44 protein-coding genes and 1 pseudogene are annotated in these 45,785 nt (G+C 71.2%); 22 read left to right on the top strand and 23 right to left on the bottom strand.

Going from position 1 to position 45,785, the window contains the following annotated elements; all coding sequences use genetic code 11:
• Positions 1-117 (top strand): annotated as a pseudogene (locus H6G99_RS16070) (photosystem II D2 protein (photosystem q(a) protein)); the annotation flags it as partial.
• Positions 118-585: 468 nt separating this feature from the next.
• Here H6G99_RS16070 and H6G99_RS16660 read toward each other — a convergent pair.
• The 5 genes from H6G99_RS16660 to H6G99_RS16045 are packed head-to-tail and all read right to left on the bottom strand — an operon-like array spanning position 586 to position 9,064.
• Entirely contained in the window at positions 586-2,610 is a 2,025-nt protein-coding gene (locus H6G99_RS16660) for an acyltransferase family protein (RefSeq protein ID WP_190612586.1), read from the bottom strand.
• Complete coding sequence (locus H6G99_RS16060; RefSeq protein WP_353617271.1) at positions 2,607-3,596, bottom strand: lysylphosphatidylglycerol synthase transmembrane domain-containing protein; 990 nt, start codon at positions 3,594-3,596, stop codon at positions 2,607-2,609. The genes H6G99_RS16660 and H6G99_RS16060 overlap by 4 nt, the downstream gene beginning before the upstream one ends.
• A 4-nt stretch (positions 3,597-3,600) precedes the next feature.
• On the bottom strand, positions 3,601-5,004 hold the full coding sequence (locus H6G99_RS16055) for a glycosyltransferase (RefSeq protein ID WP_190612584.1): 1,404 nt from the start codon (positions 5,002-5,004) through the stop codon (positions 3,601-3,603).
• Positions 5,001-7,502 (bottom strand): glycosyltransferase family 39 protein, encoded by a 2,502-nt coding sequence (locus H6G99_RS16050; RefSeq protein ID WP_190612583.1) that lies wholly within the window; start codon positions 7,500-7,502, stop codon positions 5,001-5,003. The genes H6G99_RS16055 and H6G99_RS16050 overlap by 4 nt, the downstream gene beginning before the upstream one ends.
• On the bottom strand, positions 7,499-9,064 hold the full coding sequence (locus tag H6G99_RS16045; protein ID WP_190612581.1) for an ArnT family glycosyltransferase: 1,566 nt from the start codon (positions 9,062-9,064) through the stop codon (positions 7,499-7,501). The genes H6G99_RS16050 and H6G99_RS16045 overlap by 4 nt, the downstream gene beginning before the upstream one ends.
• Before the next feature lie 127 nt (positions 9,065-9,191).
• On the opposite strand from H6G99_RS16045, the gene H6G99_RS16040 reads away from it, so the two are divergent.
• The 3 genes from H6G99_RS16040 to H6G99_RS16030 all read left to right on the top strand — a co-directional run bounded on the left by H6G99_RS16040 (position 9,192) and on the right by H6G99_RS16030 (position 13,869).
• Positions 9,192-10,940 carry an iron uptake porin gene (locus H6G99_RS16040; protein ID WP_190612580.1) on the top strand — a complete coding sequence of 583 codons (1,749 nt, stop codon included), beginning with the start codon at positions 9,192-9,194 and terminating at the stop codon, positions 10,938-10,940.
• 295 nt (positions 10,941-11,235) lie between these two features.
• A complete protein-coding gene (locus H6G99_RS16035; protein ID WP_190612578.1) occupies positions 11,236-13,005 on the top strand; it encodes an iron uptake porin in 1,770 nt (589 codons plus the stop codon).
• A gap of 168 nt (positions 13,006-13,173) precedes the next feature.
• Positions 13,174-13,869 (top strand): J domain-containing protein, encoded by a 696-nt coding sequence (locus tag H6G99_RS16030; protein WP_190612576.1) that lies wholly within the window; start codon positions 13,174-13,176, stop codon positions 13,867-13,869.
• Between the two features lie 29 nt (positions 13,870-13,898).
• On the opposite strand, the gene H6G99_RS16025 is transcribed toward H6G99_RS16030, so the two are convergent.
• Complete coding sequence (locus tag H6G99_RS16025) at positions 13,899-14,144, bottom strand: NAD(P)H-quinone oxidoreductase subunit O (RefSeq protein WP_094587318.1); 246 nt, start codon at positions 14,142-14,144, stop codon at positions 13,899-13,901.
• 77 nt (positions 14,145-14,221) lie between these two features.
• On the opposite strand from H6G99_RS16025, the gene H6G99_RS16020 reads away from it, so the two are divergent.
• Entirely contained in the window at positions 14,222-15,157 is a 936-nt protein-coding gene (locus H6G99_RS16020; RefSeq protein WP_190612575.1) for a TIGR01777 family oxidoreductase, read from the top strand.
• Here H6G99_RS16020 and H6G99_RS16015 read toward each other — a convergent pair.
• The gene (locus tag H6G99_RS16015; protein ID WP_190612573.1) at positions 15,114-15,374 is read right to left on the bottom strand and encodes a DUF8620 family protein; all 261 of its coding nucleotides are present in this window, start codon (positions 15,372-15,374) and stop codon (positions 15,114-15,116) included. The two genes, H6G99_RS16020 and H6G99_RS16015, sit on opposite strands and share 44 nt — an antisense overlap.
• Positions 15,375-15,448: 74 nt before the next feature.
• Here H6G99_RS16015 and H6G99_RS16010 point away from each other — a divergent pair, with 74 nt between their 5' ends.
• Positions 15,449-16,663, top strand: coding sequence for a lipid-A-disaccharide synthase-related protein (locus tag H6G99_RS16010; RefSeq protein WP_190612571.1), 1,215 nt, complete (start codon positions 15,449-15,451; stop codon positions 16,661-16,663).
• On the opposite strand, the gene H6G99_RS16005 is transcribed toward H6G99_RS16010, so the two are convergent.
• Both H6G99_RS16005 and H6G99_RS16000 read right to left on the bottom strand, forming a co-directional pair.
• Positions 16,656-17,072, bottom strand: coding sequence for a tetratricopeptide repeat protein (locus tag H6G99_RS16005; protein ID WP_094587315.1), 417 nt, complete (start codon positions 17,070-17,072; stop codon positions 16,656-16,658). The two genes, H6G99_RS16010 and H6G99_RS16005, sit on opposite strands and share 8 nt — an antisense overlap.
• Before the next feature lie 76 nt (positions 17,073-17,148).
• The gene (locus H6G99_RS16000; protein WP_502707698.1) at positions 17,149-17,580 is read right to left on the bottom strand and encodes a HesB/IscA family protein; all 432 of its coding nucleotides are present in this window, start codon (positions 17,578-17,580) and stop codon (positions 17,149-17,151) included.
• Between the two features lie 129 nt (positions 17,581-17,709).
• On the opposite strand from H6G99_RS16000, the gene zds reads away from it, so the two are divergent.
• From zds to H6G99_RS15985, 3 genes are read left to right on the top strand one after another with little or no spacing between them, the layout of a single operon-like run.
• Positions 17,710-19,185 carry a 9,9'-di-cis-zeta-carotene desaturase gene (zds, locus tag H6G99_RS15995; protein ID WP_094587314.1) on the top strand — a complete coding sequence of 492 codons (1,476 nt, stop codon included), beginning with the start codon at positions 17,710-17,712 and terminating at the stop codon, positions 19,183-19,185.
• A 10-nt stretch (positions 19,186-19,195) separates the two neighbouring features.
• Positions 19,196-19,630, top strand: coding sequence for an SRPBCC family protein (locus H6G99_RS15990; protein WP_094587313.1), 435 nt, complete (start codon positions 19,196-19,198; stop codon positions 19,628-19,630).
• The gene (locus tag H6G99_RS15985) at positions 19,596-20,144 is read left to right on the top strand and encodes a hypothetical protein (RefSeq protein WP_143594183.1); all 549 of its coding nucleotides are present in this window, start codon (positions 19,596-19,598) and stop codon (positions 20,142-20,144) included. The genes H6G99_RS15990 and H6G99_RS15985 overlap by 35 nt, the downstream gene beginning before the upstream one ends.
• Here the strand turns inward: H6G99_RS15985 and H6G99_RS15980 are convergent.
• From H6G99_RS15980 to H6G99_RS15960, 5 genes are read right to left on the bottom strand one after another with little or no spacing between them, the layout of a single operon-like run.
• On the bottom strand, positions 20,128-20,931 hold the full coding sequence (locus H6G99_RS15980; protein WP_190612569.1) for a uroporphyrinogen-III synthase: 804 nt from the start codon (positions 20,929-20,931) through the stop codon (positions 20,128-20,130). The genes H6G99_RS15985 and H6G99_RS15980 overlap by 17 nt on opposite strands.
• Complete coding sequence (locus H6G99_RS15975; protein ID WP_094587310.1) at positions 20,931-22,124, bottom strand: glycosyltransferase; 1,194 nt, start codon at positions 22,122-22,124, stop codon at positions 20,931-20,933. Before H6G99_RS15975 ends, H6G99_RS15980 begins: the two co-directional genes overlap by 1 nt.
• A gap of 52 nt (positions 22,125-22,176) precedes the next feature.
• A complete protein-coding gene (locus H6G99_RS15970) occupies positions 22,177-23,868 on the bottom strand; it encodes a glycoside hydrolase family 3 N-terminal domain-containing protein (RefSeq protein WP_190612567.1) in 1,692 nt (563 codons plus the stop codon).
• An 8-nt stretch (positions 23,869-23,876) separates the two neighbouring features.
• The gene (gene rbfA, locus H6G99_RS15965) at positions 23,877-24,302 is read right to left on the bottom strand and encodes a 30S ribosome-binding factor RbfA (RefSeq protein ID WP_094587371.1); all 426 of its coding nucleotides are present in this window, start codon (positions 24,300-24,302) and stop codon (positions 23,877-23,879) included.
• Positions 24,303-24,304: 2 nt separating this feature from the next.
• A complete protein-coding gene (locus H6G99_RS15960; protein WP_094587370.1) occupies positions 24,305-24,511 on the bottom strand; it encodes a DUF751 family protein in 207 nt (68 codons plus the stop codon).
• A 75-nt stretch (positions 24,512-24,586) separates the two neighbouring features.
• Between H6G99_RS15960 and H6G99_RS15955 the strand changes: the two genes are divergently transcribed.
• Positions 24,587-25,306 carry a glutathione S-transferase family protein gene (locus tag H6G99_RS15955; RefSeq protein WP_094587369.1) on the top strand — a complete coding sequence of 240 codons (720 nt, stop codon included), beginning with the start codon at positions 24,587-24,589 and terminating at the stop codon, positions 25,304-25,306.
• 59 nt (positions 25,307-25,365) lie between these two features.
• The gene (locus H6G99_RS15950; RefSeq protein ID WP_094587374.1) at positions 25,366-25,626 is read left to right on the top strand and encodes a CRR7 family NDH-1 assembly protein; all 261 of its coding nucleotides are present in this window, start codon (positions 25,366-25,368) and stop codon (positions 25,624-25,626) included.
• A 15-nt stretch (positions 25,627-25,641) separates the two neighbouring features.
• Here the strand turns inward: H6G99_RS15950 and H6G99_RS15945 are convergent, their stop codons facing one another.
• A complete protein-coding gene (locus H6G99_RS15945) occupies positions 25,642-26,286 on the bottom strand; it encodes a shikimate kinase (protein ID WP_094587368.1) in 645 nt (214 codons plus the stop codon).
• A gap of 63 nt (positions 26,287-26,349) precedes the next feature.
• On the opposite strand from H6G99_RS15945, the gene H6G99_RS15940 reads away from it, so the two are divergent.
• Positions 26,350-27,312 (top strand): 6-carboxytetrahydropterin synthase, encoded by a 963-nt coding sequence (locus H6G99_RS15940; RefSeq protein WP_094587367.1) that lies wholly within the window; start codon positions 26,350-26,352, stop codon positions 27,310-27,312.
• Complete coding sequence (locus H6G99_RS15935) at positions 27,309-28,016, top strand: dihydrofolate reductase family protein (protein ID WP_094587366.1); 708 nt, start codon at positions 27,309-27,311, stop codon at positions 28,014-28,016. The genes H6G99_RS15940 and H6G99_RS15935 overlap by 4 nt, the downstream gene beginning before the upstream one ends.
• On the opposite strand, the gene H6G99_RS15930 is transcribed toward H6G99_RS15935, so the two are convergent.
• A complete protein-coding gene (locus H6G99_RS15930; RefSeq protein ID WP_094587365.1) occupies positions 27,998-28,435 on the bottom strand; it encodes a hypothetical protein in 438 nt (145 codons plus the stop codon). The two genes, H6G99_RS15935 and H6G99_RS15930, sit on opposite strands and share 19 nt — an antisense overlap.
• Before the next feature lie 80 nt (positions 28,436-28,515).
• Here H6G99_RS15930 and H6G99_RS15925 point away from each other — a divergent pair, with 80 nt between their 5' ends.
• Together H6G99_RS15925 and H6G99_RS15920 are read left to right on the top strand one after the other, a co-directional pair.
• Positions 28,516-29,745 (top strand): GNAT family N-acetyltransferase, encoded by a 1,230-nt coding sequence (locus H6G99_RS15925; RefSeq protein ID WP_094587364.1) that lies wholly within the window; start codon positions 28,516-28,518, stop codon positions 29,743-29,745.
• Entirely contained in the window at positions 29,708-30,091 is a 384-nt protein-coding gene (locus H6G99_RS15920; RefSeq protein WP_190612566.1) for a DUF4346 domain-containing protein, read from the top strand. Before H6G99_RS15925 ends, H6G99_RS15920 begins: the two co-directional genes overlap by 38 nt.
• Before the next feature lie 23 nt (positions 30,092-30,114).
• Here H6G99_RS15920 and H6G99_RS15915 read toward each other — a convergent pair whose 3' ends face one another.
• Positions 30,115-30,636, bottom strand: a complete 522-nt coding sequence (locus tag H6G99_RS15915; RefSeq protein WP_190612565.1) for a hypothetical protein — start codon at positions 30,634-30,636, stop codon at positions 30,115-30,117.
• A 59-nt stretch (positions 30,637-30,695) separates the two neighbouring features.
• Positions 30,696-32,306, bottom strand: coding sequence for a B12-binding domain-containing radical SAM protein (locus tag H6G99_RS15910; protein ID WP_094587361.1), 1,611 nt, complete (start codon positions 32,304-32,306; stop codon positions 30,696-30,698).
• Between the two features lie 181 nt (positions 32,307-32,487).
• On the opposite strand from H6G99_RS15910, the gene H6G99_RS16680 reads away from it, so the two are divergent.
• The gene (locus H6G99_RS16680) at positions 32,488-32,604 is read left to right on the top strand and encodes a cytochrome b6-f complex subunit 6 (protein WP_502690441.1); all 117 of its coding nucleotides are present in this window, start codon (positions 32,488-32,490) and stop codon (positions 32,602-32,604) included.
• Here H6G99_RS16680 and H6G99_RS15900 read toward each other — a convergent pair.
• Both H6G99_RS15900 and rimO read right to left on the bottom strand, forming a co-directional pair.
• Complete coding sequence (locus H6G99_RS15900) at positions 32,591-33,820, bottom strand: MFS transporter (RefSeq protein WP_190612564.1); 1,230 nt, start codon at positions 33,818-33,820, stop codon at positions 32,591-32,593. The two genes, H6G99_RS16680 and H6G99_RS15900, sit on opposite strands and share 14 nt — an antisense overlap.
• Complete coding sequence (gene rimO, locus H6G99_RS15895) at positions 33,817-35,211, bottom strand: 30S ribosomal protein S12 methylthiotransferase RimO (RefSeq protein WP_190612562.1); 1,395 nt, start codon at positions 35,209-35,211, stop codon at positions 33,817-33,819. Before rimO ends, H6G99_RS15900 begins: the two co-directional genes overlap by 4 nt.
• Before the next feature lie 123 nt (positions 35,212-35,334).
• Here rimO and H6G99_RS15890 point away from each other — a divergent pair, with 123 nt between their 5' ends.
• Positions 35,335-36,261, top strand: coding sequence for a vitamin K epoxide reductase family protein (locus H6G99_RS15890; RefSeq protein WP_190612560.1), 927 nt, complete (start codon positions 35,335-35,337; stop codon positions 36,259-36,261).
• 27 nt (positions 36,262-36,288) lie between these two features.
• On the opposite strand, the gene nadB is transcribed toward H6G99_RS15890, so the two are convergent.
• From nadB to H6G99_RS15875, 3 genes are all read right to left on the bottom strand, one after another.
• Positions 36,289-37,932, bottom strand: coding sequence for an L-aspartate oxidase (gene nadB / locus H6G99_RS15885; protein ID WP_190612558.1), 1,644 nt, complete (start codon positions 37,930-37,932; stop codon positions 36,289-36,291).
• A 157-nt stretch (positions 37,933-38,089) separates the two neighbouring features.
• Positions 38,090-38,467, bottom strand: a complete 378-nt coding sequence (psbU, locus tag H6G99_RS15880) for a photosystem II complex extrinsic protein PsbU (protein ID WP_094587356.1) — start codon at positions 38,465-38,467, stop codon at positions 38,090-38,092.
• Positions 38,468-38,598: 131 nt separating this feature from the next.
• Positions 38,599-39,321: a DUF3120 domain-containing protein gene (locus H6G99_RS15875; protein WP_353617270.1), complete on the bottom strand. Its 723-nt coding sequence runs from the start codon at positions 39,319-39,321 to the stop codon at positions 38,599-38,601.
• A 95-nt stretch (positions 39,322-39,416) separates the two neighbouring features.
• Between H6G99_RS15875 and H6G99_RS15870 the strand changes: the two genes are divergently transcribed.
• The 5 genes from H6G99_RS15870 (at position 39,417) to H6G99_RS15850 (ending at position 45,693) form a co-directional block, all read left to right on the top strand.
• Positions 39,417-40,289 carry an undecaprenyl-diphosphate phosphatase gene (locus tag H6G99_RS15870; RefSeq protein ID WP_190612557.1) on the top strand — a complete coding sequence of 291 codons (873 nt, stop codon included), beginning with the start codon at positions 39,417-39,419 and terminating at the stop codon, positions 40,287-40,289.
• A 54-nt stretch (positions 40,290-40,343) separates the two neighbouring features.
• Complete coding sequence (locus H6G99_RS15865) at positions 40,344-41,738, top strand: TIGR03279 family radical SAM protein (RefSeq protein ID WP_094587353.1); 1,395 nt, start codon at positions 40,344-40,346, stop codon at positions 41,736-41,738.
• A gap of 89 nt (positions 41,739-41,827) precedes the next feature.
• Complete coding sequence (locus H6G99_RS15860; RefSeq protein ID WP_199297264.1) at positions 41,828-43,474, top strand: TolC family protein; 1,647 nt, start codon at positions 41,828-41,830, stop codon at positions 43,472-43,474.
• Positions 43,475-43,480: 6 nt separating this feature from the next.
• A complete protein-coding gene (locus H6G99_RS15855; protein ID WP_190612555.1) occupies positions 43,481-44,875 on the top strand; it encodes a BCD family MFS transporter in 1,395 nt (464 codons plus the stop codon).
• The gene (locus tag H6G99_RS15850; RefSeq protein WP_190612553.1) at positions 44,872-45,693 is read left to right on the top strand and encodes an inositol monophosphatase family protein; all 822 of its coding nucleotides are present in this window, start codon (positions 44,872-44,874) and stop codon (positions 45,691-45,693) included. Before H6G99_RS15855 ends, H6G99_RS15850 begins: the two co-directional genes overlap by 4 nt.
• Positions 45,694-45,785: the final 92 nt, after the last annotated feature.

The following is a 45,785-nucleotide window of genomic DNA, read 5'->3' as shown; positions in this document are numbered from 1 at the left end:
TACACCAAGAACATCCTGCTCAACGAAGGTCTGCGTGCCTGGATGGCGCCTGCCGACCAACCGCACGAAAACTTCATCTTCCCTGAAGAGGTTCTGCCCCGCGGCAACGCGCTCTGATCCCTTCCCAAGGTTCTCCAGCCCCCTTCCATGGGGGCTTTTTCATGGCCCCTTCGATGGCCCCGTCGATGGCCCGAAAAGCTGGTTACGATGGCTTGGTTCCGTCAGCAGTGACGTGGTGATCGACGGAAACGCCTGATCGGAGTGCGCCCCATCGTCGGGCCCGGTGAGCCTCCCCTGCTGCTACGGCATCGGTGGGAATCCTGCTTGGTTCGGCTGGTGTGGTGCTTTTCTCCCTCGGTCGTCTTCCGTCCTTGCCGCAGGCGTCGCCGGCTGGCATCCAACCCACAGGAGGAGGTGTCCATGACCCCAAGTTGTCCCATCCAGGGTCTGCAGATCGCGGAGAACGCCGGCTGATCACGGCCGCTGAATCCTGATCCATCGGTTCCGCGCCAGAGCGGACCCGGCGAGAGCCCCCCAGACCGTGGTTCCAGGTTCCCCTGGTACCCCCGGTCTCGGGGGCATCGTTCATTCCGGCCTGGGCCTCAGCACGTCCCGGATCACGGGCGCGGCGAGCCGCACCGCCTGCTTCGAGGGATGGGAATGCTCGTCCCGGTAGAGGATCTCGCCACCCCGGGCCCGATAGGTGCAGGCCCCCTCGGGGCAGAACAGGTCGAACAGGTCGACCACCTGCAGCTTCCCCTGGCTCTGCAGTTCGCCCAGCAGGTTGTCGAGGGGCTGGCGTCGCCGCAGGGATTCCGCCCGATCCGGCATCTGGCAGGGGCCGCCGAAGGGGGAGAACCACTGGGGCACGGCACTGGCGGGGTGGCAGTTCGCCTCCCGGGCGAAGGGCAGGCCGTTGAGCACCGCCAGGCGCACGCCGCGCTCGGCCAGGCTGGCGGAGAAGTCGCTGAGGCCCACCCGCAGGGTCTGCAGGATGAGCCGGCTGCCCGGCCCCTGGCTGGGCGGCGAGAACATCACCATGTCGTTGACGAGGAACACCCAGTCGCCGGGGCGCAGCTGGGCCACCAGCCCAGGCACCACCCGGTTCCAGTAGGCGCGGTTGGTGGCGGCGAAGGGGCCGCCGCCGCCGAGGGCGGCGAAGTTGCCCACCGGGGAGGCGGCCCAGGCCGAGGTGATCGTCACCGCGTAGTCGTCGGTGGCCACCAGCTCGTCGAAGGCGCCGGCGAAGGAGGCCGAGAAGGAATTGCCCACCACCAGCACCCGGTGGCGGGCCGTGGCGAAGTCCCCGAGGGTGCAGGCCTCGATGGCGATGGTCTTCGCCGCTTCACCGTCGTTGGCCAGCACGCAGGGCGACCCCTGCCAGGTTCCGGCGGCACCCGCCACCCGATAGGGATCGACGAGCGATTCCACCCCCATGCCGGCGGGGATCGGGTTGCGTCCGGCGTACAGGCTGAACGGAGGCAGGTTGTCGACACCGATCAGCAGCCCGGCCCCGGCCGCCAGGCCGCCCACCCCGATGGCGATGGTCTGGTCCCGCCGCGGGGCCCAGCTGGCCTGCCTCAGGGGTTTTTCCACCCAGCGGTAGGAAGCCAGCGAAAGGAGCACCATCAGGCCGATCTGGAACGGCAGCGACCACCAGTGCAGGCCGATCGTCCAGCGGCTCAGGGACAGCACCCCCCAGTGCCAGAGGTAGAGGGAATAGGAGATCAGCCCCACCCCCACCAGGGCCGGCAGGCTGAACAGCCGGTGGGCGGCGGTCCCCTGCCGCAGGCTGGCGATCAGCAGCGTGGTCAGGACCACGGCGGCCACCGTGGCCGGCACCGCCCAGGTCAGCGGCAGCAGCATCACCGCCACCAGGCCCAGGGCCGCCGCCATGGGCGGCAGGCGGCCCAGGCCCCTGGCGGCGGCCGGCCAGACGCCGCCGAGGCAGAACAGCAGGCAGCCCGCCCCCATCTCCCAGAGCCGCGGCGGCATCAGGAAGTAGGCGGCGGCCTGCTGGGTGGGATAGAGCTGCACGAAGGCGATCAGGGACGCCAGCGAGGCCACGCCCATCACCCCGAACAGGGCCCTGTGGCCCCCGGCTCCGGGGCGGGCGAAGCCCGTCATCCAGGCCACCAGGGGCAGCAGCAGGTAAACCTGCTCCTCCACCCCCAGCGACCAGGTGTGGGTGAAGGGGTTGAGCTTGGTGGCGGTGCCGAAGTAGTCGGTGGCCTGCCCATGCAGGTAGACGTTGGAGAAGCCGAACAGGGCGCTGATCCCCGTGCGCAGGGCCGTATGGGGCCGGGGGATCACCAGGCAGGCCAGGATCCCCACCACCACCACGAAGACCAGCAGGGCCGGCACGAGCCGTTTCAGGCGGCGGCTGTAGAAGCCGAGCAGGAGATCGCCCAGGGAGCGGGCCGGACGGCGCGTCAGGGACCCGGTGATCACGAAGCCGGAGATCACGAAGAAGATGTCCACACCCAGGTAGCCGCTGGGCAGCAGCCGGTCGTCGATGTGGTTGAGGATCACGGCCACCACGGCCAGGGCCCGCAGGCCGTCGATCTCGGCCCGGTAGCCGGCCCCGGAGGAGAGGGGGGTGTCGCTCACGCCGCCATCGCCTCGCCATCGTCCCGATGGCGGCCCAGCACCACCAGGCCCACCGCGGTGGGCAGCAGCACGGTGCACACCCGCAGCACCAGGGTGACCGCCAGCGCCGCCGGTCGCTCGACCCCGAACGCCACCGCCAGGCCGATGGCCGTGGCCTCCGCGGTGCCGACCCCCGCCGGCAGGAAGGAGAGGACCCCGCCCAGGGCCATGGCGGTGCGGATCACGGCGGCCTGGGTCAGGGCCAGGGGATCCCCCTGAAGCTGCAGCAGGCCCATCAGGGCCGACGCTTCGATCAGCCACACCAGGGCCGCCAGGGCGGTGCCCACCAGCAGGGGCCAGGGCCGCAGCAGCCGTCGCAGCCGGCCCACCGCCCCGAGGGCCTCCCGCAGCAGCCGGGTCAGTCCGTGCCAGCGCCGGTGCGCCGGCAGCCGGTCGAGGAAGGCCTCCAGGCGCCGCAGGGCGGCCGGATGGGTCAGCAGCCAGGCGCCGATGGCCAGGGTTCCGCCGCCCGCCACCAGGGCCGGCAGGATCCGTCCCCCGAGCCCCCAGGCGAGCACCAGCAGGGCTCCGGCCAGGTCAGTCACCCGCTCCGCCAGGGTCACCCCCACGCCGACCTGCATCGGGATGCCGTGGCGGCGCTGCAGCCACAGTCCCCGCAGGGCCTCGCCGCTGCGGCCGGGGGCGGCGACCAGCGCCAGGCCGGCGACGTAGATCCGGCTGCTGGGCCGCCAGGCCAGGGGGTGCCCCAGCTGCCGCAGATAGAACTGCCAGCGCTGGAACAGCAGCACATAGCCCACGGCCACCATCGCGGGCACCAGCAGCCAGCACCACCAGGGCAGCGCCCCCAGGGAGCGCATCACGTTGGCGAAACCGAACCAGATGCTGAGCCCCAGGTAGAGCGCCAGGGTCGCCACCAACCCCAGGAACCAGCGCTTCCTCATCGGCGGCCTTGCCGCTGGCGGGGCGGCGGCGGGACGGACAGCCACGCGGTCATGGGGTGAAGCGCAGCTTCTGCGCCGCATACAGGCACATCCTCGCCAGGATCAGCCCCTCCTTCACATGGGCGATGTTCGAGCTGCCGTAACTGCGCTCCTGGTACCGCACCGGCACCTCCACGATCTTGAGGTTGAGCTTGGCCGCGCCGAAGAGCAGATCGAAGTCGCCGAAGGGGTCGAAGTCGCCGAAGTAGGCACGCCCGGCCTTGAGCCGCTCGTAGTCGGCCTTCCAGATCACCTTGGTGCCGCAGAGGGTGTCCTTGAGCCGCTGGCGCAGCAGCCAGGAGAAGGCCGCGGCGAAGAAGCGGTTGGCGGCCGTGTTCAGCGGCGGCATGGCGGCGCTGGTGCGGGGATACACCAGCCGGCAGCCGTTGACGAACTCCCCCCGGCCCTCCGCCAGGGCCTTGTAGAACCGGGGCAGATCCTCGGGCCGCACGGTGAGATCGGCATCGAGGATCATCAGCACCTCCCCCTCGGCCTGATCGAAGCCCAGCCAGACGGCGTCGGCCTTGCCGCGGCCGCTCTGGCGCAGGGCCCGAAGTTGCAGCGGGCCGCTGTAGGAGCCGCAGACCCGCTCGATCTCCGCCCAGGTGGCATCGGAGGAGTGGCCCTCGACGAACAGCACCTCGGTGGCCGACCCCAGCAGGGGCATGCGGTCGATGGCGGCGGCGATGTTGCCGGCCTCGTTGCGGGCCGGGATCACCACGCTGACGCTGGGGCGGCGCTGGGCCGGGGTGGCGGGCCGGGCCACCAGCCAGTGGGTCAGCCCGAACTGTTCGAGCAGCGGCAGCTGGCTCAGCCAGCGGTTGGCCAGGGGGGTCAGCAGGGGGATCCGGCGGGGCAGCAGGCAGCGGTGCCCCTGCTTGAGCACCTCCCAGCCGGCCAGATCGAGCAGGTTCTGCACGTCCCTGGGGGTGAGCCAGCTCTCGGGCGGCTGGGGCTGACGCAGGCCCACGCCTTCAGCCGCCTTGAGCAGGGGCTGCCACAGCCAGTTGTGGAAGCTCACCACCAGCCGGGTGCGGTCATGGCAGAACGCCGCCAGCCGCTCCATCACCCCCTGCACGTCCTCGAGGGTGTTGAGGGTGTTGGCCAGCAGGATCACGTCGAAGGGAGCGCTCTCCCCGATCACCTCCGGGTCGAGGGTCGCCGCCTCGGCGCAGACGATCCGCAGGTTGGGGTGGGCGGCCTGGGCGGCGGCGGCGATGGCGGGGTCGCGCTCGATGCCCACGCCGTGGCCCGGGTGGGTGGCCGCCAGCAGATCCCCCAGGCCGCAGCCGATCTCGAGCACCCGCAGACCCGGGGCGACCAGCAGCTGGTGCAGGCGGTCCAGGTCCTCGTAGTAGGCGCGGTTGCGGCGGTGGAACCGCTGCAGTCCTTCCGGCTGGAGCGTGCCGTTCATCGCAGCAGGGCCAGGGTGCCCGCCACATCGAGCCGCAGGCCGCTGGCCACGGCCCGCAGCGTCCGCAGGGTGCGGTTGCCGGGGTCGAGCCGGGCGGCGGCATCGAGCGCCACCTGGGCCTGGCCGGGGTGGAAGCGGTAGAGGTGCACGAAGCCGAGGGCCATCAGGGCATGGGGATTGGTGGGTTCGAGGGACACGATGCGCTGCAGCGTGTCGACGGCCCCATCGGCGTGCCGCTGCAGCGCCTGGGCCAAGGCCAGACCATAGAGGTCCTCCAGATCGGCTTCCCCGGGGTCGGCGCCAGTCTCCTGCAGCCTGGCCCGCAGCAGCCGCTCCCCGTGGGAGAGGTAGATCTGCTGGGGGTCCCGCTGGTTGATCTGCCCCACCTGCCGGAACAGCCGGTCGAGATCGCCGCTGCGCAGCAGCCTCCCGAGTTCGACCAGCTGGTCAATGCGGTTGGGGGGCGCCCCGGCGTCCATGGCCTGGGCCCCCTTGCCCTGGGCCTCCGGGCCCTGGGCGCCGTCGCCGGCCACCGTCAGCGTCAGGGGGGCGCTGCGAAGGGGCAGCGGCCGCCCCTGGCGGTCGAGGGCCCTGGCCCGGAGCCGGTAGGACCCATCGGGCAACCCGGCCGGCACCACCAGGGCCAGCCGTTCCCGCACCTCCAGGCAACCGCCGGGCGCAGCGCGCACCATGCCCTGGCCGATGCCGCGGTCATGGCGCCAGGTGGGCACGCCGGGGGCGGCGGCGTCAGGCCGCCAGTCGAGCAGCAGCAGGCCGTCCCGCAGCTCGGCCGCCGGCCCCCGCAGCCGGCTCACCAGCACCGCCCCGCTGCCCGGCCGCAGGGGGGGCGGCGGTTCGACGGCCAGGTTCAGGGCAAGGCCCCGCCCCGGCCCGCAGGCCACCGGGAGCACCTCCAGGCCCAGGGTGCGCCGCCCGAAGAGCTCGGCGCTGCTGCCATCCGGCAGGGGCCAGCGGCCGGCGGCCTGGAACGCGGGTGATCGCCGCACCAGGCCGTCCAGGGCGGCCTGGCGTTCATCGCTCATCACCCCCTGGTCGCCCCCCTTGAGCAGGAACCAGTCGAAGCCGGCCAGGTCGCCGTCCAGCTGGTCGAGGGGTGCCACGGTCTGGCGGGCGGCGACGCGGAACTGCTGGCGGCGCCCTTCGGCGTCGAGGTTGAAGGCGTTCAGGCCCTGGCTGTCGGGCAGCACCGCCAGGGTGGAGAGCTGGTGGGGACTGCGCTGGCGGATCGTGGCCACGATCGCCTCCAGGGGCCAGGGGGGGCCGGCGACGGGCGGTCGCGGTGGAAAGGCGGTCGGATTGGCCGCCAGGGCGAACTGGCTGGCCAGCGCCCCCCAGATCCCGATCGCCACCACCGCCAGCCTCCAGACGGGCGTCCAGCGGCCGGCGGCCGAGGCCAGCACGATCCCCAGGGCAAGGCAAAGCTGGGGAACCAGGGGGAGCACGAAGCGGAAGTCCTTGGTGCTCATCAGGGTGGCCAGCAGCAGGGCACCCAGCGGAAAGCTCAGCCACCAGGCGAGCCGCCGCCAGGGCAGGGCGCCGGCAGGGGCACCGCGGCTTCGCCACCAATGCAGCGCTCCCCCCGCCACCACCACCGCCACCAGGGCGGCCCCGGCCATGGTGGGCAGCAGGCGGGGGTAGAACAGCCAGCCCGCGAGGGTGTTCGCCTCCAGACCGTCCTGATACAGGACGCCCCACTGGCGGGCCTTGTTGACCGTGGAGAGGATCGTCAGCCAGTTCTGGCTCCACCAGGGCCAGGCCACGGCCGTCGCCATCGCCGCCGCCAGCAGCGCCTCGGCCAGCCGGCCGAAGCGGGCCCTGGGGCCCGGCCGGCCCCGCCGGAGCAGGGGCGCAAGGGCCCGCCAGGCCAGGGCCAGCAGGGGCAGCCAGAGCATCACCAGGCCGGTGGGGCGTGTCAGCACCACCGCCCCGAGCCCCAGGCCGCCGGCCAGGCTCCAGAGCCAGGGGCACCGGGGGCGGCCCAGCACCCGCACCGTCAGCAGGCACCAGGTGGCCGTGAGCACGGCCGTCAGGCTGAAATCGATCAGGTAGTCGCTGCGCTGGTTCAGCAGGGCCGGCGAGACGGCGCAGAGGAAGGCGGCCCAGAGGCCGGCCGCCCGCCCGCGGGCCAGGCGCCCCAGGCCGTAGAGGCTGCCCAGGAGCAGGGCCTGGAAGAGGCTGTTGGAGAGGATCGCGCTGCCATAGCCGGGCCCCAGCAGGCTGAACACCGGTGCCGTCACCAGATAGGTGAGGGGCCCCCGGTAGGTGGGCGTCTCGGCCCAGAGCCGCTGCCACCAGAGTGGATCGAGGGGGGCCGCCTCCCCGAGCACCTGCCAGACCCCCAGGGCCCGGCTCAGGTGTTCCCCCTGGTCCCAGGCCGGTGGCTGGGCGTGGCGCTGCAGCCAGAGCACATCCAGGAGCACCCCGGCCAGCCACAGCCCCAGCAGGATCCACCCATCCCGGCCCCGTGTCCGTCTCATCGGGCCGCTCCCGGTGCCTGGGCCAGCACCCAGGGCTCCAGTTCCGGGGCCTGCAGCCGCACGGACCACCCGGCCGGCAGTTCCCGGCGCCGGATCCACACCCGCTCCCCGGCGGGGACCCGTTCCGCCGGGCCGATGCGGGGCGTGAGCTGGGGGCTGGCCAGGGCCACCAGGATCAGCCGGGCATGCTCCTCGCCGCTGAGGGGGGCGCCGGCCACGGCCGCGACGGGCCCGGCCACCAGGGCCTCCTTGGCCTCAGGGCGCTCCAGGGCCTGCCGTTGCCGGGGGCTGCGATCGCTGAACAGGCCGGCCTGCACCAGCAGGGCCAGGGCCAGCCATGGACCCACCAGGAGGGCCGCCAGCCGGCGGGAGCCGGTGCGGCACCAGGGCACCAGGGCCCAGGCCAGCCCCAGGCAGCCTGCCGCCAGCGCGAACAGCTGCGGAGCCGGAGCCAGGTCCGCCACCCCATTGGCCACCAGCCGGCCGGCCGGCGCCCCGGGCCAGAGCACCGCCACCGCCGCCAGGACCAGCACCAGTCCCAGTCCCCCGAAGCCGAAGGTCGCCCCCCGGGCCCAGCGGCCGACGTCGGCGCTCCAGGACCGCAGGCCGGCCGTGGCCGCCAGGGCGACAAAGGGGGTGAGCTGCAGGCCGTAGTAGGGGGTCTTGGTGCGGAAGGCGCTGAGCAGCAGCAACATCAGCAGCGGATAGAGGAGCAGGAGCAGACGCCGGGGCCGCTCCAGCGGTCCGGCCAGCCAGCCCCACCAGCCCGCCAGGGCGAACAGGCTCCAGGGGAAGGTGTTGGCCGGCAGGTTCCACAGGTAATAGAGCGGGCCGGCGCTGTAGACGTCACTCTCGGAGAGGTAGAGCAGCTTCTGCCACAGGCCCGCCACCACCGGCAGGCCCAGCACCCGGAGGCTCAGGCCCAGCCAGAGCGCCACCGGCAGCCAGCCCAGGGCGAGGCCGAGCCAGAAGCCCGGCCGCCGCAGCACGGTGCGGCGCTCCAGCAGCAGGAAGGGCAGCAGGGCCACCACCGGCAGCGCCACCATGAAGCCCTTGATCAGGAAGGCCGGGCCGATCCAGGCGCCGGCCAGGAACGGCCAGGGCCGTTGCGAAGCCTCGCCGGCCCGCAGCAGGGCCAGGATCCCCAGCAGTTCCAGGGCCAGCAGCGGCATGTCCTGGCTGGCCAGGTGGGCGTAGTCGAGCCAGAGGGGAGTGAGGGCCAGCACGGCGGCGGCGAGCCAGGCGGCTCCGCCCCCGCCCAGCAGGCGCCCGGCCAGGTCGGCCGTGAGCAGCAGGCAGGCCACGGCGGCGACCAGGGACGGCAGATGGGCCGACCAGGGGCCCACCCCCGGCAGCCGGCCGGCCGCGGCGATCAGCCAGGGCAGGCCGATGCTGCGATCAAAGATCACCTGGTCCCACCAGGGGGGACCCAGCCACTGGCCGCTCGTGGCCATCCAGCGGGCCTGCAGGGCGTAATAGCCCTCGTCGTGGGCCAGGAAGCTGCGCGGCGCCGCCGTCAGCAACAGGGGCAGGAAGGGCAGCGACGCCCACAGGGCCTTCATGGGCGGCACTCTGGCAGCACCCTCGGGTACCGGACGTTGTGTTTTCTGGCACATGGACCCTGGATGGCCATGTCCACTTGGGGGATCCTTCGTTTGGCGCATTGCGCCGCTTCCGTGTGAGGAACCCATGAAACTCTTCCAGCAACTGCTGGTTGCTCCTGCAGCTCTCGGCCTGCTCGCCCCCGTGGCGGTTCAGGCGGCTGAGCTCAACATCGACAGCGTCAACAAGTACGCCGCCGAAGAGCAAGTCACCAGCATCAACCAGTTCTCCGACGTCAAGCCCACCGACTGGGCCTTCCAGGCTCTCTCGAACCTGATCGAGCGCTACGGCTGCGTCGCCGGCTACCCGAACGGCACCTACAAGGGCGGCCAGGCCATGACCCGCTATGAAGCGGCGGCCCTGCTGAACGCCTGCCTCGACCGGATCACCGAGGTGACCGACGAGCTGAAGCGCCTGATGGCCGAGTTCGAGAAGGAACTCGCCGTGCTGCGCGGCCGTGTGGATGGCCTGGAGGCCAAGGTGGGTGAGCTCGAGGCCACCCAGTTCTCCACCACCACCAAGCTGACCGGTAAGGCGACCTTCATCATGGGCGCCAACAGCTACGGCGGTAACGCCCAGGTGAGCCCCGCCGCTTCCCTGGCCACCGGCGTCCCCGCCTTCGTGACCGGTCCCTTCGGTCCCCTCGGCCCGGTCGTCCCCAACACCTGGCAGAACCAGGCCCGTCAGACCCAGGGCGCCACGGCGTTCAACTACGACATCCAGCTCAACTTCGACACCAGCTTCACCGGCAAGGACCTGCTCCGCACCCGTCTGCGGGCCGGTAACTTCGCCCAGTCGCCCTTCGGCGGCCCCACCGTCGGCCTGAACGCCACGGAAGCCGGCTTCGAAGAATTCTGCGGCCTGGGCGTCGACTGCGGTGACGTGGTCGCCATCAACCGCCTCTTCTACCAGTTCCCCCTCGGCAGCAACTTCACCGCCACCATCGGTGGTCGCGTCCGTCAGGACGACATGCTGGCCGTGTGGCCGTCCGCCTACCCGGCTGACACCGTCCTCGACATCTTCACCTACGCCGGTGCTCCCGGCACCTACAGCCTGAACCTGGGCGCTGGTGGTGGTCTGTGGTGGAAGAGCGGCGGCTTCAGCATCAGCGCCAACTACGTCTCCGCCAACGGTGACGTGGGCAACCCGATCGCCGGCACGGCGAACTGCGGTGGCATCGGCAACGCCTGCTCCTCCCAGACGGGTACCGGCCAGATCGCCTACACCGGCTCCAACTGGGGCATCGCGGCGGCCTACACCTACTCCTCCGGTGGTGCCGGTCTCTACACCGGCAACGGCACGCCTCTGGCCACCATCTTCCAGACCAACGCCGCCGCCACCAACTCGGTGGGCATCAGCGCCTACTGGCAGCCCAGCAACTCCGGCTGGGTTCCCTCCATCAGCGCCGGCTGGGGCATCAACCGCAGCAACTACAACGGCACCACCAACCTCAACGGCGCCGCGAATCTCGTCTCCACCACCGGCATCACCAACGCCACCAGCCAGTCCTGGTACGTGGGTCTGCAGTGGGATGACGTGTTCATCAAGGGCAACTCCGCCGGTATGGCCGTCGGTCAGCCCACCTTCCTGACGTCCGTCAGCGCCGGTCCCGCCGTCTTCGGTGGCCCCGCCGCCGCGACCGCCATCGTCGATGGCAACTACGCCTGGGAGTGGTGGTACAAGTTCCAGGTCACCGACAACATCAGCGTGACCCCCGCGCTCTACTACCTGAGCGCTCCCCTGGGTCAGGTCTCCAAGAACGTCGGTGCGATCGGTCCTGTGGGCTCCGATTTCAACAACTTCGGCGGCTTCATCAAGACCACCTTCAAGTTCTGATCCTTTCGGATCCATCACCCTCACAATCTGTCCTCCCATTCGCCCGGCTGCTCTGCAGCCGGGCTTTTTTTGTGCATCAACACGCCAATCTCCGGCGCATCGTTGGACCAACGGGAGTCGGCGGGTCTTCCAGGATCGAAAGACAGCGCCCGCCCAGCCACCAGCGGCTCCGGCGGCGCCCGAATGTCATCCGCAATACCTGCCGGTGTGATCAGGTCCTGCTGCGGCGCCCCTGGATTCCTATACCTTTGCGCCGTCCCCCCCCGGGGGATTCCTCTTTTTGGTGTGAGGACCAATGAAACCCTTCCAGCAATTCCTGCTGGCGCCGGTGGCCCTTGGGCTGCTGTCGCCTCTTGCCGCTTCCGCCGGCGAGATCTCCCAGTCCCAGCGGGCTGAGATCTCCACGTACATGGAGCAGCAGGACATCGATCGCTTCAAGGCCTGGGAAGCCCAGAACCAGGTCACCAGCATCAACCAGTTCTCCGACGTCAAGCCCACCGACTGGGCGTTCCAGGCCCTCTCCAACCTGGTTGAGCGCTACGGCTGCGTCGCCGGCTACCCGAACGGCACCTTCAAGGGCGGCCAGGCCATGACCCGCTACGAAGCGGCGGCCCTGCTGAACGCCTGCCTCGACCGGATCACCGAAGTGACCGACGAGCTGAAGCGCCTGATGGACGAGTTCGAGAAGGAACTCGCCGTGCTGCGCGGCCGGGTGGATGGCCTGGAGGCCAAGGTGGGTGAGCTCGAAGCCACCCAGTTCTCCACCACCACCAAGCTCCAGGGTGATGCCGTCTTCGTGATCGGCGCCAACAGCTTCGGTGGCAACCAGGGCCTGCCCAACCCCGCCGTCGGCGTCCCCGCCGGCGCGGCCAACGCCTTCCCCGCCAACAACCGGCGCAACTGGGGCGCCACGGTCTTCAACTACGACCTGCGCCTCAACCTGCTCACCAGCTTCACCGGCAAGGACCTGCTGTACACCCGTCTGCGCAGCGGCAACTTCAACAACAGCCCCTTCGGTGGCCAGCCGTACAACCTGATGGCGCTGGATCGCGCCTTCTCCCCCGTCGGTGGTGCTGACGTCGTCAACATCGACCGTCTCTACTACCGCTTCCCGATCGGCCGCGATTTCACCGCCCTGATCGGCGCCCGGGCCCGGAAGACCGAGTTCCTGGCGATCACCCCCTGGTTCTACCGCTCCGAGATCCTCGACGTCTTCACGCTGCACGGCGCCCCCGGCACCTACAACAAGGCCACCGGTTCCACCTTCGGCCTGATGTGGAAGCAGAACGTCAAGAAGGGCAAGCCCTTCTTCGCGATCTCCACCGCCTACGTGGCCCCCAACGGTGACAACGGCAACCCGAACCAGGGTGGCCTGCTGAACGAGCGCAGCCGCGGTACCTGGACCACCCAGGCCGGTGTGGCCGGTAAGAACTGGCGCTTCGCCTTCGCCTGGAGCTATGTCCAGTGCGGCCAGAACTTCCGCCGCGGCACCACCTTCGCCCAGGCGGCGGTCGACTGCCCCAACATCAACAACAACTTCCTGGGTTCGGAGAACTTCGGCACCAGTGCCGCTTACTCCAACAACTTCGCCACCACCTTCGCGTGGCAGCCCAAGAAGAGCGGCTGGATCCCCTCCATCAACCTGGGCTGGGGTTACAACGCCATGACCCAGCCCCAGCTGAACCCCCAGACCGCCCTGATTGGCAGGGGCGCCACCGCGATCCGGGTGCCGACGTTCGACACGGTTCCGACCTTTAACCAGTCGGCCAACCGCGGCGCCAGCCAGTCCTGGAGCGTGGGCCTGCAGTGGAACGATGTGTTCATGAAGGGCAACCAGGCCGGTATGGCCGTGGGTCAGCCGGTGTTCGCCACCTCCCTGCGCAACGGCCAGACGCCCCAGGACGGCAACTTCGCCTGGGAGTGGTGGTACAAGTTCCAGGTCACCGACAACATCAGCGTGACCCCGGCTCTCTTCTACCTGAGCCGCCCCAACGGCCAGTTCACCACCATCGGCCAGTCCAGCAGCGTGCTCGGCGGCCTGATCCAGACCCAGTTCAGGTTCTGATCCTCCGGGGTCCCTTGCGGGCCCCTCGGATCGGCGCTCCTTCCTCCTCACCCTTCCTCACAACCCTCCGGCCCCCCTTCCCAGGGGGGCTTTTTCATGGGCGGCTGCGGCGGGATCCGTCCGGGTGGGCCCATCGGCGATGCTGGAGCCAGATGGCGCCGCCAGCGCATGGCCAGGACCTCCGCCGACCACTACGCCATCCTCGGGGTCTCGCCTGGGGCCACCACCGCCGAGATCAAGGCCGCCTACCGCGCCCTCGTCAAACGCCATCACCCGGATGCCGGCGGCGATCCGCGCACGATCCTGGCCCTGAATGCGGCCTGGGAGGTGCTGGGCGACGGGGACCGCCGCCGCCATTACGACCACGGGGCCGGCGTCGGCATACCGGCACGCACCGCCGCGGGCGGTGCCGGGGCGGCCAAGGGACCAGGGGCAGGCCGCCATCGCGGCGTCGGCGCCGCCAGTGACGAGGAGCTCCTCGGCTGGCTCCAGCAGGTGTACGTGCCGATCGACCGGCTGATCGGTCAGGTGATCAATCCGTTCCCGGCCCAGCTGCGCTCCCTGGCCGCCGATCCCTACGACGACGAGCTGATGGGGGCGTTCTGCGCCTTCCTCGACCAGAGCCGGTTGCGCATGGAGAAGGTGGAGGCGCTGTATCGCTCACGGGCCTGCCCGTCGGCGGCCAAGGGGTTCGGCCTCAGCCTCTACCACTGCCTCAGCCAGGTGCAGGATGCCCTGGTGGAGCTGGAGCGCTACACCATGGGCTATGTGGACAGCTACCTCCATGACGGCAAGGAGATGCTGCGGGAGGCCCGGCTGCGCCGCAGCCGCCTGAAGGAGGAACGGCGCCGGGTGGAGATCTAGGCGGCGCTGACGGTCTAGGCGCGGACGATCTAGGCGGCGGGCATCGCCTCGAGCTGGTCGAGCCGCAGCCACACGTCGGGAACGGGCAGGCGCCAGCGGAGCTGGGCGTGCTCCCCCTGGATCGCCAGGATCTCCCCGGGCCCCTCGAACAGGTAGCCGGGGGGCACCGGATCGCTGGCCCCGGCCTCGAGGCTGTTGGTGTAGGCGATTCTGTTCACCCTGACCAGGGCACCCTTTTTCAGGCTCGGGGGAGCGGCAGGCGCGGACTCAGCCATCGTGAAGAGGAGGGTTCGGCACAGGTTAGGGCTGCCGGAACCTAACCTCGGCACTGGATTCCGATGGAACGGTGGGCATGCGGCTGCTTCTGCTCGGATGCACGGGTTTCGTCGGCCGGGAGCTGGTGCCGTTCCTGCTCAACCTCGGCCACCAGCTCACCCTGGTGAGCCGCCGCGCCCGGCCCGACAGCGAGGCGGCCGACCCCCGGCTCACCACCCTCTGCTGCGATCCCGCCGACCCGGCCAGCTGGGGCCAGCCGGCGCTGCTGGAGGCCCTGGCGGCGGCCGATGGGGTCGTCAACCTGGCCGGGGAGCCGATCGCTGACCAGCGCTGGACGCCGGTCCACCGCCAGCGGCTGCTCGACAGCCGCATCGGCACCACCACCCACCTGGTGCGGGCGATGGCGGCCCTGGCCACACCGCCCCGGGTGCTGGTGAACGGCTCGGCCGTGGGCTACTACGGCACCAGCCTGGAGGCCGGCTTCACGGAGGCCAGCCCCCCCGGCAACGATTTCCTGGCCCGTCTCTGCGCCCGCTGGGAGGCCGCCACCCAGGTCGCTCCCGAGGCCTGCCGGATCGTGGTGCTGCGGGTGGGCATCGTGCTCGGGCCCGACGGCGGCGCCCTCGGCAAGATGCTGCCCGTGTTCCGGGCCGGCTTCGGCGGGCCGGTGGGCAGCGGCCAGCAGTGGATGAGCTGGATCCATCGCCACGACCTCTGCCGGCTGATCGTCACCGCCCTGGAGGACGACGCCTACGCCGGCCCGTACAACGCCGTGGCCCCGGAGCCCACCCGCATGGGGATCTTCGCCTCCAGCCTCGGCCGTGCCCTCGGCCGGCCCAGCCTGCTGCCGGTGCCCGGCCCCCTGCTGCAGCTGCTGCTCGGCGACGGTGCCGCGGTGGTGCTCGAAGGCCAGCAGGTCCTCCCCGAGCGGCTGCTGGCCCAGGGTTTCCACTTCCAGTACCCGGAGCTCAGCGCAGCCCTCGCCGCTGCCACCAGCCCAGCCCGCCGCTGAGCAGGGCCGCCGCCATCAGCAGGCCGATCGCCGGCGTGAACAGCGGCTGCCACAGCCGCTGGAAGAGCTCCAGGGGAGCGTCCAGCCGCTGGCCGTGGAGCACCACCGCCACGGCGAAGAACAGGGCCCCGGCCAGCACCAGGAAGACGTCGGCCACCAGCACGACATCGAGAACGCGGCGCACTTGCGCGACGGGGCCGGTGGCGGGAGTGCTCATGCCTGAGGGGTGAGCCGGGAGGGGGAAATCCCCGGTGAGCCCAAACCTAAACTCGACCGTGCTTGGTGTCCCGTGTGCCCCTTTCCCCCGCTCCCAGGATCCTGCTGATCAGCAACGGCCATGGGGAGGATCTCAATGGGGGACTGATCGCCGATGGCCTGCGCCAGTGTGATCCGGGGCTGGAACTGGCGGCCCTGCCCATCGTCGGCGCCGGATCGGCCTATGGACGCCGCGGCATTCCCCTCCTCTACGCGGGCCGCAGCCTGCCGTCCGGGGGCATGGTGTACCAGGGCCTCAACCTCTGGAAGGACCTGGCGGCGGGCTGGCTGCAGCAGAGTCTGGCCCAGCTCTGGACGGCCTGGCGCCAGGGTCGCCGCTTCGATCTGGTGGTCAGCATCGGTGACCACGTCCCCCTGATCTTCGCCCTGCTCACGGGACGGCCGACGGTGGTGTTCCTGGTCTCCACCTCGAGCTACTACGAGGGCCGGCTGCGGCTGTCCGCCCTCACCCGCTGGTGCTGCCGGCGGCGGCGGGTGCGCGTGGTGCTCACCCGCGACGCCTTCACCGCCACCGACCTCCAGGCCCAGGGCCAGGCCAAGGCCCAGTTCCGCGGCTACCCGATCATGGATCTGCCGCCACCGGACGCCGGCCAGGTGGCCCGCCTGCCGGGCACCCGCACCCTGGCGCTGGTCCCGGGCAGCCGCTTCCCGGAGGCCCTCCACAACCTGGTGCTGATGCTGCGGCTCTGCAGCCAGCTGGGCGAACGGGACGGGGAGGGGCCGTGGCGCTTCCTGGTGGCGGTGGTGGAGAGCCCCCACTGGCGGGAACTGGAACCCCTGGCGGCGGCGGTCGGCTGGCAGCTGGAGGGCGGCGTGCTCCGCTCCGCCGGCGGCGACCTTGAAGTGCGGCTGCTGCCGGGGGCCCTGCCCTCGATCCTGGCCGCCAGTGACCTGGTGGTGGGCATGGCCGGCACCGCCGTGGAGCAGGCGGTGGGCTTCGGCCTGCCCGTGGTGCAGCTGGTGGGCCGCGGTCCCCAGTTCAGCTACGCCTTCGCCGAATCCCAGATGCGGCTGCTGGGCCCCACGGTCCACACCGTGGGGCGGCGCCCGGCCGACACGGCCGATCTGCAGGAGGCCGCCGGCCTGATCCAGCGCCTGCTGGCCGACCCCGACCTGCCCCAGCGTTGTTCCCAGGCCGCCCTGGAGCGGGTCGGCCCCCCCGGCGGCTCGCGGCGCATCGCCGAAACCGTGCTCGAGGCCCTCGGCCGGGGCCCCGGCGGCTTCAGCTGAGCCAGGCCTTCACCTTCTCCAGGGCCTGCCAGCCCGGACGCCGCTGCAGGCCATCGGCGATCGAGCCCTGCAGTTCCTCCGCCAGTTCCGGGGCCATCAGCATCACCCGCTTGACCACCTCGATGTGCTCGCGCACGCCCTTGGCGCCGGTTTCCAGCATCGCCACGCTGAGGTTGATGCGGGCCTGCGGGTCCTGGGGATTGAGCTTCACCGCGTTGCGGGCCGAGGGCAGGGCCGCCTGGGGCTGGTCGAGCAGCAGCTGCAGCCAGGCCAGACAGGTCCATCCCGCCGACTGCCGCGGCTCCTGGGCCGTGATCTGCAGGAACTCGTCGATCAGCTCCTCGGGCGCGGCACCCTGCTGGTAGCGGGCGATGGCCTGGTCGAAGCGGGACTCCTGCTGGGCCGTCATGGCGGCTGGGGGTGGTGGGGTGGGGATCGTCAGACTCCCATGCCACGGGTCCGGCACGCCATGGACCGGCCCGGGCTCAGACGGCGAAGGAGCTGCCGCAGCCGCAGGTCTGGGAGGCGTTGGGATTGGTGAAGTTGAAGCCGCCGCCGATCAGGGCTGAGGAGAAGTCCAGCTGCATGCCGTAGATGTACAGCAGGCTCTTGGGATCGCTCACCACCCGGAAGCTGGGGGCGCCGGCGGGTTCGTAGGTGTAGGTCTCGTCGTCGGGAAGGATCTCCGAACCGTCGATGAAATCCATCGTGTAGCTCATGCCGCTGCAGCCGCCGGAGCGCACGCCCACCCGCAGCACCTTCTCGCCCCCCTGGGAGGCCATCAGGGTGCCCAGCTGGCGCATGGCCGGCTCGGTGATCAGGATGCCCTTGCCGTCCACCCCGGTGTGGGTGACGGCCACCTCGGCTGGCATGGTCGCTGCCTGGCTGGAGGCGGGGGTCTGGGTGGAGCTGCTCATCGTGCGCTGGGGGGTCGGATGGGGGGAATCGGGCCGCCGGACGACGCGGTGAACGACCACTCTATGGAGATCCCTCCCCGGTGGGTAGGCTCCGGTCCATAGAGTCAGGACCTTCACGGGAATCCAAGGGTGCGGGTCGCCATCGTGGGTGCGGGTCTGGCCGGTCTGAGCGCGGCCGTCGATCTGGTCGATGCCGGCCACACGGTCGATCTGTATGAAGCCCGCCCCTTCATGGGGGGCAAGGTGGGCAGCTGGGAGGACCCGGACGGCAACCACATCGAGATGGGGCTGCACGTCTTCTTCTTCAACTACGCCAACCTCTTCGCCCTGATGCGCAAGGTGGGGGCCATCGACAACCTCCTTCCCAAGGAGCACTGGCACCTGTTCGTCAACAGCGGCGGCGACCTGCGGGCCCTGGATTTCCGCTTTCCCGTCGGGGCCCCCTTCAACGGCCTCAAGGCCTTCTTCACCACCCCCCAGCTCGACTGGATCGACAAGCTGCGCAATGCCCTCGCCCTGGGCACGAGCCCGATCGTCCGGGGGCTGGTCGATTACGAGGGGGCGATGAAGGTGATCCGTTCGCTTGATGCCATCAGCTTCCAGCAGTGGTTCCTCAGCCATGGGGGCAGCCCCCGCAGCATTCAGAGGATGTGGAACCCGATCGCCTACGCCCTCGGCTTCATCGACTGCGAGGCCATCTCGGCCCGCTGCATGCTCACCATCTTCATGATGTTCGCCTCCCGGACGGAGGCCTCCAAGCTCAACCTGCTCAAGGGATCCCCCCACCGCTGGCTGACGGGTCCGATCCTTGACTACATCCAGGCCCGTGGCGGCCGCCTGCACCTGCGCCACCGGGTCAGCGAGGTGCGCCACGAGGAGCGCAACGGCCAGACCGTCGTCACCTCCCTGGTGCTGGGCACCCCGGACGGGGAGAAGCGGGTGGAGGCCGACGCCTACCTGGCCGCCTGTGATGTGCCGGGAGCCCAGCGGCTGCTGCCCCAGGCCTGGCGCCGTTTCCCCGAGTTCGCCGCCATCGACCGGCTCGAGACGGTGCCGGTGGCCACCGTGCAGCTGCGTTACGACGGCTGGGTGACCGAACTGGGTGACGGCGCCGGCCCCGCCGCCCGCCGGTCCGACCTTGGCCGCCCGGCGGGCCTCGACAATCTCCTGTACACGGCCGATGCCGACTTCAGCTGCTTCGCCGACCTGGCCCTGACCAGCCCGGCCGACTACCGGCGCGAGGGCCTGGGATCTCTGCTGCAGTGCGTGCTCACCCCCGGTGATCCCTGGATCCCCAAGAAGACGGAGGAGATCGTCGCCCACACCGATCGGCAGGTGCGTGAGCTGTTTCCTTCCGCCGCCGGCCTTCAGCTCGTCTGGAGCAACGTGGTGAAACTGGCCCAGTCCCTGTACCGGGAAGCCCCCGGGATGGAGCCGTTCCGCCCTGACCAGCGCACCCCCGTGGCCAACTTCTTCCTGGCCGGCAGCTACACCCGCCAGGACTACATCGACTCGATGGAAGGGGCCACCATGAGCGGAAGGCTTGCCGCCGCCGCCATCCTGGATCAGCCGGTGGCGCTGGCCACCTGCGCCGCGGTGGCCTAGGAGCACAACCATGGGCAAATGGCTCGAGCACAGCGTCACCACCGAGATCCAGGCCCCGGTGGCCCGGGTCTGGGAGGTGTGGAGCGATCTGGAGGCCATGCCCCGCTGGATGCGCTGGATCGAATCGGTCGTCACCCTTGACGACCCGGACCTGACCGACTGGACCCTGGCGGCCCAGGGGTTCCGTTTCCACTGGAAGGCCCGGATCACCGAACGGGTCGACTGCCAGCGGCTGCACTGGGAATCCGTGGGCGGCCTGCCCACCAAGGGGGCCGTCCGCTTCTATCCCCTCGGGCCCGATCTCACGGCGGTCAAGCTCACGGTGAGCTATGAACTGCCCGGCGCGCTTGCACCCCTGATGGAACCCACCATCATGGGTGGCATCGTCACCAAAGAGCTGCAGGCCAACCTTGACCGATTTCGCGACCTGGTGGAGAAGGGCTGACCGGCGCCTCAACGGGCGCCTCGGCATCGGTGTGGTCGCCGGGCTGATGCTGACCGGATGCGGGGCGTCCCCCACGGTGGAAGCCCCACCGGCGCCAGCGCCTCCGCCCCAGGCCGCTCCCACGCCCTCCTCCGGGGCCGTACCCGAGGGCCTCACCCCCCTTCCCACCTCCCAGCAGGTGGTGAGCGCCTTCCGCATGGGTCGCCAGGATCCCTTCGGATCGCTGGTGCCGGAGCTGGTTCCCGGAGCGGTGACCGCTGCCGCTTCGGCCCAGGCCGCCGCCACGCCACCGCCCTTCCTCAAGGACTTCCGCGTCACCGGCGTGATCAACAGCGGTGGCCAGAGCGAAGCGGTGGTGACCTACCGGCAGCTCAGCGGCAGCCTGCGCCCCGGCGACCGGGGTGGCCGCAACACCGATCTGCTGCCCTCCGGCTGGAGTGTGGCCTCCGTCGATGTCGCGAACGGCAGCATGATCCTGCAGAGCGGCAGTCGCCGGGTCAAGGTCGAGCTCTGAGGGACCGGCTGCAGGCGGCCACAAGCCCTTCCAGGTCGTGGGGATCCGCCTCTGCGTCCACCCGCCCGAGCCGCTCCAGGCAGCGGCGGCTGGTCTGGGGGCCGATCGAGACCACCTGCACCCCTTCCAGCCGCTCGAGCCAGGTCTCCCCGAAGCTCTCGGCCAGCAGCCGCGCGGTGTGGTCCACCGTCTTGCCGCTGCTGAAGGTGATGGCATCGAGCCCGCGCCGCTCCAGGGCCTGCAGGGCCCCACTGGGGAGTCCGGCCGGACAGCGGGTCTCGTAGGCGGCCACCTCCACCACCCGGGCACCCGCCTCGGCGAAGGCTTCCGCGAGCAGCGTGCGCCCGCCGCTCTGCACCCGCGGCAGCAGCAGCCGCTGCCCCCAGCCCGATACCGGGAAATGCTCGATCAGGCTGTCGGCCAAAAAGGCCGGGGGCACGAAATCGGCGGGGGCCCCCAGGGCCTCCAGGGTCTCGGCGGTCTTGCGCCCTACCGCCGCCAGCCGCACCCCCCGGGGCCGTCCGGACAGGCTGCTCCCCCGGCGGACCAGCCGCTGCTCCACGGCGTCCACCCCGTTGGCGCTCGAGAAGATGATCCAGTGGAACTGGTCCAGTTCCGCCAGGGCATCGTCGAGGGGGCCCCAGAGATCGGGGGGGCCGATCACCAGGGCCGGCAGGTCGATGACGCTGGCTCCGGCCTGCTCGAACAGATGGCGGGCCGCGCCCAGCTGGGTTTCGGCCCGGGTCACGGCCACCGTGCGGCCCGCCAGTGGCGGCGTTGCGGCCATCAGGCGTCCAGCCGGACGAGGGCGCCGGCCCGGTGGGCCAGCTCCCGGGCCTGCTGCGGTTCCCCCTGGGCCTCCAGCAGGGCGATCGCCCGCCGGAACCCGTCTCGGGCGCCAGGAATGTCGCCGGCCAGCAGCAGGGCGGCCGCCAGGTTGCGCTGGGCGTCGGCGTGCTCCGGGGACAGGCTCAGGGCCCGCCGGTAGGCGTCGATGGCCTCCAGCAGGCGGCCCCGCTGGCGCTCGATCAGGCCCAGGTTGAACCAGGCCAGGGGAAGCTCCGGGCAGAGGTCCGTCACCGCCGCCGTCAGGGCCGCCGCCTCCTCCAGATCTCCCTGGCGCAGCAGCAGGGCCCCGAGGTTGAGCCGGGCCCCCAGGCTGAGCCGCCCATCCAGGGGCAGGGCCAGGGCCTGGCGATAGAGCGCGATGGCGGCGCCGGGCTCGTCGGGGGCGCGGGCGATGGCGAGGTGGAGCAGCAGTTCGTAGCGCTCGGCGAGGGCGTCGGCCCCGGCGCGGGCCAGGCCCTCCTCCAGCAGGGCGAGGCCCCGGCGGCGCTGCCCCTGGCTCACCTCCAGGGCCCCCAGCTTGGCGCAGGCGTAGGGATCCCCCGGCCGGGCGGCCAGCTCCGCCTCCATGGCCGCGCGCAGGCGGGCGGCCTTGTCGCGTCCGGCCACAATCTCGGGGCGGTAGCCCTCGTGCACCAGGGCCGGCTCCGGGCAGGTCACCACCTGCCAGTCGGGCTCCTGCCCCAGCAGGGTGGTTACGCTGTCATCGACCATGGCGTGGTAGCGGCGGCTCCAGCGGATCGCCGGATGGCGGCGGAACAGGCGGCTGACGCTGGAATAGGGCGACTGGGCGGCCCCCACCTCCTGGCGCAGCAGGTTGACCAGCAGCGCCCGGGGCTGCTCCATCAGGGCCCGCAGCGGCGCGCGGGCTTCCGGCCGCAGCCATTCATCCGCATCCAGCACCAGCACCCAGTCGCCCGTCACCAGATCCAGGGCGTGGTTGCGGGCGGGGGCGAAGTCCCCCGGCCAGTCCAGGTGGTGCACGCTGGCGCCGCAGGCGGCGGCGATCTCAGGGGTGCCGTCGTCGGAGCCGGTGTCCACCACCACCATCTCGTCGACGAAGCCGGCCACCGAAGCCAGGCAGCGCTCCAGGCGCTCGGCCTCGTTGCGCACGATCATCGACAGGCTCAGCATCGGACGCTGCGGGCAGGACGGTCGTGCCAAGAGGCTAGGTGGCGGCGGGTGCTCAGTCGGTGAAGTCCACCGCGGTGGCGGCGCTGGCGGCGGTGCTGGCGTCGTCGTCGGGGGTGGCGCTCTCCTGGGGTCCGAAGCCGAGGCGGCCCAGCAGTTCGCCCTGGGCCAGGGCCATCTGGCCCGGCGACCAGGCGGCCGGCACCTGGGGATCGAGAAGGGCGGCCAGGGCCTCCCAGGCATAGGGGCTGCCGTAGACGGCCAGGCCCGCCAGCCGGCCGGCGGCCTGGAGCTGGCGGATCACCGCCGGCCAGGGATCCGGGCCGTCGGCCCGGCCGCGGAACGGGTTGCCGCGCACGAACAGCTGCAGCAGCACCGGCCCCTCGCCCAGCCGCTCCAGGGCCAGGGGGGCCTCCCCGTCCCCGCTCCAGGGGGAAGGGCCCTGGCCGTCCATCAGGCAGGTCCGCAGTCCGGCGGCGGCCGGCAGGGCCAGGGCCGGGGCGCCGGCCGGCAGGAAGGGGCAGGCCAGGCTGTTGTCGAGGCGGATCAGGTTCACCCCGGGGCCGCCGGGCGCCGGGCCCCGCCCCCGCGACACCAGGCTGCGCCGCACCAGCTCCAGGGCCAGGGCCCGGTCGGCGGGGGCGGGGCCGTTGCTGAGGCCGCCCAGGGGCGCAGGGGCGGTGCCGCCGTCGTCGGCGGGGCAGCGCTCCAGGGCCCGGCGGCGTCGCCGCTGGCTGGCCTGCAGTTGCTCCAGGCCCAGCCTGCCGCTGGCCACGGCCGCCACGATGGCGTCGATCGCCCCGTCGGCATCCCCCGGCATCAGCACCAGGTCGGCCCCCGCCTCCAGGGCCAGCACCGCGGCCTCCGAGGGGCCGTAGCGGCCGGCAATCGCCTCCATCACCAGGGCGTCGGTGACGATCAGCCCCTCGAAACCGAGCTCCTGGCGCAGCAGCCCGGTGAGCACCGCCCGCGACAGGGTGGCCGGATGGTCGCGGTCGAAGGCCGGCAGCAGCAGGTGGGCGGTCATCACCGCGGCCACCTCCGCCGCGATGGCCTCCCGGAAGGGCGGCAGCTCCACCGCCTCCAGGCGCTCGCGGCCGTGGGGGATCAGGGGCAGCTCCAGGTGGGAGTCGCTGGCGGTGTCGCCGTGGCCAGGGAAGTGCTTGGCGCAGGCGAGCACGCCTTCGGCCTGGACGCCGCGGCAGAAGGCGGCCGCCAGGGCTCCGGCCGTGGCCGGGTCCTCACCCCAGGCCCGCACGTTGATCACCGGGTTGGCCGGGTTGTTGTTGACATCGCACACCGGGGCGAGCACCCAGTTGAGCCCCAGCTGGCGGGCCTCCCGGCCGGTGCAGGCCCCGTAGCGCCGGGCCAGATCCAGGGCCAGGGCGGGATCCTCGGCATGGATCCGGGCCAGGGCCAGGGGCGGCACCAGCCAGCTGGCCCCCTCGAAGCGCTGGCCCACCCCCTCCTCCACGTCGGCGCAGAGCAGCAGCGGAGCGCCGGCCCAGGCCTCCAGCTGGCGGGTGCGTAGCCGCAGTTCGGCGGCGCTGCCCCCCAGCAGGATCACCCCGCCCACCCCGCGCAGCAGCAGGCGCTGCAGGCTGGCGTTGTCCAGCTCCCAGCGGGGGTAGCGCCGCTGACCATCGGCCGGGTGGCCGCTGCAGCGCACCACCAGCAGTTCGGCGGCCAGCCGATCCAGGGCCTGGGGCGCGAGGGCGGCCTGGGGCGAATCGGGGAGCGCAGCCATGGGCGGGATCAGCTGTCGCTGTCGGTGTCAGCCGCGGGATCCGCTTCGCCCGCTTCCGCCAGCGGCTCCTCCCGCCCGCGTCGCTCCGTCTCCAGGCGCTGCAGCAGTCCCAGCACCGTGTTGCCCTTCTCCAGACCCCGGTCGAGGACGAACACCACCTCCGGGGTGCGGCGCATCTTGAGGCGCCGGCCCAGCTCCCCTTTCACATAGGCGGATGCCGCCTGCAGGCCGGCCATCGCCACCTCGCGATCCTCGGCGCTGCCGAAGATGCTCACGAAGATCCGGCAGTGCTGCAGGTCGCCGGCCACCTCCACGTTGGTGACGCTGACCATGCCGTGGTGGACCCGTTCGTCCTTGATGCCGCTCATCAGCAGCTCGCTCACTTCGCGGCGGATCAGGGCCGCCACCCGTTCCACCCGTCGGCTCTGGGCCATGACTACGACAGCGGTGCCGACTGCACCATGGCACGCAGCACCAGGGTGAGGCTGACCAGTCCGCTGATCAGGGCGCCCACCAGGGCCACCGCCGTGACGGGGTTGCTGCGGCGCCGGGCCAGCGGCTCGAACACCGAGTTGAACACCCCCAGGCTGAAGGCGATCAGATAGCGCGGATAGCGCGTCACATTGACGAAGAAGTCCTTCATGGCCTCGGCGACGGTCCTGCTCGGATGCTGGCTACTCTGCCGCCCGGGGCCACGCCCAGCCGGCCCGGAGGGTCCATGGAGCTGCATCAGTTCAGACATTCCGCCTTCTGCGAGAAGGTGCGGCTGCTCCTGGCCCGCAAGGGTCTCGAGGCCACCATCGTCGAGGTGACCCCCGGCCTGGGGCAGCTGGAGCTGTTCCGTCTCTCCGGGCAGCGGCAGGTGCCGGTGCTGGTGGACGGGGGCGAGGTGATCGCCGATTCCACCGCCATCGCCCTGCATCTGGAGGCCACCCACCCGGAGCCGCCCCTGCTGCCGGCCGATCCGGTCGCCCGCGCCCGGGTGCTGCTGCTGGAGGACTGGGCCGACACCGCCCTGGCCCGGGGCGCCCGTCTGGCCCTGCTCCAGGCCGCGGCCAGCGATCCGGTGCTGCGCGCCGCCCTGCTGCCCGAGGCCACCCCCGCGCCCCTGCGGGATCTGGTGGGGGCCCTGCCCGGCGGCCTGATCGGCTCCGCCACCGAGGCGATGCGTGACCTGCTCGGGCCCTGTGAGGTGCGGCAGCTGCACCGCAGCCTCGAGCAGCTCGCCCTGCTGGTCAGCGAGCGCCCCTACCTGGAGGGGGATGGCCTCACCCTGGCCGACATCGCGGTGGCGGCCCAGCTCTATCTGCTGAAGTTCCCTGCCTGCGCTGGCGCCCCCCTGGCGGGTCGCGGGGTGGAGGGCATCGCCGACAACCCCGTGCTGGAGCCCCTGTTCGCCTGGCGCGACCGGGTGCACGCCGCGGTGGGTCGGGGCTGAGGATCCCCGCCGGGGCAGGCCCTCCACCCGTCAGGATGGGGGCCGCCGTTGTTCTGGCCGTGTCCGATCCGCTGCTGCGGGAGCTCGACCATTACGTGGTGCTGGAGCCCGGCAAGGGCGAAAGCATCCTCAGCGCCGCCGAGACCCTTGATTGGCTGGCCGCCCACCTGACGGCCCTGGCCGAGCCCCCGGCCGACCTGGCCGACCTGGCCGATCCCGAGGCCCGGGCCGGCCGGCTGCTCGACACCGCCTGCGAACTGGAACTGGCGCCGGGCTGCGCGATCCAGTGGTTCGCCGTGCGGCTGGAGCCGCCGTCCTGAACGCTCCGGCGTCCCTCAGTTGAGCGAGGGGCGGGACTGCCCGTCGGCGTCCTGCAGCCGGACGGGGTCGGCCGGAGCCGGGGTGGGGTCGCGCAGCACCGAGGGCAGTGCCTCCAGCACCTGCAGGGCCACCGCGGCGGGCTGGCCCCGCTGGACCACCGTCAGGTCGGCCTGGGCGTAGAGGGGCCGGCGCTCGTGCAGCAGCGCCTCCAGCCGGGCGGCGGGATCGGGCGTGTCCAGCAGGGGCCTGGGCGTGGGGTCGGCGGCCAGACGGCGCAGCAGCTCCTGTGCGGGGGCTTCGAGCCACACCACCACCCCCTGGCGCATGTGACCCCAGTTCTCCGGCCGGGTCACCGCCCCGCCGCCGGTGGCCACCACCAGGGAATGCCAGCTGGCGATGCCGTTGAGCACGGCGGTCTCCAGGGCACGGAAGCCGTCCTCTCCGTCGCTGGCGAAGATCTCGGCGATCGGCCGGCCGGCCACCTCCGCCAGGGCGGTGTCGGCATCGATGAAGCGATAGCCGAGGGCCTCGGCCAGGGGGCGTCCCACGGCGCTCTTGCCGGCCCCCATCATCCCCACCAGGTAGATGTTCAGGCCATCGAGACGGCGGGCCAGGTCCCGGTGCGAGGGGCGGGGCGGGGCGTCATCGGCTGGGGCCATGGGTTCGCGGTCGGCGGCGGTCCGGACCCCGTTTCTAGGATGGGCGTCCCCTGGGCCTCGGCGATGACCGCAACCCGGTTGACCGCCCCTCCTGCGGCACCCTCCCCCACCGGCGCCGCCCACGGGCGTGGCCGCCCCTGCGTGATCACCCGCCGGGCCACCTTCAGTGCCAGCCACCTCTACCGGCTGCCGGAACTCGATGACGCCGAGAACACCCGGCGCTTCGGCCGCTGCAGCCTGGCCCCGGGCCACGGCCACAACTACGAGCTCACCGTGGCGATGGGCGGCCCGCTCGACGCTGACGGGATGGTGCTCAACCTCTCCGACGTCAAGCACGCCATCCGGCGGGAGGTGACCGAGCCGCTCGACTTCCGTTTCCTCAACGAGGTCTGGCCCGAGTTCGACCTCTCCCGCCCCGACGGCCGGCTGCCCACCACCGAAGCCCTGCTGCTGGCCATCCGCGACCGGCTGGCCCCCCATCTGCCGCTGGTGGCCCTGCGGCTCCACGAACAAACCAACCTCTGGGCCGACGTGCTCTGCGGTTCCACCATCGATCCCATGGAAGCCTTCCTCTCCATCCGCACCCATTTCGCCGCGGCCCATCGCCTGGCCCGCCCCGAGCTCAGCCAGAGCGAGAACGAGGCGATCTACGGCAAGTGCGCCCGCCCCCATGGCCACGGCCACAACTACCTGCTCGACGTCACCGTGCGGGGCCCCATCGATGGGCGCACCGGCATGGTCTGCGACCTGGCCGCGCTGCAGCAGCTGGTGGCCGACCTGGTGGTGGAGCCCTTCGACCACACCTTCCTCAACAAGGACGTGGAGCACTTCGCCGGCTGCGTTCCCACCGCCGAGAACATCGCCCTCCACATCGCCGACCTGCTCAGCGCCCCGATCGCCGCCACCGGGGCCCGGCTGCACAAGGTGCGCCTGCAGGAGAGCCCCAACAATGCCGCCGAGGTCTTCGCCGAGACGCCCCAGCTGGAGATGGTCCCGGCGGCCCTCGAAGCCCTCGCGGCCGTTTGAGTCCGGCGGCGGCGGATCCCCGACCGAGCGGCCTCCGGCCCGAGCTGCGGCTTGTTCTGGCGGTGAGCCTCGACGGCCGCCTGGCGCCGGCCGAGGGGGGGGCGGCTCAGCTGGGGGGCGCCGCTGACCGGCTGGTGCTGGAGGAGGCCCTGGCCTGGGCCGATGCCGTCCTGGTGGGAGCCGAGACCCTGCGGCGCCACGGCAGCACCTGCCTGATCCACAGCCCCGCTCTGCTCGAGGCTCGCCGCTCCCAGGGCCGCAGCGACCAGCCGATCGCCATCGCGGTGAGCCGCAGCGGCCGGCTACCCGCCGCCCTGCCCTTCTTTCGCCAGCCCCTGGAGCGCTGGCTGCTGCAGGCCGCCCCGCTGCCCCCCGCCGCCCCTGCCGAGGGCTTCGATCGTCACATGCCCCTGGACAGCTGGCCCGAGGCCCTGGCGGCCTTGGCGGCCCTGGGTCAGCGGCGCATCGCGGTGCTGGGGGGGGCGAAGCTGGCGGCGGCCCTGGCGGCCGAGGACCTGCTCGATGAACTCCAGCTCACCGTCTGCCCCCGCCTGCTGGGGGGCCCCCACGGCTGGCTGCCGGCCGACGCCCGGGTGGCCCCGGCGGCCCGGGCGGGCTGGCGGCTGGTGGAGCACCGGGCGCTGCCGGGGGACGAACTGCTGCTGCGCTGGCGCCGCCCCGGGGCTCAGGGCGTGACCTCCTGAAGGCCGTAGCTGCCGAAACGCCTGCCGAGTTCCCGCAGCGGCATGTCCCGCAGGCTGTCGGTGGGCAGGCCGAACATCCTGGCCAGGCAGCGCTTGACCACCTCCTCGCTGTCATCGCCGAAGCGGCCGCTCACCATCTCGGTGAGCACCCCCAGGCTGCGGCCGCTGTTGTCGGTCTCCTCGATCAGGCACTTGCTGGTGGGCACCGCCAGCTTGCGACAGGGATCCTGGAGGCTCTTCTCCAGGTCGGCCCGGCCGGCGGAGACCGTTTCCACGCAGACCCGGGTCAGCTGGTTCTCCAGCTGGGGACGCAGCAGCATCAGCACCGGCCGCAGCAGCCCGGCCCTGGCGGGCGCCGCAGACACGACCAGCGCCGTGGCGGCCGTCAGGAGCACCAGGATCCGCAGGGGCTTGGCCATGGCGGGGGAAGGACGCTCGGTCGCAGGGAATCAACCGTTAGTTTTGCGCCTGCCCCCTCCCCCCTGCGTTGCCAGCGGCCATGGCCGAGCTGCAAGTCCGCTGGCATCAGGCCACACAGGAGATCCCGGAAGACCAGTGGCAGGCCCTGGTGGGGGGCACCAGGGAGGCTGCGGCCGAGGCGGTGGATCGCCCCTTCTACGGCTGGCGATGGCTGCACCACCTGGAGGCCAGCGGCAGCATCGTGCCCCGCCAGGGCTGGCAGGCCTGCCACCTGGGGCTCTGGCGCCAGGGGAGGCTGGTGGCCCTGGCCCCCCTGTACCTCAAGGGCCACAGCTACGGGGAGTTCGTCTTCGACCAGTCCTTCGCCCAGCTCGCCGGCCAGCTCGGCCTGCGCTATTACCCCAAGCTCGTCGGCATGAGCCCGGTGAGCCCGGTGCAGGGCTACCGCTTCCATGTGGCCCCCGGCGAAGACGCGGCGGCCCTCACCCAGCGGATGCTGGCTGAGATCGACGGCTTCTGCCGGCGCCAGGGAATCCTCAGCTGCAACTTCCTCTATGTCGATCCGGCCTGGCAGCCCCTGGCGGAGGCGGCCGGCTGCGCCCTGTGGATCAACCAGCAGAGCGAATGGCGCAACCCGGGCCATGCCGACTTCGAGGCCTATCTGGCCAGCTTCAATGCCAACCAGCGCCGCAACATCCGCCGCGAACGTCGCTCGGTGGCGGAGGCGGGGCTGACGGTCACGCCCCTGGCGGGGGAGGAGATCCCGCCGCGCCTGCTGGAGCGGATGCACCGGTTCTACGAGCAGCACTGCAGCCGCTGGGGGCCCTGGGGCAGCAAGTACCTCACCGAATCCTTCTTCCAGGCGGCCGCCACCGACCTGCGCCAGCACCTGGTGCTGTTCAGCGCCCATCGGGGCGAGCCGATGCAGCCCCTGGCGATGTCGCTGTGCGTGCACGATGCCACCGGCCTCTGGGGCCGCTACTGGGGCAGCGACATCGAACTCGACAACCTGCACTTCGAGGTCTGCTACTACGCCCCGATCGCCTGGGCGATCGAGCGCGGCCTGGAGAGCTTCGATCCCGGTGCCGGCGGCAGCCACAAGCGGCGCCGGGGCTTCGTGGCCCAGCCCCGGGCCAGCCTGCACCGCTGGTACGACCCCCGCTTCGACGCCATCCTGCGGGACTGGCTGCCGGGTGCCAACCGGGAGATGCACGCGGCGATCGCGGCGATGAACGCGGAGCTTCCCTTCACCGCTTCCTACGATCCCCCCCATGCACCGCGACCCGAACCCCCTTCAGAGCCTGGATGAGGCTCTCTCCCAGCGCTTCATCAACCTCGATGCAGCGGGCTACTTCCTGATCAAGGTGGATGCCGCCGCCGGCGAGCTGATCGCCGAGCACTACGCCAACGGCATCGATGAACGGGGACTGGCCACCGACCCCGACACCGGAGAGGTGCTCAGCTGCCGGGGCGGCGACCCGCGGGCACCCCGGGCCGTGTACCGGGGCCGCAGCGCCAAGGAACTCGGCATCGCCCTGACCGAGGGAGACGGCCCCTATCCCCTGTCGCGGCTCGACCATGCCCTCTACCTGGGCCGGGAGCTCCAGAAGGCGGAGCACTGTCTTGTGGCGTGCCTGCCCTACGTGCAGGACTAGCCCCAGCCCGCCCAGGGCCCGATTCAGCCGGCGGCGACGGGACGGCAGCGGCCGTCCATCATCAAGGCCCCGCGCCCGCCCCCTTTCTGCATGGCGTTTTCCTGAAAGGTGAGGGTGCGGCGGTCGATCGTGGTGTGGTGCTCCACGTCGTGGTGCTGGTCGGGATGCACCACCATCGGGGGCTTCAGCGACGCGATGCCCGGAAGCTGCTGGCTGGTCGGGGCATGGCCCATGGCCACTTCATCGCCGTCGTTATCGGAGAGGTGGAAGTTGTTGGATTCCTTTTCGAGAAAGGTGATCCGGTCGCGGGAGGTCTTCACCGGCAGGGTCTGGCCATCGGCGAAGCGCACCTGATCGTCCCCCCGCCCCACATCGACGCGGAAGTCGATCTGGCCGGTGGGATCGTCCCGGTGGCGGCAGATCATCGACTGGGGGCCCAAGGGATCCCAGCGGCTCAGGGCCAGGCCCAGCAGGCCGCATCCGGCGACGATCGCCAGGACCGAGGTGCGGGTGAAACGGCGTTTCGGTTCGGAGGTCTTCTGCATCACTGCGTCACCGATGCAGTGACTGGACCGTACTCCCGTCGCCGGTCAGGGCTGGAGCTCTAGGCGGGCTGGAGCTCCCGGGTGGTTTCGCGCGATCCCTCGGGCGGTTCCGGGGGCAGGGCGGCGAGCTGCTCCTGGATCTCGCGGGTCACCACGCCCCGGTATTCCTGGAAGTGCTCGTTGTGGGCGAGGGTCACCAGGAACTGCTCCAGGTTGTTGGGGTTGCGACGGGCGATGGTGAACAGGGAAGCCCAGAAGCGACCGCGGGTGTCGCGCTTCAGTCCCTGACGCCAGATCACGATCAGCAGGGCGCGGACATCGGTCCAGCTGGGCAGGCTGGCCTTGCCGAAGGCCGCCGCCGGCACGTACTGCTGCCAGCGGGGCTGGCCCATCTTCAGGTAGTAGTGCTTGACCCGGTCGATGTAGGCGTTCGGCTCGTAGAGGCGGCAGAAGGCATCGACGTACTCGTTGGCGATCTGGCGGATCGGCCGGGTGGGTACGAAGTTGAGCAGGTTGGTCTGGTTGACGCCCTTGGCGTCGGTTTTCTCCTGGACCAGCCGGCCTTCCTTCTCGAGGCGATGCCAGAGGCCGGTGTTGGGCAGGGCCTGCAGCATGCCCATCATCGCGGCGGGGATGCCGGTGCGGCTGACGAATTCGACGATGCGATCGCCGGCACCCTGCTTCTCGCCGTCGAAACCGATGATGAAGCCGGCCATGACCCGGATGCCGTAGGAGGTGATCCGGTCCACCGATTCCTCCAGGGAGCTGCGGGTGTTCTGCAGCTTGCGGGCCGTTTCGAGGCTGGCCTCGTCGGGGGTCTCGATGCCCAGGAAAACGCTGTCGAAGCGGGCCTCGGCCATCATCAGCATCATCTCGTCATCGGAGGCGAGGTCCACCGAGGCCTCGGTGGCGAAGCTGAAGGGGTAGCCGTGGGCGATCTGCCAGCGCTTGATCTCCGGCAGCAGCAGCTTGGCGTTGCGCTTGTTGCCGATGAAGTTGTCGTCGACCAGGAAGATCGAGCGGCGCCAGCCCAGGTCGTAGAGGTACTGGAGCTCCGCCACCAGCTGCTCGGGGGTCTTGGTGCGGGGTTTGCGCCCGTAGAGCACGATGATGTCGCAGAACTCGCACTGGAACGGGCAGCCGCGCGAGAACTGCACCGACATGGAGTCGTAGGCCTCCAGCTCGAGCAGATCGAAGCGGGGGATGGGGGTGCCGGTGACATCGGGCTTCTCCCCTTCGGCACTGAACCGGCCCTGGCGTTCGCCGCGCTCGATCGCCTCGATGAACATCGGCAGGGTGATCTCCCCTTCGTCGAGCACCTTGAAATCGGCCAGCTGCAGCTCAGGCGCGTCCGGGGTGGAGCTGGCGAACGGGCCGCCCACGGCCACCGGCAGGCCCCGCTGCTTGGCCTTGGCGATCTGGGCGGCCATGTCGGCCTTCTGGACGATCATCCCGGAGATCACCACCAGCTCCGCCCAGTTCCACTCGGCCTCCGTCACCTCGCGGACGTTGCGGTCGACCAGCTTCATCTCCCAGGTCTGGGGCAGCAGGGCCGCCACGGTGACCATGCCCAGCGGGGGAAGGAGAACCTTGCGGTTCACCAGCTCGAGAATCTTCTCGTAGCTCCAGAACGTCTTCGGGAATTCGGGATAGATGAAGAGGGTGCGCATGCTGCAGGTGCTTGGTGGATGGTCCGGTGGGGATGGTCCGTGGGCGATAGCGCGGCTGCGGCAGGGGTTCAGGCGGGTTCCGCTGCGCCGCAACCCTAGGAGGTTTCGGTAATTGTTCGATGGTTCTACCCCCTCCTCGCCTGGCCTGGGGCCGGAAGGGGGCGGATCCTCTGCTGTAATGATGGCCTTCCTCGCAGCAGCGTTCGTGGGTGTGGTGATCTATCTGGCGCTCGTCGGTGGCGGGCTGACTGCCGCCTTCCTGGCCACGGTCGTGCTCAAGGGCATCAGGCTGATCTGAGCCGCAGCGCTCCTTTCCGCCCCAGTTCCAGCACGCCCACCACCAGCCCCACGCCGCCGAGCAGGGCGAAGGTGGCAGGCAGCCCCACGGTCATCGCCAGGGCGGCGGCCACCAGCCCGCTCACGCCACCGCCCCCCAGAAAGGCGATCTGCCCCAGACCGGCCATGCGGCCGCGCAGGGCCATCGGCGCCCCCACCTGCAGAATCAGGTTCGATCCGGCCAGTAGGCCGGCGGTGCCGGCCCCCAGCAGCAGCGCCATCGCCAGGGCGACAGGCCCCCCGGACACGGCGGCCATCCCCAGCTGGGCCAGGGCCACCGCCACGGCGCAGCCCCCCAGCAGCAGCGCCGGCCGCTCACTCAGGGCGCGGCTGTTGCGCTGCAGCACCAGCCCGCCGGCGATGCTGCCGGCCGCCAGCACGCTGGTGAACAGGCCGAGGGCCTGCGGGGAAGGCCCGATCACCTCGGCGGCGATCAGGGGCGCCAGGCCCGGATGGAAGAAGCCCACCAGGCAGGCCACGGTGGTGAAGCGCAGCACGTGGCGCAGCGTCGGCCCGCAGCCCTGCCAGGCGGCCCCGAGGCTGGCCCCGGCGCCTCCGGCGCTGCGCTGCTCCAAGTCCCGGTGGGGCCTCAGCAGCCAGACCACAGTGGCGATCGGCAGCAGGTAGGAGGCCGCATCGATCGCCAGGGCCATGGCCGGCCCGGAGAGGGCCACGAGCCAGCCCCCCAGCGGAGGGCCCACCAGCTTGCCGACGTTGAACACCACCGAGAAGCTGGCCAGATAGGGGGCCACCTGCTCCGGCCGTTCCACCAGCAGCGAGCAGTACTTGCTGCGGGCCGTCAGCTCGAAGGAACTGGAGACGCCCACCACCAGCGTGCTCAGCAACAGCAACACCACCTGCCCCACCCCCTGGAGCAGGGGAATGGCGAGGGCCCCCAGGGCCGCCCCGCCGAACAGGCCCCACTGGGAGCGGATCAGCACCGTCTCGCAGCCCAGCCGATCCGTGAGCACCCCGGCCCGGCCGCTGACCACCAGGCTCGGCAGGGCCAGGGCGGCGAAATGCAGGGCGAGCAGCAGCGGATTGCCGGTGCCGGCCATCAGGATCCAGCCCTTGGCCGTCAGTCCGGCGAAGGAACCGGTGGTGCTCAGGCCGGAGGCGACCAGGAAGAGGGGGCGCTGGTGCCGCTGCAGCCAGCCGCCTCCGCTGCCGGGACTCAAGCCCGGCTCCGTGTCGCCGCCAGGGCTTCGCTCACCATCGCGCCGGCGCCGACCACCTCGCCGCGCAGGTCATAGGTGTCGGCGGCGGTGATTCGCACCGGCACCATCGTGCCCGGAGCGGCGCACAGCCCGCCCTCGCCGGGGCTGACGTGCACCTCCCCGTCCACGTCAGGGGCGAAGCGGGCGCAGCGGCCCAGCATCTCGCCGCTGGTGGGGTTCTCCTGTTCGATCAGCACGTCCACGATCCGGCCCACCCAGGCGGCGTTGCGCTCGGCGGCGATCGGCTGCTGCAGGGCCATCAGCCGGTCCCGGCGCTCGCTGGCGACCTCGGCGGGCACGGGATCCGGCAGGTCGGCGGCGGCGGTGCCGTCCTCCGGGGAGAAGGTGAACACGCCCACGTGGTCGAAGCGCTGCTCGGCCACGAAGGCCAGCAGATGCTCGAAGTGCTCCTCCGTCTCCCCGGGGAAGCCGACGATGAAGGTGGTGCGCAGCACGGCGTCGGGCAGCTGGTCGCGGATGCGCTGCAACAGGGCGCCGTTGACCCCGGTCTGCCAAGGGCGGTTCATGGCCCGCAGCACCTCCGGATGGCTGTGCTGCAGGGGGAGATCCAGGTAGGGCAGCACGTTGGGCACGTCCCGGTAGGCGGCCAGGACGGGTTCGGTGAGGCCGGTGGGGTAGGCGTAGTGGACCCGGATCCAGGGGATCTCCACCTCCCCCAGGGCCCGCAGCAGGTCGTCGAGGCGGGGCCTGCCGTAGAGATCCAGCCCGTAGTTGGTGGTGATCTGGCTGATCAGGATCAGCTCCTTCACCCCCTGCTCGGCCAGCAGGCGGGCCTCCGCCACGATCGACTCGATCGGGCGGGAGCGCTGGTCGCCCCGCAGCCGGGGAATGATGCAGAAGGCGCAGCGGTAGTCGCAGCCTTCGGCCACCTTCAGGTAGGCCACCGCTTCGGACGTGGTGCGGTAGCGCGGCAGGTGCTCGTCCCCCACGAAGGTGGGAACCTGGCTCACCCGGTTGACCCGCTCCCCGGCCTCCACCCGCTCCAGCACCTCGACGATGTGCTGGTAATCGCCGGTGCCGACGATGGCCTTGGCCTCCGGCAGGGAGTCCAGGAGTTCCTGCTGGAAATGCTGGGCCAGGCAGCCGGCGATGATCAGTTCCTTGCCCTGTTCAGCCAGTTCCACCAGGGTGCGGACCGATTCGGCGCGGGCGTCCTGGATGAAGCTGCAGGTGTTGACCACCACCACCCGTGCCTCGCTCTCGTCGGCGCTGACGCCGTAGCCCGCCTCGGCCAGCAGGCCGAGCATGTGCTCGGTGTCCACCCGGTTCTTCTCGCAACCCAGATGGGTGAAGGCCACGGTGGGCCGTTCTCGGCCGGGCTGGGGGGACATGGTGCTGCGGGAGGAAGGGGGGGACGGGCCTGCGGCCCGCTGGGGGCCGGGCGACAAACGCCGATCTCCACCCTATGCAAGCCCCTGCGGCTGCGAGAATCGCACCGTGATCCGTTGGTCCCCGTGACTTCCACCCGCCTCGCCAGTCGCCTCACGAGTCGCCGTCGCCCCGAGCCGGGTCGCCGCTGGGCGCGGGTGGTGATGGCCGTGCTGGCCACCATCGGCGTGATCGACACCGCCACGATCACCCTGAACCGCTGGGGGTTGATCGGCAACCTCAGCTGCCCCGGCGGCGCCGAGGGCTGCGACAAGGTCCTCAACAGCCCCTGGGGGAGCGTCTTCGGCCAGCCCCTGTCCCTGTTCGGCTTCCTGGCCTATGGCGCGGTGCTGGTGATGGCGGTGCTGCCGCTGCTGCTGAATGGCGAGGCCCGCACCACCATCAACGGGCTCAGCTGGTGGGGTCTGTTCCTGCTCAGCGCCGGCATGGCGGTCTTCAGCCTGGTGCTGGTGGGGGTGATGGCCTTCCAGATCAAGGCGTTCTGCACCTTCTGCCTGATGTCGGCCGCGATCAGCCTGACGCTGTTCGTGCTCAGCCTGATCGGCGGGGAGTGGGAGGACACCGGTGCCCTGCTCTTCCGTGGCGTGCTCACGGTGCTGGCCGTCGGCCTGATCGGCCTCGGCTGGGCCACCTCCCTGAACCGGCCCGAGTCGGCCACGGGCCCGGGCATGCCGATTCCGGTCACCTCGGCCAGCACGCCGGCCACCATCGCCCTGGCCGACCACCTCACCGCCACCGGCGCGGTGATGTATTCGGCCTACTGGTGCCCCCACTGCCACGACCAGAAGCAGCTCTTCGGCAAGGAGGCCAGCGCCAAGCTCAAGATCATCGAATGCGCCCCCGACGGTCGCAACAGCCAGGCCGCCCTCTGCGCCAGCAAGAACATCCAGGGCTTCCCCACCTGGGAGATCAAGGGCCAGCTCGATTCCGGCCAGAAGACCCTCGCCCAGCTCGCCGCCCTGAGCGGCTACAAGGGCTCGATCGCCAACTGAGCCGCCCTCACGCCTGAACCTGCCGCTTCACTCCTGCCCCACCGGGGTGGTGAAGGGTGAGCGGCCCCGCAGCTGCACCGTGTGGCGCCGCCAGAACGGCTGGGGCGCAGGACAATCGGTGCGGTGATGGCCGCCCCTGCTCTCGACCCGGAAGGCGGCGGCCTCCATCAGCAGCTCCGCCAGCACCAGCCGCTGGCGCAGGTCCTGCAGCAGCAACAGGCGGCGGCCCTGCTCCGGCGTCAGCGTCAGTTCCTGGTCGTGGGGCAGATCATGGGCGCGGCGCAGCAGGGGGGAGCGCTCATGGCCCGAGCGCTCGCTGCGCACCTGCCGCAGGGCGCCGATGAGATCGACGCCGCGGCGCTCCACGCCGGCCACCTGCCAGCAGAGGCGGCGCAGGTCGGCGATCGCGGCGAGCAGGGTGGCCTCATCGGGGCCCGAGCGCGCTTCGGCCTCGCTCAGGGCCGGGGACTCGCAGGGGGCTTCGAGGGGTGTGGGGGGAAGGGGCTGGGGCTGCAGATGGCGCAGCCGGCGGGCGAAGACCAGGCATTCCATCAGCGAGTTGCTGGCCAGCCGGTTGGCCCCATGCACCCCGGTGCTGGCCACTTCCCCCACCGCGTACAGGCCCCCCAGGCTGGTGGCCGCCTCCAGGTCGGTGCCGATGCCCCCCATCCAGTAGTGGGCGGCCGGGGCCACCGGAATCGGGGCGTCGCCGGGGGCCAGCCCCAGCTCCCGGCAGCGGCGCAGGATCGTCGGGAACTGGCGTTCCAGCCGTTCGCGGCCCACCGGCCGCAGGTCGAGCCACAGGTGGGTGACCCCCTGCTCGGCCATGCAGCGGGCCAGGGCGCGGCTCACCTGGTCCCGCGGCGCCAGATCGCCCCCCTCCAGGCGGGCCACCGGCGAGCGGCCGGCGTCGTCGAAGAGCCGGGCCCCCTCGCCGCGCACCGCCTCGCTGATCAGGAAGTGGGGGGCGTCCGGCAGCATCAGCGCCGTGGGGTGGAACTGGACGAACTCCAGATCCCGCACCCGGGCGCCGGCGCTCCAGGCCATGGCGACGCCGTCGCCGCTGGCCTGGGCCGGGTTGGTGGTGTGGGCGAACAGATGGCCGCCGCCGCCGCTGGCCAGCACCACCGCACCGGCCCTCAGCCAGCGGAGCCGCTGGCCTTCGAGCACCTGCAGGCCAAGGCACTGGCCGTTCTCCACCCACAGCTGCAGGGCGGGGATGCCCTTGCGCTGCTCCAGGCCAGGCCGGCGCTGCACCTCCCGCTCCAGGGCATCCACCAGGGCTCCCCCGGTGCGGTCCTGGGCGTGGAGCACGCGGCGGTGGCTGTGGGCCGCTTCCAGGGTGGTGCTCAGGCCCTGGGGGGTGCGATCGAATTCCATGCCCAGCTGCACGAGGCGCTCGACGCAGGCCGGCGCCTCCCGCACCAGCACCTCGACCGCGGCCGGATCGCAGAGCCCGGCGCCCGCCTTGAGGGTGTCGGCGATGTGGCTGGCGAAGCTGTCGTCGGCTCCGGTCACCGCGGCGATGCCCCCCTGGGCCCAGCGGCTGGCCGACGGGGGGGAACTGGATTTGCTCAGCAGCAGCACGCGCAGCTGCGGGGGCAATTCCAGGCAGGTCATCAGGCCCGCGGCACCACTGCCGACCACCACCACGTCCCAGTGGGGTGCCATGCGCGGATCCGGCTCATCCAAGCGGCTGGTTCACCCCTTTGCACCGTGCCTTGTGCAGCCGAGCCTATGGGACGGACGGTGGCGGGCCTGCGGCCACAAAAAAACCGCCGTGGTGACGGCGGTTCGGGAGGGGTCCGGGGGAGGACCGCCAGGGAGATCAGCGGTAGACGCCGTCGTTGATGCGATCGAAGCCTTCGTTCAGGGCGATCGCCGGGGGGGTGACGGTGAAGTTGCCCTTGTACTTGTTGAACAGCTCCTTCTGACGATCGGTCAGATCGAGGGACAGCACATCGTCGACGCTGTCGTAGGGACCACCCAGGACGATCTTGCCGGCCAGGGTCGGGTACATGCCGGGGTACTGCTGGAACCTGCGCACCGAGGCGTTGTTGAGATCCACCTTGCCGACGCTCTCGGCGAGCTTGTCGTCGATCTCGTTGCGGCGCTCCGCGGCGAGGGCGGCACCGGGCAGAAGCAGGGTCACGAGCAGACCGGCCAGGACCACACCACTCATCAACCAGGCAAGCAGCCGCTTCATCACGACACTCCTTAGGGGGATAGAACCAGGGGACCCTGGCAGGGACTGGGCAGTGATCCGCAGATCACCCCTGCAACGTTACAGAAGGCCCCCGGGTCTCCCTGCACAGGCGGGCGCGCTTTTGCAGTTCTTCAGATCAGGCCGCTCAGGTGGGGGGCCAGCAGGGCCGCCCCGAGGAACAGGCCATCGACGGCCAGGGTGGTTCCCACGGCCGCGGCGGCCACCCGCCAGGGCCCACCCAGCGACCAGAGGCGGCGGCAGAGGACCAGCAGCAGGCCCGCCGCCAGAGCGATCAGGGCCAGGGGCCAGGGCTGGAGCACCTGCAGGGCAGCGCCCTGGAGCAGGAGGGGAGCTTCGGTGAGGGGGGCGTTCAGCACCCGGGGCCAGAGGTCCATGAGGCCGGCGGCCGCCATCACCCCATCGGTGCTGGCGGTGCCCAGCAGGGAGCCCAGATAGAAGGCGCCCGCCAGGCGCCAGCGGCCGCCGAGGCCCGCCACCGCCAGGGGCAGGGCGAAGGCCTCGATCGGCAGATGCATCACCGGATGGAGCCGGAACCAACCCCAGAAGAGGCAGCCCCCCAGCCAGCTGCCGCAGAAGCCCACCAGCAGCACACCCAGCTGCTGCCACGGGCCCTGGCCCCGGCGCTCCAGCAGCAGGGCGAAGGCCATCAGGGGGATGGTGAACAGGGTCGCCGCCATCGGCGCGGCGCGCACCCAGGGGGCCTGCAGGAACACCGGCACGGTCACCAGCAGGGCCGCCGCCAGGGGCAGCACGGCCGCGGCCGGGACGGTGCCGAGCCGCAGGCCCGGCAGGGCCTCGGAACGGGCGGAAAGGGTGGGTGGAACCCCGAGCACCTGGTTGTGAAGAAAGTTGTGCAACCTTAAGGGGGTGGAGGGGTGCTTCCGTGACCCGTCCGGCCATAGGGTCAGCCGCAGTATCGGCTCCCCCCATGCCGCTGGTCGCCACGGCCGCCGCCCTGCCCCTGGTCGAGGCCTGCTGGCACGCCTTCGTTCTGGGGGTCGTGCAGGGGCTGACGGAATTCCTGCCGATCAGCAGCACGGCCCACCTCAAGGTGGTCCCGGTGCTCCTGGGCTGGGGTGATCCCGGGGTTGCCTTCACAGCCGTGATCCAGCTCGGGAGCATCGCCGCGGTGCTCGGTTACTTCCGCAAGGATCTGGCCGAGGTGAGCGCCGGGGTGGCCCGGGCCTTCCGCCATGGCCAGTGGAACGACCCGCCTGCCCGGCTGGGGGTGGCCATCGCCCTGGGCACCGTGCCCATCCTGCTGGCGGGTCTGGCGATCAAGGTGCTGCTGCCCGGCTACGAGACCTCCCCCCTGCGCAGCCTCACCTCGATCGCCATCGTCTCGATCGTGATGGCCCTGCTGCTGGCGGTGGCGGAACTGGTGGGCCGCCGCCGCCGCCTGCTCGAAGCGGTCACCCCCCGGGACGGCCTGCTGGTGGGGCTGGCCCAGGCCCTCGCCCTGATTCCCGGGGTGTCCCGCTCGGGCAGCACCCTGACGGCGTCCCTCTTTGATGGCTGGCAGCGTTCCGACGCGGCCCGCTTCTCCTTCCTGCTGGGCATTCCCGCCATCACCCTGGCGGGGCTGGTGGAGCTCAAGGCCGCCTTCGGCTCGGATGAAACCGGTGGCGTGATCCCGATGCTGGTGGGCATCGCGGCGGCGGCGGTGGTCTCCTGGCTGGCGATCGCCTGGCTGCTGCGCTTCCTGCAGCACAACAGCACCTGGATCTTCGTCGGCTACCGGCTGCTGTTCGGCCTGGTGATCCTGCTGGGCTTCCGGGGGCTGGAGGGGGTCACCCCCTGAAGGGGCGGGACCGCCACACTGGAGCCAACGTCCCTCGCCCCGCCGTCACCTCCCGTGTGGAAGGAGCCCTCCTCTGCCCTCGCCGGGCCCACCGCCCTCGCCGGGCCCGTCACCCAGCCCCGGCCTGCCCTTGTGGCGACGGTGGAGCCGGGTTCCATCGCCGAGGAGCTGGGGTTCCAGCCCGGTGACCGCCTGCGCAGCATCAACGGCATCCGCCCGCGGGATCTGATCGACGTCCAGGTGCTGCAGGGGGAGGAGGAGCTGGTGCTCGAGGTGGAAGATCCCGACGGCACCCTCCACGTGGTGGAGCTGGAAAAGGACCTGGATGAAGGGCTGGGGCTGGGCTTCAGCGAGGCCCTGTTCGACGGCCTGCGCCAGTGCAACAACCACTGCCCCTTCTGCTTCATCGACCAGCAGCCGCCGGGGCGCCGCGACAGCCTCTACCTCAAGGACGACGACTACCGGCTCAGCTTTCTCTACGGCTCGTACCTCACCCTCACCAACCTCACGGCGGCCGACTGGAGCCGCATCGAGGAGCAGCGCCTCTCGCCCCTGTTCGTCTCGGTCCATGCCACCGATCCGGAGCTGCGCAGCCGCCTGCTGGTCAACCCACGGGCCGCCCTGCTGCTGGAGCAGCTGGCCTGGTTCGCCGAGCGGCGGCTCCAGATCCACGCCCAGGTGGTGGTGTGTCCGGGGCTGAACGACGGCGAGGCCCTGGAGCGCACCCTCACCGACCTGGCGCGGTTCGCCACCGGACCCTGGCCCGCCGTGCTCTCCACCGCCGTGGTGCCGGTGGGTCTGACGCGCTTCCGTCCGGCCGGCGATGCCCTCAGGCCGGTCGACCGGGAGGGGGCCCTGGAGGTGATCGCCCGGGTCGAGGGACTGCAGCCCGCCTTCCAGGCCAGCACCGGCAGCCGTTTCGCCTGGCTGTCCGATGAGTGGTTCCTGATCGCCGGCCAGCCCCTGCCGCCGCGCGCCAGCTACGAGGATCTGCCCCAGCAGGAGAACGGGGTCGGCAGCATCCGCGCCTTCCTGGAGGACCTGGAGGGGGCCACCCGGGAGCTGCCCGCCAGCATCGCCAGCCCGCGCCGCTGCAGCTGGGTGGTGGGTCGCCTCGTGGCCGAGGCCCTGCAGCCGGTGGTGGAGAGGCTCAACCGGGTCGAGGGGCTGGAGCTGCTCCTCCATGGCCTGCCCAGCCCCTACTGGGGGCAGGAGCAGGTGGTCACCGGGCTGCTCACGGGTTCCGACCTGATCGAGGGCCTGCGCGGCCGTGACCTGGGGGAGGAACTGCTGCTGCCGCGGGTGATGCTGCGGGAGGGGGAGGAGGTGTTTCTGGACGACAGCACCCTCGCCGAGCTGCGTGATCGTCTGCCTGTGCCAGTTCGATTGCTGGGGGGTGCGGACGATCTGGTGGCCGCCTGCCTCGGCACCCCACGGGGAGATGCTTAAGCTCTGCCTGAAGCGAACGGTCCAACGTGAGGCGCCAACCACTCCTGCTCGCGGCACTGGTGGTGCTCCCGTCGTTCGGCCTCCAGGCGATGCCGGTGCGGGCCCAGTCCGCCCCAGCCCCAGCAGTCACGAGCCCTCCGGCCTCCCCGGCCCTGCCGCTGGCCCCTGAGGTCAAGGGTCCCCGGCCCAAGTCCAACCCCACGGTGCTGGCGCCCGCCGCCAAGGAGCTGCCCCCGGGTCTCCAGGATCTGATCGCCCCCAACCCCCTGGCCCTGCCGGTCAAGCCGTCCCAGGTGCGCATCCGGGAGCTGCGCCCCCTCGGCCTGGCCGATGTGGAAACCCTGGTCGAGGTCAACAACCCCGAGCTCAAGGCGATCGCCAGCCAGGTGGAGCAGGCCCAGTCGGCCCTGCGTGCCCAGATCGCCCTCTGGTATCCCACGATCCAGCTCAACGCCAACAGCCTGCCCACCTACACCGGCGGCGAGCAGTTCAGCAGCGCCTTCACGGGCACCGGCCAGCAGCCCGGCAACACGATCACCAGCATCTGGCGGATGTCGGCCGTGCTCCAGGCCAGCTGGGGCCTGATCAACCCCACCCGCACGCCGCAGATCGCCGCTGCCCGCGACCGCTTCGAGCAGGCCAAGAACCAGTACCTGATCGGCCTGCGGGCGCGGCGTCTGGAGGCGGCGGAGGCCTTCTTCGATCTCCAGGTCTCCGACGAGACGGTCCGCATCGGCCAGGAGTCGGTGCGCTCCTCCCTGGTGAGCCTGCGGGATGCGAAGGCCCGCTTCCAGGCCGGCGTGGCCACCAAGCTGGAGGTGCTGGAGGCGGAAACCCAGCTGGCCCGCGACCAGCAGGTGCTCACCCAGGGTCTGGCCGACCAGGCCATCGCCCGTCGCGCCCTCGCCGCCCTGCTCGACCTGCCCCAGGACATCACCCCCACCTCGAAGGAACCCTCGCGGGTGGTGGGTTCCTGGCTGCCGTCGCTGCAGGAGAGCATCATCGCCGCCTACGCCTTCCGCGAGGAGCTCGACAACGTCCTGCTCAACATCTCGATCGCCAACAGCGAGGCGAACGCGGCCCTGGGCGCGGCCCAGCCGTTCCTGAACATCGCCTACGGCCTCACCGGTGGCCGCACCCGGGGTGTTCAGTTCGCCAACCGCAGCACCCCGGGGGTCAACTTCGGCAATGAGGGCTGGTCGGTGGAGAACACCGTGGGCCTCAACCTCAGCTGGACGATCTTCGATGGTGGTGCCGCCCGGGCCAACTACCGCCGTCAGAAGCAGGTGGCCCAGGAGAACTCCTTCCAGTTCGCCCAGCAGCGGGACGCGATCCGCCAGCAGGTGGAAACCAACTTCTTCGAGCTGGAGAAGAACAACCGCAACATCACCACCACCTCCCGCGAGGTGATCTCCACCCGGGAATCCCTGCGGCTGGCCCGCCTCCGCTTCCAGGCGGGGGTCACCACCCAGCGGGAGGTGGTCGACACCCAGCGTGACCTCACCCAGGCCGAAGTGCGCTGGTCGACGGCCATCTCCGACTACAACAAGGCCCTGGCCCGGCTGCGGCGCTTCACCGGTCTCGACCAGGTCGGCCTGTGCCAGCGCCAGGCCCTGCCGGCCACCAGCCCGAGGGCGGCCGGCACCTCCGAGATCCCCGTGGAGCCCCAGCCCCTGATCCCGGCCTGCCGGGCGGGCAGCCCCACCGGGCCCGAGGCGCTGCCGCCGGGGTCCTGACGCCCGTTGTCGTCACCTCTCCGCCCCGGCCTGACTCTCCCCGCCACGGTGCGCCTGGGCCTTTTCCAGGGTTGCCTGGGCTGCCTGGCCGTGATCTTCTCGGGGCTGCTCAACCGGATCATGCTCAGTGAGCTGGGCTTCCCCGGACTGCTCGTGGGCGGTGCCCTGGCCTTCGAGCAGTTCGTGGCCCCCTCCCGGGTGCTGTTCGGCCAGATCTCCGATGCCCATCCCCTGGCCTCCCGCCACCGGGTCCCCTACGTGCTGCTCGGCACGGCGGCCTTCTGCCTGCTGGCGGTGCTGTCGGTGCCGCTGATCTTCCGGGTGGGGCGCCTGCTCGAGGACGGCAGCCAGCCTGGCCTCGCCTTCGGGATCGCCGCCCTCTGCGGCCTTTTCGCCCTCTACGGCCTGGCGATTTCCCTGGCCACCACCCCCTACCTGGCCCTGGTGATCGACCGCACCAGTGAGCAGGAGCGACCCCGGGCGGTGAGCATCATCTGGTGCATGCTCACCGTCGGCATCGTCATCGGTGCCGTGTCCATCGGTGTGAGCCTGCGGTCCCTGGACGGGGTGAGCGATCCGCTGGTGCTGGAGGCGACCCTCTCCCGCTTCATGGCGACCGTGGCCGGGGCGGTGATGCTCCTCACGGTGGTCGCCACCTGGGGCATGGAATCCCCCCTGAGGGAGCGCAGCGACGGGACGGTGGTGCCGCGGGAGGACGCCATCGGCCTGCGCCAGTCCTGGAGCCTGATCACCTCCAGCCGTCAGGTGCTGATCTTCTTCTCCTTTCTGATCCTGTTCACCCTGGCGCTGTTTCTGCAGGACCCGGTGCTCGAGAGCTACGGCGCCCAGGTGTTCGCCATGCCGATCGCCGCCACCGCCCAGCTGAACGCCTTCTGGGGTGTCGGCACCCTGGTCGGCCTGCTGCTCGCGGGGCTCTGGGTGGTGCCCCGGCTGGGGAAGATGGCCACCGCCCGCCTCGGCTGCCAGCTGATTGCCCTGTCCCTGTTGCTGCTGCTCGTGGCGGGCCTGACCACCCGGATCCCCTTCCTGCAGGCCGTGATGGTGCTGTTCGGCCTGGCGGCCGGGATCGGCACCAACAGCGCCCTCTGCCTGATGCTCGACCTCACCCTGCCCCAGGCCGCCGGCACCTTCGTCGGCGTCTGGGGCCTGGCCCAGGCCCTCTCACGGGCGATCGGCAAGCTCCTCGGCGGCGGCCTGTACGACATCGGGCGTTCGCTGCCGCTGGGGGACGGGCCCTATGGACCCTTTGCCCTGGTGCTGGGCGTCGAGCTGCTGGTGGCCCTGGCGGCCCTGCTGCTGCTCGGGTATGTCAACGTGCGCCAGTTCCGGGAGGACACCTCCCGCAGCCTCAGCCAGGTTCTGGAGATGGAAATGGGATGAAGGTCATCACCCCGCACCCCCTCGATTCCCGTCTGGAGTCCCTGCTCGACCGCGTTGCCGAGCGTCAGCGGGCCGACTTCGGCCACAGCCAGCCGGATCTGAAGGCGGATGGATCCTTCATCACGGCCTGTGATCGCTGGAGCGACGCCACGCTGGTGGAGGGACTGGCCGAGCTGTTCCCCGGGGAAGGGGTCTTGAGCGAGGAGGGCCGCCAGCAGGTGCCCGCCACGCCGGCCTACTGGGTGGTGGATCCCCTGGATGGCACCACCAATTTCGCCGCCGGCATCCCCTACTGGGCGATCTCGATGGCCCGCTTCGAGGCCGGAGTGCCGGTCCTGGCGATCCTCGATGTGCCGCCGCTGCGGCAGCGGATCGTGGCCATCCGGGGCGAGGGGGCCTGGCGCAACGGCAAGCCCATCCCGCTGCCCGCCCAGCAGCTCCACAACGCCGGCTGCGCCTCGCTCTGCAGCCGTTCGATCCGGGTGCTCCAGAAGCTGCCCCACCGTCCGTTCCCCGGCAAGATCCGGCTGCTGGGCGTCGCCAGCCTCAATCTTGTGTCCGTGGCCATGGGGCAGACCATGGCGGCCCTGGAGGCGACACCGAAGATCTGGGACCTGGCGGCGGCCTGGCTGGTGCTCGAAGAGCTGGGCTGTCCGCTGCGCTGGCTGGGGCCGAGCCCCCAGGGGCTGCAGCCCGGCCAGGACCTGGCCCAGACGGACTTCCCGGTGCTCGTGGCCAACCGTCAGGAGACGTTGGAGCGGTTCATGCCCTGGGCGGAAGCCCTGGAGACAAGGGGCCCCGCAAATCACGTGATATGATTTTGGACTGCGCCCCAGAGAGCGAGAGCTCGAGCGGGGGGCAGGCTTACGGGATCGAGAGGCGCGAGCCGACGGTGTTGTAAGTTTTCTGA

It is taken from the genome of Synechococcus sp. FACHB-909 (assembly GCF_014698945.1).
In the GTDB taxonomy this organism is placed as follows: Bacteria; Cyanobacteriota; Cyanobacteriia; order PCC-6307; family Cyanobiaceae; genus Cyanobium.
Note: the sequence above shows the minus strand (reverse complement) of the source record. Positions and strands in the feature narration are given on the sequence as shown.

Bases quoted from the DNA above. Each gene is read 5' to 3' on its own strand.
- H6G99_RS15910 (WP_094587361.1), bottom strand. From the start codon at position 32,306: ATGCGCACCCTCTTCATCTATCCCGAATTCCCGAAGACGTTCTGGAGC.
- H6G99_RS15980 (WP_190612569.1), bottom strand. From the start codon at position 20,931: ATGGCCGCAACGCCGCCACTGGCGGGCCGCACGGTGGCCGTGACCCGG.
- H6G99_RS15970 (WP_190612567.1), bottom strand. From the start codon at position 23,868: ATGGCTGCGCTCCCCGATTCGCCCCAGGCCGCCCTCGCGCCCCAGGCC.
- H6G99_RS15915 (WP_190612565.1), bottom strand. From the start codon at position 30,636: ATGCAGAAGACCTCCGAACCGAAACGCCGTTTCACCCGCACCTCGGTC.
- H6G99_RS16045 (WP_190612581.1), bottom strand. From the start codon at position 9,064: ATGAAGGCCCTGTGGGCGTCGCTGCCCTTCCTGCCCCTGTTGCTGACG.
- H6G99_RS15990 (WP_094587313.1), top strand. From the start codon at position 19,196: ATGGGCAAATGGCTCGAGCACAGCGTCACCACCGAGATCCAGGCCCCG.
- H6G99_RS16055 (WP_190612584.1), bottom strand. From the start codon at position 5,004: ATGAACGGCACGCTCCAGCCGGAAGGACTGCAGCGGTTCCACCGCCGC.
- H6G99_RS16020 (WP_190612575.1), top strand. From the start codon at position 14,222: ATGCGGCTGCTTCTGCTCGGATGCACGGGTTTCGTCGGCCGGGAGCTG.
- H6G99_RS15850 (WP_190612553.1), top strand. From the start codon at position 44,872: ATGAAGGTCATCACCCCGCACCCCCTCGATTCCCGTCTGGAGTCCCTG.
- H6G99_RS15960 (WP_094587370.1), bottom strand. From the start codon at position 24,511: ATGAAGGACTTCTTCGTCAATGTGACGCGCTATCCGCGCTATCTGATC.
- H6G99_RS15930 (WP_094587365.1), bottom strand. From the start codon at position 28,435: ATGGCCAAGCCCCTGCGGATCCTGGTGCTCCTGACGGCCGCCACGGCG.
- nadB (WP_190612558.1), bottom strand. From the start codon at position 37,932: ATGGCACCCCACTGGGACGTGGTGGTGGTCGGCAGTGGTGCCGCGGGC.
- H6G99_RS15945 (WP_094587368.1), bottom strand. From the start codon at position 26,286: ATGGCCCCAGCCGATGACGCCCCGCCCCGCCCCTCGCACCGGGACCTG.
- H6G99_RS16015 (WP_190612573.1), bottom strand. From the start codon at position 15,374: ATGAGCACTCCCGCCACCGGCCCCGTCGCGCAAGTGCGCCGCGTTCTC.
- H6G99_RS16030 (WP_190612576.1), top strand. From the start codon at position 13,174: ATGGCCAGGACCTCCGCCGACCACTACGCCATCCTCGGGGTCTCGCCT.
- H6G99_RS16005 (WP_094587315.1), bottom strand. From the start codon at position 17,072: ATGACGGCCCAGCAGGAGTCCCGCTTCGACCAGGCCATCGCCCGCTAC.
- rimO (WP_190612562.1), bottom strand. From the start codon at position 35,211: ATGTCCCCCCAGCCCGGCCGAGAACGGCCCACCGTGGCCTTCACCCAT.
- H6G99_RS15860 (WP_199297264.1), top strand. From the start codon at position 41,828: ATGCCGGTGCGGGCCCAGTCCGCCCCAGCCCCAGCAGTCACGAGCCCT.
- H6G99_RS16000 (WP_502707698.1), bottom strand. From the start codon at position 17,580: ATGAGCAGCTCCACCCAGACCCCCGCCTCCAGCCAGGCAGCGACCATG.
- H6G99_RS15975 (WP_094587310.1), bottom strand. From the start codon at position 22,124: ATGCTGAGCCTGTCGATGATCGTGCGCAACGAGGCCGAGCGCCTGGAG.
- H6G99_RS15870 (WP_190612557.1), top strand. From the start codon at position 39,417: ATGCCGCTGGTCGCCACGGCCGCCGCCCTGCCCCTGGTCGAGGCCTGC.
- H6G99_RS15920 (WP_190612566.1), top strand. From the start codon at position 29,708: ATGCACCGCGACCCGAACCCCCTTCAGAGCCTGGATGAGGCTCTCTCC.
- H6G99_RS15955 (WP_094587369.1), top strand. From the start codon at position 24,587: ATGGAGCTGCATCAGTTCAGACATTCCGCCTTCTGCGAGAAGGTGCGG.
- psbU (WP_094587356.1), bottom strand. From the start codon at position 38,467: ATGAAGCGGCTGCTTGCCTGGTTGATGAGTGGTGTGGTCCTGGCCGGT.
- H6G99_RS16040 (WP_190612580.1), top strand. From the start codon at position 9,192: ATGAAACTCTTCCAGCAACTGCTGGTTGCTCCTGCAGCTCTCGGCCTG.
- rbfA (WP_094587371.1), bottom strand. From the start codon at position 24,302: ATGGCCCAGAGCCGACGGGTGGAACGGGTGGCGGCCCTGATCCGCCGC.
- H6G99_RS16680 (WP_502690441.1), top strand. From the start codon at position 32,488: ATGGCCTTCCTCGCAGCAGCGTTCGTGGGTGTGGTGATCTATCTGGCG.
- H6G99_RS16025 (WP_094587318.1), bottom strand. From the start codon at position 14,144: ATGGCTGAGTCCGCGCCTGCCGCTCCCCCGAGCCTGAAAAAGGGTGCC.
- H6G99_RS16035 (WP_190612578.1), top strand. From the start codon at position 11,236: ATGAAACCCTTCCAGCAATTCCTGCTGGCGCCGGTGGCCCTTGGGCTG.
- H6G99_RS15925 (WP_094587364.1), top strand. From the start codon at position 28,516: ATGGCCGAGCTGCAAGTCCGCTGGCATCAGGCCACACAGGAGATCCCG.
- H6G99_RS15940 (WP_094587367.1), top strand. From the start codon at position 26,350: ATGACCGCAACCCGGTTGACCGCCCCTCCTGCGGCACCCTCCCCCACC.
- H6G99_RS16050 (WP_190612583.1), bottom strand. From the start codon at position 7,502: ATGAGACGGACACGGGGCCGGGATGGGTGGATCCTGCTGGGGCTGTGG.